A 56,949-nucleotide genomic window follows, 5' to 3' on the forward strand; every position below is an offset into this window, starting at 1 on the left:
CAATCACCATCGGCAACACTCCGCGATCGGCAAGATTCCGCCCATCACCAGGTTGACCAACCTGCCTGGGCAGTACACCTAGCGCGCGCCCTTCGCCCTTTCCCCTTTCCCGCGAGGGAGCGTGTTTGTACGCGACACGCCGGGCTTTTGCGTACAAGCACGCACGCTCGCCGCGGAAAGCGGGGTCAGCCCCAGGCGTGGACGACGTTCTGGGCCGGCTCCAGCCCCAGCTCGATCAGCAACTCGGTGGCGTCGGCGGCCTGCTCGCAGATCGTCGGTAACTCGTCGCGCTCGCGGGCACCGAACGCCTGCAGCACGTAGGCCGCTGGATCTTGGCGCCCCGGCGGTCGGCCGATCCCGAGGCGGACCCGCTGAAAGTCCTTGCTGCCCAAGACGGTCGCGATAGAGCGCAGGCCATTGTGGCCGCCCTCACCGCCGCCCTGCTTGAGCCGGATCCGGCCGAAGTCCAGATCGAGGTCGTCGTGAATCACCACGACGCCGCCGGTGGGGACCGAATAGAACTTGGCCAACGGCCCCACCTGGCGGCCCGATTCGTTCATGTAGCAGCGCGGCCGGGCCAGCACCACCGAGCGCCCGCTCAGGCGCCCGGTGGCCACGTCGGCACCCGATTTCTTGTGCAGCTTGAACGCCGACCCGATCCGCTCGGCGAGCAGGTCGACGACCATGAAGCCGACATTGTGTCGGGTGCGTGCGTAGTTCGGGCCCGGGTTGCCCAGGCCGACCACCAGTATCGGTGGTGACTCGGCCACGCGGTGCTCGGCTTACTCGGACTCGGCGGCCGGGGCCTCGGCGGCTTCCTCGCCCGCCGCTTCGGTCTCGGCCGGCTCCTCGGCGCTCGGTGCCTCGATCACGTTGACCAGCAGCAGCTCGGGGTCGGAGATCAGGCTGACGCCCTTGGGCAGCTCGAGAGCGCCGGCGGTGAACTGGGTGCCGGCCTCGGCGCCTTCGATCGAGATGGTCAGCTGCTCGGGGATCGACAGGGCCTCGGCCTCGATCTCCACGGCGGTGGCGTCCTGAGTGACCAGGGTGCCGGAAGCGGCGTCGCCCTCGATGACGACGTTGACCTCGACGGTGACCTTCTCGCCACGGCGCACGACCAGCAGGTCGGCGTGCTGGATGGTGCGACGGATCGGGTGGATCTCGAGAGCCTTGGTCAGCGCCAGCTGCTCTTTGCCCTCGATGTCGAGGGTGAGCACGGCGTTGGTGCCGGAGTGGCGCAGCACGGCCGCGAAGTCGTGGGCCGGGAGCTCCAGGTGCTGCGGCTCGGTGCCGTGGCCGTAGAGGACCGCGGGGACCCGGCCGGCGCGGCGGGCCCGGCGGGAGGCGCCCTTGCCGGTCTCGGTCCGCACCGAGACGGTCAGCTGGTTGGTGGTGGATGCGTTCTTAGCCATGGGGAACTCCTTGGTTGCTACGGCGTGCATGAGGCACGGCCAGATCGCGACAACCATCTAGGAGGTCCTCGTCGATAACGGCGGCCGAATGGTGGCCGCCCTCGCCGTGACGCCTGGTCAGGCTAGCGCATCGGCAGCTCAGAGCGGAAATTGAACCCCGGTGAGCTGCGCAGACAGCTCCCACAGTCCGGCGGCTGTGGCACCGCGCTTGGCCAGCAGACTGCGGCCCACCGACCCGCTGCGGCCGACAATGCCGAAGCGTGGACCGATGAAGGTGTTGCCGGACAGGTCCTGCGACGCCGCGTAGAGGGTTTGGCGCGCCCCGAAGTCGGGGCTGGTGGCGAACAGGCCGTTGCCGAAGGTGCGCATCACCAGGTCGCCGATCCGGTTGCCGGTCTGGCCCTGCAGGTTGGTGCTCGAATAGCCGGGATGGGCGGCCAGCGCGCGAAGCGGTGAACCCGCCGCCACGAGCCGGCGTTGCAGCTCGCTGGTGAACAGCAGATTGGCCAGCTTGGCCTGGCCGTAGGCCAGCCACGCCGAATACCGGCGTGACTCCCAGTTCAGGTCCTTGAGGCTGATGTAGCCCATCCGGTGCAGGGCCGACGACACCGTCACCACCCGGTCGGTGAGTTTGGGCAACAGCAGGTTGGTCAGCGCGAAATGACCCAGATGATTGGTGCCGATCTGAGCCTCGAAACCGTCGACGGTCTTGGCGTAGGGCACCGCCATGATCCCGGCGTTGTTGATCAGCACGTCGACTTGCGCGGTCTCCTCGGCGAACCGTCGCACCGAAGCAAGGTCCGCCAGATCCAGGGCGCGAACCGTTACGTCACCGGGCATGCCCGCCGCGGCGGCCTGGCCCTTGGCGGTGTTGCGGACCGCCAGGGTGACGGCGGCGCCGACCCTGGCCAGTTCGCGCGCGGTCACGGCGCCCAAACCGCTGTTGGCTCCGGTGACGATGACGGATCGGCCGGCGAACGACGGCAGATCGGTGGCGGACCAGGAGGCCATGGCTGACACTCTAACGAGGCGCCGGGAGCTGCGCCGGAATGCCGAAGCGACTTGAGGAGCGACGTGAAGCCATGGACCACCCTTGGATTGATCGCCGTGATGCTGGCCGCGGTCGGCGGCTGCGGCAACCGGCAGTCGGCCGAGCCCGCTAGCCCGGCGCCGGCCCTGTCCGCCGATCAGGTCCGTCTGATCGCCAAGGAGGCCTACGTCTACGGCTTCCCGATGGTGGACTCCTACCGCATCCGGCACGCCTACTTCGTCGACAAATCGGGTCCGCAGTACAAGGGCGATTGGAATCAGACGCATAGCGCCGCAAGGGTTTACACCCCCGATGACACCACCGTGCAGACGCCGAACTCCGACACGCCCTACACCATGCTGGGCGCCGACCTGCGGGCCGAGCCGTTGGTGCTCACCGTGCCTGCGATCGAGGCCGGCCGCTACTACTCGCTGCAGTTCATCGACACCTACACCTACAACTTCGCCTACGTGGGCAGCCGGACCACCGGTAACAACGGCGGCAGGTACCTGCTGGCCGGACCCGGCTGGACGGGCGACAAGCCCCACGGCGTCGATGCGGTGATCCGCGCCGAGACCGACTTCGCGCAGGTCATCTACCGCACCCAGCTGTTCGACCCGGCCGACATCGACAATGTCAAGAAGATCCAGGCCGGTTACACCGTGGAGCCGCTGTCGGCCTACCTCAAGCAACCCGCGCCAACCGCCCCGCCGGTGGATTTCATTGCGCCACTGGACACCAGACGAGCAGAAGACGTCGCCGAAGTTCTTCGAGATCTTGAGCTTCCTGTTGAAGTACGCGCCGGTGTTGCCGGGCGAGCAGGACCTGCGGGCCCGGTTCGCCAGTATCGGCATCGGCCCCGACGGCACCTTCAACGCCGACGAACTCAGCGCCGAGAGTCGCGACGCCGTCCAGGCCGGGATGGCGCAGGCCTGGGCGGAACTCAACATATTCAAGACGGACAAGCTGGACACCGGCCAGGTGACCTCGGGGCAGTTGTTCGGCACCCGGGAGTTCCTCGCCGGCAACTACCTGTACCGGATGGCCGGTGCGGTGCTCGGGATCTACGGCAACTCGCAGGAGGAGGCCATTTATCCGGTGGTGGCCGTGGACTCCGACGGCGCGCCGCTGAGCGGTGCCAACGGATACACGCTGCGGTTCGCGCCGGATGCGCTGCCGCCGGTCAACTCGTTCTGGTCGCTGACCATGTACAAGATGCCGGAAAGCCTGCTGGTGGCCAACCCGATCGACCGGTACCTGATCAACTCGCCGATGTTGCCGGATCTGACCCGCGATCCCGACGGCGGAATCACCGTCGCTGTGCAGAACCAATCCCCGGGCGCGGGCAAGGAAGCCAACTGGCTGCCCGCACCCGAGGGGCCGTTCCAGATGATCCTGCGGCTGTACTGGCCCAAGGAAGAAGCGCTGGGCGGCACCTGGGCACCGCCGAAAGCGGTGAAGAACTAGCCCGGCTTAGTTGCAGTTGTTGGCGTGCACCCAACGGCCGTTGTAGCCCACGCAGGTGTTGATCGGCGGAGGCGGCGGGGGCGGCGGCGGAGGTACGTCTTCGGGCAGCGGCGCGTAGTAGGCCGGCGGTGGCACCGGGTCGGCGCATCCGCTGACATACACCCGGCGGCCCACCCCGACGCAGCCCTGTGCGGTGGCGGTGCCGGCCGGCGTGAACACGACCACGGTCCCCGGCAGGCTGGTCAAGGCCAGTGCTGCGATGACCCAGATGCGGCGCGACATCACTGATCCAGCAGCGGGCGCTCGGGCTGGGGCAATCCGCAGCGGGCGCGGAAGTCAGCCAGCGGCTGGCGCAGCCCCAGCAGGTCGGAGTGCGCTTGCGGGTTGTCGGCGAAGAAGCTGCGAACCGCCTCCGGTACCTGGTCGTCGGGCCGGTCGTGCAGACCGGTGTAGAACTCGTTGACGTCCGGATGGGCGTAGAGATAACCCGACGTCGAGGCGGCGACGCCGGTGGCCACGTTGGCCATGTCGGCGGCGGTGCAACCGGGCTGCGGGTCTGCCAGCGCCGTGGCCGGTGCCAGCAGGCCGGTCGCGACGGCGGCCGCGCTGAGGCCGGCAAGGCTCAGTGAGGACAGGCGAACGAGGGACATCGCGGAACTCCCTTCAGGCGGGTGCGTCACTTTAACAAGACCCGAGTCCGGTGGGGGTCACTTCGCCGCGACGGTGAAGCCCTTCATGATCGCCTCGACGTCGGTGGCATCCTTGGGCGCCTCTTCTGCTGGGGCGGTGACCGCCAGCTGCACCAGGTAACGCTGTTCGGCCGGCGCCGAACCGGTGGCGATCACCATCCGGAACCAGCTATGCAGGCGCTGACCGTCCATGTCGTAGGTTCCCTGGACCATCGAGGACGGAAAACCTTGGTAGTCCTCGTTGGAGGCGTCCAGCAGTCGGAAGTTCGGTGAGAGCTGGGCGTCGACCACTCCGTGCTTGATGGCCTCTTTCGAGTCGAATTTCCCGTTGAGCTTGACCACACTCAGAATCGCCCGGGGAAACTTCTCGCCCTTGCCGAGCACCAGAGTGGTGGCCGGCAGCATCGGGTTTTCCTTCTTTGTCCAGCCCGCCGGTGTCGGGATCGACACGGTCAGGTCGGTCGGCGCGTTGGGGGCCACCGCCTCGGCGGCCACTCCCTGATCCTCGAGGTAGCGCCCCACGCTGACCGGGGCCTCCGGCTCCGAGGAAGTGGTGGGCGTGCTGCCGTTGCCCCAAATCGAGTGATAGTCAGGGGTTTTGGTGCCGCACGCGGATGTCGTGCTGACTATCGCCGTGCACGCCAGGGCCACGGCCGCCAAGCGCAGCGAGGTCACAGGATCTCGCGGACCGCGTCAATCGGACGGGCCAACCGGGTGCCGTTGCCGGTGACGACGAACGGCCGCTGGATCAGGATCGGGTTCGCGGCCATCGCGTCGAGCAGTTCGTCGTCGGACGCACCGGCCAGGTTCAGCTCGGCGTACACCGCCTCGCCGGTGCGCACCGCGTCGCGCACGCCGATGCCGGCGGCGCTGATCATCTCCGCCAGCTCCGCGCGCGACGGCGGGGTCTTCAGGTACTCCACGACCGTCGGCTCGATACCGTTCTCGCGCAGCAGATCCAGCGTCTTGCGCGAAGTCGAGCAGCGCGGGTTGTGATAGACCACCGCGTCAGTCATGTCAGGCGTCTCCGTCGAAAAGCCCGGTGACTGAACCGTTTTCGAATACCGCCCGGATGGTGCTGGCCAGCAGCGGAGCGATCGACAGAACGGTCAGCGCCGGGAACTGCTTGTCCTCGGTGATCGGCAGGGTGTTGGTGACGATCACCTCGCTGGCGCCGCAGGCCGCCAACCGCTCGGATGCCGGGCTGGACAGCACGCCGTGGGTGGCGGCGATCACCACGTCGACCGCCCCCGCTTCGCGCAGCAGGCCGACCGCCCCGGCGATGGTGCCGCCGGTGTCGATCATGTCGTCGGTGATCACACAGGTCTTGCCGGCGACCTCGCCGACCACCCGGTTGGCCTTGACCTGGTTGGGCACCCGCGGATCACGGGTCTTGTGGATGAAGGCCAGCGGTACGCCGCCCAGCGAGTCCGCCCACTTCTCGGCGACCCGCACCCGGCCGGAGTCGGGGGAGACCACCACGACGTCCTTGCCGTTGTTGAGGTAGTTGTCCCGGATGTAGCCGCACAGCAGCGGCTGGGCGCGCATGTGGTCGACCGGGCCGTCGAAGAAGCCCTGGATCTGGTCGGTGTGCAGGTCCACCGTGACGATCCGGTCGGCGCCGGCCGTCTTGAGCAGGTCGGCGACCAGGCGGGCCGAAATCGGTTCGCGGCCGCGGTGCTTCTTGTCCTGGCGGGCATAGGGGTAGAACGGCAGGATCGCGGTGATCCGCTTGGCGCTGCCCCGCTTGAGCGCGTCGATCATGATCAGCTGTTCCATCAGGTGCTGATTCAGCGGCGCGGGGTGCGACTGCAGAACGAAGGCGTCGCAGCCGCGCACGGACTCGTCGAAACGCACGAAGATCTCGCCGTTGGCAAAGTCCCGGGCGGTCTGCGCGGTTACCGGTACGTCCAGTTCTTTGGCGACCTGATCAGCCAGCTCCGGGTGCGCACGACCAGCGAAGAGCATCAGATTCTTGCGATTGTCTGTCCAGTCGTGGCTCACGTGCTGCCCCCGCCGTAGGAGATTGTGGATTTCGGTCGAGTTAACTCGGGCCTTATGGTACGTAGCCCGGTGCGCGATTTCGCCTCGGGCTGCCTCAACGCGATCAAGCTCACGATGACAGATCGGGTGGAGTCTGGCCGGGTTGTTCGGCACTGTTCGCTCTGTCGGCCGCCGCGGCGGCCTGGCTGCCGGGCCGCTTGCGCTGCACCCAGTTCTCGATATTGCGCTGCGGGCCGGCTGAGACCGCCAGTGCGCCCGGCGGCACGTCATGGCGCACCACGGTCCCGGCACCGGTGTAGGCGCCGTCGCCGATGGTGACCGGCGCGACGAACATGGTGTCCGAGCCGGTGCGCACGTGCGAGCCGACGGTGGTCCGTCGTTTGGTCTGGCCGTCGTAATTGACGAAGACGCTGGACGCGCCGATGTTGCTGTGGTCGCCGATGTCGGCATCGCCGACGTAGGTCAGGTGCGGAACCTTGGTCCCGGTGCCGATGCGCGAGTTCTTGGTCTCGACGAACGCGCCCAGCTTGCCGTCGGCGCCCAGCGCGGAGCCGGGACGCAAGTAGGTGAACGGGCCGACCGTCGCGCCGTCGCCGATCGATGACGAGGTGGCGTGGCTGCGGATCACCGACGCACCGTCGCCCACCGTGACATCGGTCAGGGTGGTGTCGGGCCCGATCGTGCAGTGCGCCCCGACGGCGGTGCGGCCCAGCAGCTGGGTCCCGGGGGCAACCGTCGTGTCGCGCCCGATGGTCACGTCCACGTCGATCCAGGTGGTGCTGGGGTCGACGATGGTGACGCCGGCCCGCTGATGGGTGGCCACCAGGCGGCGGTTGAGCTCGCCCGCCAGCGCGGACAGTTGCACCCGGTCGTTGACGCCCGCCACCAATGCCGCGTCGTCGACATGGCGGGCGTGCACCACTTGGCCGTCGCCGCGGACGATGCCGATCACGTCGGTGAGGTACAGCTCGTGCTGGGCGTTGTCCGAGCCCAGCCGGCCCAGCGCGGAACGCAACGCGGCGATGTCGAAGGCGTACACCCCGGCATTGACCTCGCGGATCTCGCGCTGCGACTCGGTGGCGTCGGCCTGCTCGACGATCGCGGTGACCTCGCCGTCCTGGGTGTGCAGGATGCGGCCGTAGCCGGTGGGGTCGGCCAGCGTAGTGGTCAGCACGGTGACGGCGGCCGGGGCGACGCGGTGGGTGTCGATCAGTGCCTGCAGCGTGGCGGTGTCCAGCAGCGGAATGTCGCCGGAGGTGACGACGACGGTGCCGGTGAAGTCGTCGGGCAGGGCTGCCAGGCCGCACAGCACCGCGTGTCCGGTGCCGAGCTGCTGGTCCTGCAGGGCGATGTCGATGGGAACGTCCAGGGCTTGCGCCAGTTCGGCGACCGGCCCGGTGATGCGTTCGTGCGCGTGGCCCAACACCACCACCAGGTGACGGGGTCCGACGCCGGCGGCCGCTTGCAGGCAGTGCGCCAGCATGCTGCGCCCGCCCAGCTCATGCAGCACTTTGGGGGTGTCGGAGACCATCCGGGTGCCGGCTCCAGCAGCCAGGACGATGACGGCGTCCTGGCCTGCCTCCTGGGGCGACTTGGGGGTACCTCCCGCTTGCGGGGGAGCGTGTTTGTGCGTCGACACGCCGCCTAGCCTGTCATTCTGCGCACGTTCGCGGCAAAGGGGTGGGGCAATTCCGTGAGCTCCGTCGCCAGGACTCGAACCTGAACTATCTGAACCAAAATCAGAGGTGCTGCCGATTACACCACGACGGATCGGTGTTCCGCAGTGACTTTAGTCCGACGACGGCGAGGGCCGCCCGCGGCCCGAGTAAGAAGTCGGACAATCCGGTCTAGTCCAACGGACTACCCTGGTCGCGTGGCTGGTCTGGACAAGGACGGCCGGGCGCCGCGAGCCCGGATGACAGGTAGCGAGCGTCGTCATCAACTGATCGACGTCGCCCGCTCGCTGTTCGCCGAACGCGGGTATGAGGGCACCTCCATCGAGGAGATAGCGCAGCGCGCCAACGTGTCCAAGCCCGTGGTCTACGAACACTTCGGCGGCAAAGAGGGGCTCTACGCCGTGGTGGTCGACCGTGAGATGTCGGCGTTGCTGGACGGCATCACCACGTCGTTGACCAAGGCGACCAACAACCAGTCCCGGCTGCGAGTGGAGCGCGTCGCGCTGGCCTTGCTGACCTACGTCGACGAGCACACCGACGGATTCCGCATCCTGATCCGCGACTCTCCGGCGTCGATCAGTTCTGGCACCTACTCGACCCTGCTCAACGACGCGATCGGCCAAGTGTCGTCGATCTTGGCCGGCGACTTCGCCAAGCGCGGCCTGGACCCCGAGACCGCGCCGCTGTACGCCCAGGCGCTGGTCGGTTCGGTGTCGATGACGGCCCAATGGTGGCTCGACGTACGCGAACCCAAGAAGGAAGTGGTGGCCGCGCACCTGGTCAACCTTTGCTGGAACGGACTGACTCACCTGGAGTCCGATCCGACCCTGCACGACGAATAGGGCATGCACCGCAACGCAAATCGGCGACCCGCACCGCACCGCCTAGAATTGCCCGCATCATGACCGCACCGGGGTACCAGACTGTCCAAAACCCGATTGCGGGGCTCGTAGACCTGGCGTTGACCGCGCCGGCCTTCACCGAACTGATCGAGCGTGCGGGCGACCCGCCCGCCGAACTCGCGCTGGTCGGTCCGGTCGGTGCGCGGCCGTTCACGGCTGCCGCCCTGGCCCGCAACAACCCGCTGCTGGTGGTCACTGCCACCGGCCACGAGGCCGACGACCTGACCGCAGAACTGCGTGGTGTCTACGGCGACACGGTGGCACTGTTCCCGTCCTGGGAGACGCTGCCGCACGAGCGGCTCTCGCCCGGGGTGGATACCGTCGGCGCCCGCCTGCTGTTGCTGCGCCGGCTGTCTGCGCCCGACGACGCCCGGCTGGGGCCGCCGCTGCGCGTGGTGGTCACCGCGGCCCGGTCGCTGCTGCAGCCGATGACCAGCCAACTGGACGCGATCGAGCCGGTCATGCTGGCCGTCGGTGACGAGGTCCCGTTCGAGGAGGTGATCGCTCGGCTGGTCGAGCTGGCCTACTCGCGAGTGGACCTGGTGGGCAAGCGCGGCGAGTTCGCGGTCCGCGGCGGCATCCTCGACCTGTTCCCGCCGACCGCCGAACATCCGGTGCGCATCGAGTTCTGGGGTGACGAGGTCACCGAGATCCGGCCGTTCTCGGTCGCCGATCAACGTTCCATTCCCGAGGTCGAGGTCGGCACCGTGGTCGCGGTGCCGTGTCGGGAGTTGCTGCTCACCGACGACGTGCGGGAGCGGGCGGCCGAGCTGGCGCGCGATCAGCCACAGACCGACAACGCCGTATCGGGCACGGTCGGCGACATGCTGGCCAAGCTGGCCGAGGGCATCCCGGTCGACGGGATGGAGGCGCTGAGTCCGGTGCTGCGGCCTGGTCCGCAGGCGCTGCTGACCGATCAGCTGCGCCCGGGCACCCCGGTGCTGGTCTGCGATCCGGAGAAGGTCCGGGCCCGCGCCGCCGATCTGATCAAGACCGGACGTGAATTCCTGGAGGCGTCCTGGTCGGTCGCCGCGATCGGCGGCGAGGCACCGATCGACATCGAACAGCTCGGTGGGTCGGGATTCCGGGAGTTCGCGCAGGTGCGCCAGGCGGCGCTCGACACCGGGCATCCGTGGTGGACGCTGAGCCAGTTGCCCGACCCGGAGGCGACCGAACTCGACGTACGTCCGTCGCCGTCGGCCCGGGGCCGGCAGCGCGACATCGACGAGATCTTCGCCATGCTGCGGGCGCACATCGCGACCGGTGGTCGTGCGGCGGTGGTCGCCCCCGGCGTCGGCACGGCACGCCGGATCGTGGAGCAGCTGGCCGAATCCGAGACTGCGGCAACGCTGTTGGATGCCGGTGCCGCGCCGCAGCCCGGGGTGGTCGGGGTGCTGAAGGGCCCGCTGCATGAGGGTCTGGTGATCCCGGGCGCCGACCTGGTGGTGGTGACCGAGGCCGACCTGACCGGCAACCGGGTCAGCGGCCCGGAAGGCAAGCGGCTGGCGGCCAAGCGCCGCAACGCGGTCGATCCGCTGGCGCTGACCGCCGGCGACCTGGTGGTGCACGACCAGCACGGCATCGGCAAATTCGTGGAGATGACCGAGCGCACCGTCGGTGGGGCGCGGCGCGAATACCTGGTGCTGGAGTACGCCTCGGGCAAGCGCGGCGCAAACGGCACCGACAAGCTCTACGTGCCGATGGACTCTCTCGATCAGCTGTCGCGCTACGTCGGCGGCCAAGCCCCGGCGCTGAGCAGGCTCGGTGGCAGCGACTGGAGCCAGACCAAGACCAAGGCCCGCAAGGCGGTCAGAGAGATCGCCGACGAACTGGTCGCGCTCTACGCCAAACGTCAGGCCGCGCCCGGCCACGCGTTCGCCCCGGACAGCCCGTGGCAGGCCGAGATGGAGGACGCGTTCGGCTTCACCGAGACCATGGACCAGCTCACCGCGATCAGCGAGGTCAAGGCCGACATGGAAAAGCCGGTCCCGATGGACCGGGTGATCTGCGGCGACGTCGGCTACGGCAAGACCGAGATCGCGGTGCGCGCGGCGTTCAAAGCCGTCCAGGACGGCAAGCAGGTCGCGGTGCTGGTGCCCACCACGCTGCTGGCCGATCAGCACCTGCAGACGTTCAGCACCCGGATGGCCGGCTTCCCGGTCACCGTTAAGGGACTGTCGCGGTTCACCGACGCCCAAGAGTCCAAGGCGACCGTCAACGGCCTGGCCGACGGTTCGGTGGACGTGGTGATCGGCACCCACCGGCTGCTGCAGACCGGGGTGCGCTGGAAAGACCTCGGCCTGGTGATCGTCGACGAGGAGCAGCGGTTCGGCGTCGAGCACAAGGAACACATCAAGGCCCTGCGCACCCACGTCGACGTGCTCACCATGAGTGCCACGCCGATCCCGCGGACCTTGGAGATGAGCCTGGCCGGCATCCGGGAGATGTCGACGATCCTCACTCCGCCCGAAGATCGCTATCCGGTGCTGACCTACGTCGGCGGCCACGACGACAAGCAGGTCGCGGCCGCGCTGCGCCGGGAGCTGCTGCGGGACGGCCAGGTGTTCTACGTGCACAACCGGGTCAGTTCCATCGACGCGGCCGCCGCCCGGGTGCGCGGCCTGGTGCCCGAGGCCCGGGTGGTCGTCGCGCACGGCCAGATGCCCGAAGAAATGCTGGAAACCACGGTGCAGGGCTTCTGGAACCGGGAATACGACATCCTTGTGTGCACCACTATCATCGAGACCGGCCTGGACATCTCCAACGCCAACACGTTGATCGTCGAGCGTGCCGACACCTTCGGGCTCTCGCAGCTGCACCAGCTGCGCGGCCGGGTGGGCCGTAGCCGAGAGCGCGGCTACGCCTACTTCCTCTACCCGAAGGAGAGCCCGCTGACCGAGACCGCCCACGACCGGCTGGCCACCATCGCCCAGAACAACGAATTGGGCGCCGGCATGGCGGTGGCGATGAAGGACCTGGAGATCCGCGGCGCCGGCAACGTGCTGGGGGTGGAGCAGTCCGGGCACGTCGCCGGGGTGGGTTTCGATCTGTACGTGCGGCTGGTCGGCGAGGCGGTCGAGGCGTACCGGGCGGCCTTCAACGGCGAGACGGTCACCACCGAAGAGGTCAAGGACGTCCGGATCGACCTGCCGGTCGACGCCCACCTGCCGCCGGAGTACATCAACTCGGACCGGTTGCGGCTGGAGGCCTACCGGCGGTTGGCTGCCGCTCCCGGCGACGACGAGATCGCCGCGGTCATCGAGGAACTGACCGACCGCTACGGGCCGCTGCCCGAGCCCGCCGGCCGGCTGGTGGCGGTGGCCCGGCTGCGGCTGCTGTGCCGGGCAGCCGGGATCACCGAGGTTTCGGCGGCGTCGGCGACGACGCTGCGGCTGGCCCCGATGACCCTGCCGGACTCCGCCCAGTTGCGACTCAAGCGGATGCATCCTTCGGCCAGTTACCGCGCGACCACCGCCACCATCCAGGTCCCGATCCCGCGTGCCGGCGGTGCCGGTGCGCCCGTCGGGGCGCCGCGCATCCGCGACGTCGAACTCGTGCAGATGGTGGCCGATCTGATTTCGGCACTGGACGGCAAGCCGCAGGGTCTCATCGACGTCACCGGCACGACGCCCGCAGTACGGTAGCCACGATGACCGTTGTCCTGGTCGACCCCCGCCGGCCCTCGCTTGTCCCGGTCGAAGCCCTCACGCTGCTCGCCGGTGAGATCGTCTACACCGAGGAATTGCCGATCGTGGTGCCGTGGTCTTTGCCGGCCGCACGATCGGTGCTCTCGGGCGTCGAAGCCCCGGTGCTGCTGTCTTCGGACCGCAACCATCCCGACGTGGTCGCTCGGCTGGCGGCCGGCGAAACGCTGATCGCGGCGCCGGATGCGCCGCCGGGGGAGCGGCTGATCGACGCGGTCGCGATCATGGACCGGTTGCGCACCACCGGGCCCTGGGAGAGCGAGCAGACCCACGACTCGCTGCGCCGGTTTCTGCTCGAGGAGACCTACGAACTGTTCGACGCGGTCCGCAGCGGCGACGCCGACGAGTTGTGTGCGGAGCTCGGCGATGTGCTCCTGCAGGTGCTGTTCCACGCCCGCATCGCCGAGGACGCACTGGAGCGCCCGTTCTCCATCGACGACGTCGCGGATTCGCTGCTGCGCAAGCTGGTCAATCGGGCGCCGGCGGTGCTTGCCGGCGAGGAGATCTCGCTGGCCGACCAGGTGGCGCAGTGGGAGGAACGCAAGTCGCTGGAGAAGAAGTCCAGAGACTCGATCATGGACGACTTGCCGACCGCCCAGCCGGCGCTAGCGCTGGCCCAAAAGGTGCTGCAACGGCTCGCCCGCGCCGGCGTGCCCGCTGACCTGATCCCGGAGACGATCACCACCGTCACCATTGCCGCCGGCATCGATACTGAAAACGACTTGCGGACAGCGGTTTTGGAACTCATGGACAGCGTCCGGGCCGTCGAGAAGGTGATCATCGGCGAGCCCACCGAAGAGCAGTGGCGCGCCCACTGGCCGCAGCTGTAGCGCTGGCGCCCCGGCACTCTTGCGCCGAAACCGACGTTTTGCAGGTACCTACTCGCACTTTCGCTGCAAAACGTCGGTCTCGATGAGCTGACGCCGGTCAGTTCGGGTTTTCGCCCCAGCTGCCCGGCAGCATCGGCATCCGCGGCTCGGTGTCGAGGCCGTCACCGGTCAGCACAGCGATTCCGGAGGCCTGACGGCTGGTCCCGGTCGCGGTACCGGCGAAGCCCAGCGGGCCGGCACCGGAGTCCGAGGCGCTCGCCGCGCCCGGGGGCCCATCCCACTCCGGCGTCACATCGATGTTCATATCCATGTATTCGTCGCCGAACCCGCGCTGCTTGGCGCGCTGCCGCTGCCGGCGCTTGGCGGCCAGCGCCTGCGCCGTCGCCTCACCGGGGGCGCCCTGGCTCTCCGACGCCTCTTCGTCGGCACTGCGGGAACGCCGCGAACCGCTGGAGCTGCGCGCCGAGGAGGAGACACTGCTGACCAGATACAGGCAGGAGGTCGGCCCGAACCCGACGCCCGGTCCGCCGCCCGCGCCGCCGCCGGCCGGCATGCCGGCGCCCGCGGTGGCGGGGGCGGTGGGGCCCGCCGAGGAGATCGGGTCCGCGCAGGCGCACGCCTCGGCGCCCGCGGGCACCGAGGCGCCCGCAGCGACCGGGGCGCCGACGCTGCCGCCCACCGGCATCGGCGGGGTCGGCTCGACGGCCTGGTCCAGCCCGACCGCACCGATCGCGCCCAGCGCACCGAGCCCGGCCGCTGCGGCCAGCGCCGGCGCCGCTGCCATCACGATCGGGATCGCCATCTGCACCGCGATCTGGCCCATCGGCCACAACAACATCAGCGTGTGAAAGGTGAACCAGCCCAGGGCCCCGGCCAGGATCGGGGACATCCCCGGGATCTGCACCAGCATCTGGGTGACTGCGCTGGCAAACGGAAACGCCTCGATCGGATATCCGTCGACGCCCAACTGCGCCCACAACCACTTGGCGATCGGGTCGGCAAAGCCCATGTTGAACTGCGTGATCAGGTCCTTGAGCTGCTGTTCCCAACTGGGGGCGGCGGCCTCGGCAGCCCCGGGGGCCACGATCGGCGGTGCGGGCGTCGCTACCGGAACCGAGGCCAGCGCCGCGCCCGCGATGCCCTGGTAGACGGTCATCATCTCGGCGGCCTGGACCCACATCCGGGCGTAGTCGGCTTCGTTCAGCGCGATCGGGACGGTGTTGATGCCGAAGAAGTTCGTCGCCAGCAGCGTCGCGTGCACGGCATGGTTGGCGGCCAGTTCGGCCAGGGTGGGCATGCCGGCCAGTGCGGTGGTGTAGGCCGCGGCCGCGGTCTGGTGCAGACCGGCGGCGGCGGTGCTCTTGGCGGCGCTGTCAGCCAGCCAGCTCAGATACGGGGCGTGTGCGGCCGCGTACTGCTGGGCGCTGGGGCCCTGCCAGGTGCCGGCCACTCCGGCCAGTACCGCGTCGAGTTCGGCCGCCACTTCGGCGTATTCGGCGCTCATCACCGAGTACGCCGTCGCCGACTCCAGCAGCGGACCGGGTCCGGGCCCGGCGCTCAGCAGCGCCGAGTGCACCTCCGGCGGCGACGCCAGCCAGACCGGTGCGGTCATCGAACACACCTCCTTTTCCCATTCCCGACGCTCCCGCGATCTTGAGCGATCAATCAGTAGTCGCGTGGTGGGCTGATTTGGTTCCCTGCGGACGAACCTTTGTTTCCAGGCGCCGAATGAGCGACTATGGCGGCATGCGGTGCGAGGTAGTGCGCGAGACCCTGTCGTCGCTGCTCGACGGCGAGCAGCAGGAGTTGCCGGCGCAGCAGGTCGATGCGCACCTGGCATCGTGCCGCGGTTGCCGGCGCTGGCTGGTCGGCGCTGCCGCCCAGGCCCGCCGGCTGACGGACATCAACGGCGGCACCGAGAGTGATGCCGGCCCTGACCTGGCCGCCCAGATCCTGGCGGCCGCCGGGGTGACATCGGTCACCGCCGAGGACGCCGACGACAGCCTCTGGTCGCGGTGGGGATTTCGACGGCCGGCGCTGATTGCCGTCGGCGTGCTGCAGGTGGCGATGGCGGCGGTACAGATCGCCGGCGTCGACTTCGGCATGGTGTCGGCGCACGGCCACGGCCACCCTGCGGCCACCGGCGCGCATTTGCTGCATGAATCCACGGCGTGGTTGTTGGCACTCGGCGGGGCAATGATCGCCGCCGGTGTCTGGCCGTCGGTGGCGGCCGGTGTCGCCGCGATCGCCGGGGTATACGCGGTGGCACTGGGCGGTTACGTGGCTATCGATGCCTACCACGGTCAGGTGACGGCGGCTCGGATCGCCAGCCACCTGCCGGTGCTGCTGGGATTGGTGTTCGCTTTGCTGGTGGCGCGTCAGCGCATGGGCGGCGCAGGCCCGCGCCCGGCCCGGTGGGACGCCGACGGCGCCGCGGACGGGGCCGCTCGCGAGGCTGCCGTCAGTCGCGGCCGCCGGCGCCATCTGCGGTCGGTCAACCGCTCCGAGGGCTCTACGACCATGCGTCGTAATAGCGCCGCAACCGCGGGTCTAAGGTGGGTGTTCATGGCGGGAGCTGACCGGGTCGACGACGATGCAGTCACCGCTCTCGCCGTTGCCGCCGCCGCCGGTGATGCCCGCGCGCTGGAGGCATTCATCAAGGCCACTCAGCACGATGTCTGGCGATTCGTGGCCTACCTCTTCGACGGTGTCAGCGCTGATGACCTGACCCAAGAGACCTTCCTGCGCGCCATCGGCGCGATCCCGCGCTTCGCCGGCCGTTCCAGCGCACGGACCTGGCTGCTGGCCATCGCGCGGCGAGTGGTGGCCGATCACATTCGCTACCTCAAGTCGCGTCCGCGCACCGCCCCGGGCGCCGACCCCGAGCTGCTGCTCGACCGCGACCGGCCTTCCCGTGGTTTCGAGGACGTCGTCGAGGTGACTGCGTTGATCGCCGGCCTGTCCACCGATCAGCGCGAGGCGCTGCTGCTGACCCAACTGTTCGGGCTGTCCTACTCCGACGCCGCCGCGGTCTGCGGCTGCCCGGTGGGCACCATCCGATCCCGGGTCGCGCGCGCACGTGATGCGCTGCTGGCCGATCCGGAACGCGGTGAGCTGACCGGTTAGCCGGCCGTTCAGCGAGGCTCGACGCAGGAGAGCCGAAGCTGGAACCGCCGCATAGACTCGTCTGAGTTCGCGCTGGCAGAGCCGGTTTTTGCGGCGCGCGCGGGCGGTGCGGGCGGTCGGCGGCGTCTCGCCCGTCGACTAGTCATGGAACGATGGACGCAAAACCATAGCTTCGAGGTTGGGGAGAGCGGTGTCGGCGCTACGTTGGCTGCGGACGGCCGCCGTCGTCGGCGCGACGGCTGTGCTGCTGGCGTCCAGTTGCAGCTGGCAGCTCGGTAATCCCATCCCGCAGGGCGTGCCGCCGCCACCCGGAGATCCGGTCCCGCCGGTGAGTACGGACGTCGCCTCCGGCCGGCCGGCCGACCAGCTCTATCACTGGGCCGCTGAGCGGGCCCCGATGCTGGGCATCCCGATCACCGCGCTGGAGGCCTACGCCTACGCCGCGCGGGTCGCGGAGGTGGAGAACCCCAACTGCCATCTGGGTTGGACCACCCTGGCGGGCATCGGCCAGATCGAGAGTCATCACGGTCACTACAACAACGCCACGGTGGCGCGCAACGGCGACGTGCGGCCCAAGATCCGCGGGGTCCGGCTCGACGGCTCCGGAGGAAATCTCCACATCGTCGAGGACGTGCAGCCGGATCTGGCCGATGACGACGGAGTGGTCCGCGCCATGGGCCCCATGCAGTTCATTCCGGAGACCTGGCGGCTCTACGGCGTCGACGCCAACAACGACGGCGTCGTCAGCCCCGACAACATCGACGACGCCGCCCTGTCGGCGGCCGGCTATCTGTGCTGGCGCGGCAAAGATCTGGCCACCCCCAAGGGCTGGATGACGGCGTTGATGGCCTACAACGAGTCGGAGATCTACGCCCGCGCCGTCCGGGATTGGGCCGCCGCGTACGCGGCCGGTCGCCCGCTGTGAGGTGTCTGGTACGGGATAGGCTCCCAGCAGGCCCCCGATAGGACAAGAAGGCCTGCCCCATCACGTTCAAGGAGAAGTCAGTGCCCATCATCCAGCAGGTCGGCGCCCGCGAGATCCTCGATTCCCGCGGCAACCCCACGGTCGAGGTCGAGATCGCGCTGGAAGACGGCACGTTCGCCCGGGCCGCGGTGCCCTCCGGAGCGTCCACCGGCGAGCACGAGGCCGTGGAACTTCGCGACGGTGGCGCTCGCTACGGCGGCAAGGGTGTGCAGAAGGCGGTCACCGCGGTACTGGACCAGATCGCGCCGGCGGTCATCGGGATCAGCGCTGACGATCAGCGACTGGTGGACCAGGCTCTGGTGGACCTCGACGGCACCCCGGACAAGTCCCGGCTGGGCGCCAACGCCATGCTCGGGGTGTCGCTGGCGGTGGCCAAGGCCGCGGCCGACTCCGCGGCGCTGCCGCTGTACCGCTACCTGGGCGGTCCCAACGCCCACATCCTGCCGGTGCCGATGATGAACATCCTCAACGGCGGCGCCCACGCCGACACCGGTGTCGACGTCCAGGAATTCATGGTCGCCCCGATCGGCGCCCCCAACTTCGCCGAGGCGCTGCGCTGGGGGACCGAGGTCTACCACTCGCTGAAGGCAGTGCTCAAGAAGCAGGGTCTGTCCACCGGCCTCGGTGACGAGGGCGGCTTCGCCCCCGACGTCGCCGGCACCACCGCCGCGCTGGACCTGATCAGCACCGCGATCGAGGCCACTGGGCTGAAGCTGGGCACCGACGTGGCGCTGGCCCTCGATGTCGCGGCCACCGAGTTCTACACCGAGGGCAGCGGCTACGCGTTCGAGAAGCAGAACCGCACCGCGGCCCAGCTCGCCGAGTTCTACGCCAAGCTGCTCGACAGCTACCCGCTGGTGTCCATCGAAGACCCGCTGTCCGAGGACGACTGGGACGGCTGGGTGGCGCTGACCTCGGCGATCGGCGACCGGGTGCAGCTCGTCGGCGACGACCTGTTCGTCACCAACCCCGAACGGCTCGAGGAGGGCATCGAGCGGGGCGCGGCGAATGCGCTGCTGGTCAAGGTCAACCAGATCGGCACGCTGACCGAAACCCTGGACGCGGTCACCCTGGCCCACCACAGCGGCTACCGCACCATGATGAGCCACCGCAGCGGCGAGACCGAGGACACCACCATCGCCGACCTGGCGGTGGCCGTCAGCAGCGGTCAGATCAAGACCGGTGCCCCGGCCCGTAGTGAGCGGGTGGCCAAGTACAACCAGCTGCTGCGGATCGAGGAGGAACTCGGCGACGCCGCCCGTTACGCCGGCGAGCTGGCCTTCCCCCGCTACGCGCCGGAGAGCAAGTAGCCGCCAGGGGCCGATGCCATGACCGATCCGAAACGGCCTGACGCCAAGCGGCGTGCCGCGACGTCGCGGCCGGGACGGGGCGGGGAGAACGGGCGTGCGCACCCGCGCCGGTCGGCGGCGGTGCGCCGCGGGACGGGCGCCTCGCGCAACCCACTGCCATCACCGGCCGGAGCGGTCAAACGGGCCATTGCGGCGGCGACCGAGCAGAGCTCGGAGCTGCGGGTCGGTTTCACCGCCCGGCGGGCGGTCATCCTGGCAGCCGTGATGTGCGTGCTCACGCTGACCGTCGCCGGACCGGTCCGTACGTTCTTCGCCCAGCATGCGGAGATGAAACAGCAGTCCCAATTGGAGACCACCCTGCACCGCCAGATCACCGACCTGCAGCAACAGAAGGCCAACTTGGACGACCCCGCGCACATCCGGGCGCAGGCCCGCCAGCGGCTCGGCTTCGTCATGCCCGGCGAGATTCCGTATCAGGTCCAGCTGCCTGGGATGGCTGAGGTGCCGGGCGAGCCGGGCGCCGAACCGCTGGCCGCCCCCAGCGGCGATCCCTGGTACACCGCGTTGTGGCACACCATCGCCGACGCGCCGCATCCCCCGCCGGCGCCGCCAAGTCCCCCGGGGCTTCCCGGTCCGCCCGTACCGGTGGTGTCCGTTGGTTGATCCCGCCGACCTGGACGCGGTGGGCCGGCAACTGGGCCGAGAGCCTCGCGGCGTCCTGGAGATCTCCTATCGGTGTCCCAATGGCGAACCCGCCGTGGTCAAGACGGCCCCCAAGCTGCCGGACGGAACACCGTTTCCCACGCTGTACTACCTGACGCACCCGGCGCTGACCGCCGCGGCCAGCCGGTTGGAATCGTCGGGCCTGATGGCCGATATGACCGAGCGGCTGCAGCACGATCCCGAACTCGCCGCCGGCTACCGGGTGGCTCACGAGTCCTATCTCGCCGAACGGGACGCGATCGAATCGCTGGGAACCACGTTCACCGGCGGGGGCATGCCCGACCGGGTGAAATGCCTGCACGTGCTGATGGCGCATTCCCTGGCCAAGGGGCGCGGCGTCAACCCGTTCGGTGACGAGGCGCTGGCCATCCTGGCCGCCGAGCCGGCGATGGCCGGGATCCTGGCACCGGAGCAGTGGCTGTGACCCGACTGGCCGGAATCGACTGCGGCACCAACTCGATTCGCCTGCTGATCGCCGAGCCGGTCGAGGGCCGGCTGCGCGATATCCACCGCGAGATGCGCATCGTCCGCTTGGGTGAGGGCGTCGATGCCACCGGGCGGTTTGCCCCCGAGGCGATCGAGCGCACCCGCGCGGCACTGGCCGACTACGCCGAGTTGCTGGTGGCACACGGTGTTTCACGAGTGCGGATGGTGGCGACCTCGGCCACCCGCGACGCGGCCAACCGTGACGTGTTCTTCGACATGACGGCGCAGGTGCTGGGACGCGCCGTTGCGGGGGCGGTCGCCGAGGTGATCACCGGCCACGAGGAAGCGGAGCTGTCCTTCCGTGGCGCGGTGGGTGAATTGGACAGTGCTGACGGGCCGTTCGTGGTCGTCGACCTCGGTGGTGGTTCGACCGAGGTGGTGCTCGGCGATCCGGACAACGGGGTGTCGGCGAGCTACTCGGCCAACGTCGGCTGCGTCCGATTGACCGAACGGTGCCTGCACTCCGACCCGCCGACCGCCGGGGAAGTCTCGGCCGCTCGCGAGGTGGCCCGCGAGCTCCTCGGGGCGGCGGTGCAGGCGGTGCCGGTGCGGCACGCCCGAACGTGGGTGGGGGTGGCGGGCACCATGACCACGCTGTCGGCCCTGGCGCACGGCCTTACCGAATACGATTCGGCCGCAATACATCTGTCACGGGTCGGCTTCGATGATCTGACCGCGGTCTGCGATCGGCTGATCGCCATGACCCGCGCCGAACGGGCCGCCCTGGGGCCCATGCACCCCGGCCGTGTCGACGTCATCGGCGGCGGGGCGATCGTGGTGCAGGAGCTGGCCCGCATCATGTCTGAGCGTGCCGGTATCGCCGAATTGGTGGTCAGTGAACACGACATCCTGGACGGCATTGTGCTCTCGATCGCCTAGCGATCCACCGGCGAGCCGTAAAGACGTAAAGGTCGCCTCGTCGAGCGTGAAGAAAGCGTCAACGCTCTCCGACGTTCCGGGTAGCCGGGTCTAACTTTCAGGTCAGACCCGGTCCCGAGAACGGAGTGCACGTGGCTGTCGTGGCGTATCTACTGTTGACGGCGGTGATCTTCGCCCTGCTCGGCGGGGCGTTGAAGTTGGTTGAGCGACTGTGAGTCTTGCCAATGCCGTCGGTCTGACGCTGGCCCTGGCGGTGGCGGCGCTGCTGGTGGCCGCACTGCTGTTCCCGGAACGGTTCTAGTTGAGTACCACAACGGCGGGCGTGTTGTTCCTGGCGTCATTGGTCGTGGCGCTGGCCGCGGTGCACGTACCGTTGGGCGACTACATGTATCGGGTCTACACCCGCGAAACGCACTCCCGCAGCGAGCGATTCGTCTACCGGTCGATCGGGGTCAACCCGGAGTCCGAACAGACCTGGGTCGGCTATGCGCGCAGTGTTCTGGCGTTCTCCGCGGTGTGCGTGGTGTTCCTGTTCGTGCTGCAGCTCATCCAGGGAAAACTTCCCCTGCACCTGGATGATCCGGCGACACCGATGACCCCTGGGTTGGCGTGGAACACCGCGGTCAGCTTTGTCACCAACACCAACTGGCAGGCCTATGCCGGTGAGTCGACGCAGGGGCATCTGGTGCAGATGGCCGGCCTGGCGGTGCAGAACTTCGTCTCCGCCGCGGTCGGCATGGCGGTCGCCGTCGCGTTCGTCCGCGGGTTCATCGGTCGGCGCACCGCGGTGCTGGGCTCATTCTGGGTAGACCTGGTTCGCGGCACACTGCGCATCCTGTTGCCGATCGCGGTCATCGGCGCGACGGTCTTGATCGCCGGCGGGGTGGTCCAGAACTTTCACCTCAACGACCAGACAATAACGACCCTGACTGGTGCGCCGCAGGCCATTCCAGGTGGTCCGGTGGCCAGCCAGGAGGTGATCAAGCTGCTCGGCACCAACGGGGGCGGCTTCTACAACGCCAACTCCGCGCATCCGTTCGAGAACCCGACCGCATGGACCAACTGGGTCGAGATCTTCCTGCTGGTGGTCATTGCCTTCTCGCTGCCCCGCACATTCGGCGCAATGGTGGGCAACGCCAAGCAAGGCCACGCCATCACCGCCGTCATGGCCGTGATCGCCCTCCTGAGCGTCAGCCTGCTCGGCTGGTCGCAGCTGGCGCATCACGGCACCGTCCCGACCGCGGTGGGGGCGGCGACAGAAGGGATCGAGCAGCGGCTCGGAGTGGCCGACTCGGCGGTCTTCGCCGCGTTGACCACGCTGACCTCCACCGGCGCAGTGGATTCCACTCACGACTCCTATACCAGCCTGGGCGGCCTGCTGACGATGGTCGACATGCAGCTGGGGGAGGTCGCTCCCGGGGGCGTCGGCTCGGGCCTGTACGGCATCTTGATCCTCGCGGTGATCACCGTGTTCGTCGCCGGGTTGATGGTCGGGCGTACCCCGGAATACCTGGGCAAGAAGATCAGCCCGCGCGAGATCAAGCTGGCGGCAAGTTATTTCCTGGTCACCCCGTTGGTAGTGCTGTGCGGAACGGCCATCTCGATTGCGTTGCCGGGCCCGCGCTCGGCGATGGCCAACACCGGACCGCACGGGCTCTCCGAAGTGCTTTACGCGTTTACCTCCGCGGCGAACAACAATGGTTCGGCGTTCGCGGGCTTGGCGGCCGACGGGACGTGGTACGAGACCGCGCTCGGGATCGCGATGCTGGCCGGCAGGTTCCTACCGATGATCTTGGTGCTTGCGCTGGCCGGGGCGCTGGCCGCACAGGGTCAGACCCCGGAATCCATTGGCACGCTGCCCACCCACAAGCCCCAATTCGTCGGCATGGTCGTCGGAGTAACACTCATCCTGGTCGCCCTCACCTTCCTGCCGGCACTGGCCTTGGGGCCACTCGCTGAAGGGCTGCACTGAAATGCATTCGGCCACAACCATCTCCTCGCCGCCGCCCACCGATCATCGGCGGGTATCGGGCGGGCTGATCGACTCCGCGATGCTGCTGTCGGCACTGCCCGCGGCGTTGCGCAAGCTCGATCCCGGGACGCTGTGGCACAACCCGGTGATGCTGATCGTCGAGGTCGGCGCGGTGTGGTCCACGGTGCTGGTCATCGGCGAGCCGACTTGGTTCGGCGCTCTGATCGTGGGCTGGTTGTGGCTGACCGTGGTCATTGCGAATCTGGCCGAGGCGGTCGCCGAAGGTCGCGGGAAGGCGCAGGCCGACGCCCTGCGAAAGTCGAAGTCCGACACCGTCGCACGTCGGCTGCGTGGTTGGGGGCCCAATACGCCCGGCGCCGAGGAGTCGGTCGCGGCGCCCCTGCTGCAACGGGGCGATATCGTCGTTGTCGAAGCGGGTCAGATCATCCCCGGCGACGGCGACGTGGTGGAGGGCATCGCGTCGGTGGACGAATCGGCGATCACCGGAGAATCGGCGCCGGTGATCCGCGAATCCGGCGGCGACCGTTCCGCGGTCACCGGCGGGACGCTGGTGTTGTCGGACCGGATCGTGGTCCGGATCACCCAGAAGCCGGGACAGAGTTTTGTCGACCGGATGATCGCGCTGGTCGAGGGCGCCAACCGGCAGAAGACCCCGAACGAGATCGCGCTGAACATCCTGCTGGCCGCGCTGACCCTGATCTTCGTGGTGGCGGTCGCAACGCTGCAACCGTTGGCGATCTACTCCAAGGCCAACAACCCGGGCGTCTCGGATACGGCGGCGCTCGATGACAACGGTGTCACCGGCATCGTCTTGGTGGCACTGCTGGTCTGCCTGATCCCCACCACGATCGGTGCGCTGCTGTCCGCCATCGGCATCGCCGGCATGGACCGGCTGGTGCAGCGCAATGTGCTCGCCATGTCCGGCCGGGCGGTCGAGGCCGCCGGGGACGTCAACACATTGCTGCTGGACAAGACCGGCACGATCACGCTGGGCAATCGGCAGGCATCGGATTTCCTTCCGATATCTGGGGTGTCCGCCGCCGAGCTCGCCGACGCCGCGCAACTGTCCAGCCTTGCCGATGAAACTCCCGAAGGCCGCTCCATCGTGGTCTACGCCAAGGAGGCCTATGGATTGCGAACCCGGACACCGGGCGAGCTCACCGCGGCGTCCTGGGTCGAGTTCACCGCGGTGACCCGGATGTCCGGTGTCGACATCGGCGGCCGCCAATTGCGTAAGGGCGCCGCCAATTCCGTCAGCGACTGGGTGCGTGGCCACGGCGGGGACATCCCCGCCGAGCTCGGCCGGATCGTCGACGGCATCAGCGCTGCCGGCGGAACACCGCTGGTGGTCGGTGAGGTGCTCGTCGGCGGGCCGGCCGTGGTGCTCGGTGTCATTCATCTGCGGGACGTGGTGAAGCAGGGCATGCGAGAGCGGTTCGACGCGATGCGACAGATGGGTATCCGGACCGTGATGATCACCGGCGACAACCCGTTGACCGCCAAGGCGATCGCCGATGAGGCCGGTGTTGACGACTTCCTCGCCGAAGCCACCCCCGAAGACAAGCTGATGCTGATCAAACGCGAGCAGCAGGGTGGACGACTGGTCGCGATGACCGGTGACGGCACCAACGACGCACCGGCGCTGGCGCAGGCCGACGTCGGGGTGGCGATGAACACCGGCACCAGCGCCGCCAAGGAGGCGGGCAACATGGTGGACCTGGACTCCGACCCCACCAAGCTCATCGAGATCGTGGAGATCGGCAAACAACTGCTGATCACCCGAGGCGCGCTGACCACCTTCTCGATCGCCAACGACATCGCCAAGTATTTCGCCATCATTCCAGCGCTTTTCGTGACGATCTTCCCAGGCTTGGGTCTGCTCAACGTGATGAGGTTGCACAGCCCGCAATCGGCGATCCTGTCGGCGGTGGTCTTCAATGCGCTGGTGATCGCCGCGCTGATCCCGCTGGCACTGCGTGGGGTCCGCTACGTTCCGGGCAGCGCTTCCAAACTGCTCAGCCGAAACCTCGCCGTCTACGGCCTGGGCGGGATCGTGGCCCCGTTCGTCGGGATCAAGCTCATCGACCTGCTGGTTCAACTTCTTCCTGGGATGGCATGACATGCGATTTGCGGGCTTGGTGCGGGGCTATGGGGCCGCGCTGCGTGCACTGCTGGTCTTGACCGTCGTGCTCGGCATCGGCTACCCGGTGTTGGTCTGGCTGGTGGCGCAGGTCCCGGGTCTGCATCAGCGTGCGGAGGGGGCACTGGTCGCCGACGCCGGTGGCCGACCAGTCGCCAGCGCGCTGCTCGGGCAGTCGTTCACCGACACCGCCGGCCGGCCGCTGCCGCAGTACTTGCAGAGCAGGCCGTCGAAGGCCGGCATCGGCTACGACGCCTTGGCCAGTGGAGCGAGCAATCTGGGCCCGGAGAGCATCGTCGACATGCCCGCTGCGCCGAGCCTGCTCACCGAGGTCTGCACGCGCAGCGTGGCCGTTGCGAAGGCCGAAGGCCTCGACGCGGGGGCCGCGTCGCGACCGTTCTGCACCGCCAGTGGGCGGGGCGCCGTGCTGGCTGTGTTCGGCCCGCGCGGCCCCAGCGGCACCGTCGCCCGTCCGACCCGCGTGGTCAGCGTCAATGAGCCGTGTGCCCGCGGTGGCGAACCGTTTGTGTCCGGCTATCACGGCGTTCGGGTGGAATGCGCCCGGCCCGGTGAGGATTACTCGGCCGGCCAGATCGTGCCGGTCCGGGGGGCAGCGGCCGAATATCCGCATGTTCCCGCCGATGCCGTCACCGCCAGCGGCAGCGGCCTGGATCCCGATATCTCGCCGGCCTACGCCGAGCTTCAAATCGACCGAGTCGCCAAGGCCCGGGGGATACGCGCCGAGCAGGTCCGTGCCGTGGTCCGCGCTCACCAGAGCCCCCGACTGCTCGGGTTCCTGGGTGAGGCCCGCGTCAATGTGGTTGCGGTAAACCTGGAACTCGACCACGAGCATCCTGTCCCCGGTTGCTGTTCCGATGGATGATCTATCGGTGAGTGCTTATGGCTCCCGCGCCAGACGTGGGGAGTTGCGCATCTATCTGGGTGCGGCCCCCGGGGTCGGCAAGACGTACGCGATGCTGGGCGAGGCCCACCGGCGGTTGGAACGAGGGACCGACGTGGTGGCCGCCGTGGTCGAGACGCACGGTCGGAGAAAGACGGCGGAACTGCTGCAGGGAATCGAGGTCGTCCCGCCCCGCCTGCTCGACTACCGGGGCAAGCGTTTCCCCGAACTCGACGTCCCAGCGGTGCTGGCGCGACGACCGCAGGTCGTGCTCGTCGACGAGTTGGCCCACACCAATACGCCGGGCAGCGTCAACGCCAAACGGTGGCAGGACGTCGAGGAACTGCTCGCCGCGGGGATCACGGTGATCTCTACGGTCAATGTGCAGCATCTGGAGAGCCTCAACGACGTCGTCGCACAGATCACTGGTGTTGAGCAACTGGAGACGGTGCCGGATTCGTTCGTCCGTCAGGCGTCGCAGATTGAACTCGTCGACATCGCTCCGGAGGCGCTTCGCCGCCGGCTCGCCCACGGCAATGTCTATGCACCGGAGAAGGTCGATGCGGCATTGTCCAACTATTTCCGCAGCGGAAACCTCACCGCGCTAAGGGAATTGGCACTGCTGTGGGTGGCCGACCAGGTGGACTCCGCGCTGGCGAAGTACCGCGCGGACAAGAAGATCACCGACACCTGGGAAGCCCGCGAACGGGTGGTGGTGGCCGTGACCGGCGGCCCGGAATCGGAGACGCTGGTACGGCGTGCCTCGCGGATCGCATCGAAATCGAGCGCCGAGCTGCTGGCGCTTCATGTGCTGGCCGGCGACGGCCACTCGGCCGTTCCCAGTGCGCGGATGGGAAAGATCCGTGAGTTGGCGGCCGGCCTCGGTGCCTCACTGCACATCGTCGTCGGCGACGACGTGCCGACCGCGCTGTTGGACTTCGCCCGGGAAGTCAACGCCACCCAGTTGGTGATCGGGACGTCGCGGCGGTCTCGCTGGGCGCGCTTGTTCGATGAGGGCATCGGCGCGGTGGTGGTGCGGCGGTCCGGCAAGATCGATGTACACATCGTGACTCATGAAGAGTCCAAGCAAGGTTTCCGGATCACACCCATCTCACCGCGGCAACGCCGCGCGCTGCCCTGGCTGGCGGCACTGCTCGTGCCGTCTGTGGTCTGCGCGATCACGACGACATGGCTCGATCCGGTACTGCGCTTGGGCGGGGAGAGTGCGCTGTTCTTCGTCAGCGTCCTGGCGGTGGCCCTGCTCGGCGGTGTGGCCCCGGCAATTCTCTCGGCCGTGATTTCGGGTCTGCTGCTGAACTATTTCCTGATCGATCCCCGGCACAGTTTCACCATCGCCGAAACCGATTCGGCGATCACCGAGGTCGTGTTGCTGTTGGTTGCGGTCGCGGTGTCGGTGCTGGTGGATCGCGCCGCCGAACGCGCCAGGGAAGCCGGGCGGGCATCCCAAGAGGCGGAGTTGCTGGCTCTGTTCGCTGGGTCGGTATTGCGGGGCGCCGACATCGGGACGCTGCTGGAACGCGTCCGGGAGACCTATGCGCTACGGGCGGTGAGCATCCTGCGGATCTCTACCGTCGAGGGCCAGCAGACCGGTCAGACGGTGATTGCCGCCGCGGGCACTGACCCGTGTACGACTATCGACTCGGCGGACACCGCCATCGACGTCGGCGACGACGAGTTCTGGATGCTGATCGCGGGCAGGCAGTTGGCGGCGCGTGATCGACGCGTGTTGTCCGCAGTGGCCAAGCAGGCGGCCGGATTGGTCAGGCAACGTGAATTGACCGACGAGGCGAGCCGATCCGAGGCCGTGATGCGGGCCGATGAGCTGCGCCGCTCGCTGTTGTCGGCCGTCAGCCATGATCTGCGTACGCCGCTGGCGGGCGCCAAGGCAGCGGTGTCGAGTCTGCGCTCCGACGACGTCGGGTTCTCACCGGAGGACACCGGCGAACTGCTGGCCACCGTGGAGGAGTCGATCGACCAACTCACCGCTTTGGTCGGCAACCTCCTCGACTCGTCCCGGTTGGCCGCCGGAGTGGTACACCCCGAACTGGGTCGGGTGTACCTGGAAGAAGTCGTGGAACGGGCCCTGGTCAGTATCGGACGGGGCAAGACCGGCTTCTTCCGTCCGGGCATCGACAGGGTCAAAGTCGACGTTGCTGACGGGGTGGTGCTGGCCGACGCCGGACTGCTGGAACGGGTGCTGGCCAATCTCCTGGACAACGCGTTGCGCTATGCCCCCGATGGCCCGATCCGCGTCAGCGCGTGTCAGGTCGGTGATCGGGTTCTGATCAACGTTGCCGACCAGGGACGCGGCCTACCGCCGGGCGGGGAGCACCTGTTTGAGCCGTTCCAGCGGATCGGCGATCAGAACAACACCACCGGTATCGGGCTGGGCTTGTCGGTGGCACGCGGGTTCGTCGAGTCGATGGGCGGAACGGTCTCCGCCACCGAGACGCCGGGTGGCGGCCTCACCATGGTGGTGGATCTGGCCGCGCCCCCGGCGATCTGACTACGACGGGTTATGCGTGCTTCCAGACAACCTTGTCGACTCCGGCGGCGTCGCGGTAGACCACGCTGTCCGGCGCGGTGCCGTTCTTGACGTCGAAGTAGAGTCGGCCGCTGGTCTGACTGCCCGCGGCGATCGGCCCGTTGGGCAGGCCGTCGACCTCGTTGCCCTTCATCACCGCGAACGTCGAACTGTTGACCGCACGCGCATTGAAGTCAGCGATGTTCGGTGTGGGGGAACCGCTTACCGCCCGGGCGGTCACCTCCGAGTACCAAATGCCGTCGTTATGCCCGCTGGGTTGCAGGTCCGAGACGGTGTAATCGATGGCCCCACCGGGGCTCTGAATCTCTTGGGTTTGGCCGAATCCGACCACCTGGGGGTCCGCAGAAGCCGGTGCCACCGCAAGCATTCCGGCCGTCGTGAGGCCGGCCGCTGCAACTGCCGTCTTCTTGGCGATCTGGGAGAACATCACGGTAAAGCTCCTTCCGCTAGGTTCTCCCAGGCATATCCGCGCCGACGGATTTCAAAACCTCAAAAATTCACACTTCGAATCGGTAGCCCATCCCCGCCTCGGTGAGCAGGTGTTTGGGGTTTGAGGGATCGTTCTCGAGTTTGCGGCGCAACTGCGCCAGATAGACCCGAAGATATTGGGTTTCCTTCGCGTATGCCGGGCCCCACACCTGGGTGAGTAATTCGTCGCGGCCGACCAGCTTTCCCCGGTTTCGCACCAGCATCTCCAGCATTCCCCATTCGGTGGGAGTCAGGTGGACCTCGCCCCCGTTCTTGATCACTTTCTTGGCCGCCAGATCGACGGTGAACGAGGCGGTTTCCACTATTGGCTGGTCGATTTCGGCGGTCGCAGCGTTGCGCCGGGCGGCGGCGCGCAGCCGAGCCAGGAACTCGTCCATTCCGAAGGGCTTGGTCACGTAGTCGTCGGCGCCGGCGTCGAGCGCCTCCACCTTGTCGGCCGAGTCGGTGCGTGCCGACAGCACGATCACCGGCACCGTCAGCCAGCCGCGCAGCCCGGCCAGCACCTCGATGCCGGAGATGTCGGGCAGCCCCAGATCGAGGATCACCACATCCGGGCGTTGCTCGGCGGCGGCACGCAAGGCGCCGGCGCCGGTCGCCGCGGTGACGACTTCGTAGCCGCGCACCGACAGGTTGATCTTCAGCGCGCGCAGAATCTGCGGCTCGTCGTCGACTACCAGAACTCGTGTGCTCATCAGCTCTCTCCTGCCGGTGCGGCCAGGTCTACCACCATGGTCAACCCGCCGCCCGGCGTCTCCGTCGCCGAAATGGTGCCGCCCATCGCCTCAGTGAAGCCCCGGGCCACCGACAGTCCGAGACCGACGCCGCTGGTGTTGTCGCGGTCGCCGAGGCGCTGGAACGGATCGAACACGTGCGCCTCGCCGCCGCGGGGCAGCCCGCGGCCCTCGTCGGCGACGTTGATCAGCACCCGCTCGCCGACTCGGCCGGCCGTCACCCGCACCACGCTGTCGGAGGCGTAGCGCAGCGCGTTGTCGATCACGTTGGCCAGCACGCGCTCCAACAAACCGGCATCGGCCATCACCACGGTCGGGCCCACTTCGACCTTTACCTGGTCCAGGCCGCGGCCATGGCCGAAGGCGTTGCTGCGTTTGCCGATTCCGATCAAGGCCCGCTGCACCACCTCCTCCAGATACACCTTGATCAACTCCGGCCGGATCACACCCGCGGCCAGTCGCGAGGAATCGAGCAGGTTGCCCACCAGGCCGGTGAGCTGATCAACCGATTCCTCCACGGTGGCGAGCAGTTCGGCGGTGTCGCCGGGGGAGAAGTCGACGTCGTCGGCGCGCAGACTCGACACCGCCGCTTTGGCTGCTGCCAGTGGGGTGCGCAGGTCGTGGCTGACCGCCGACAGCAGGGACCGGCGCAGCTCGTCGGTCCGCATCACCGCGTCGGCCCGGCCGGCCTCGGCGGCCAGTTCCTCCTGGCGGACCAGTCCGGCCGCCTGCCGAGCCACCACCGAGAGCACCCGGCGATCACGTGAGGCCAACTGTCTGCCGACCATCAGCATCCAGAACTCGTCGTCGCCGACATCGATCGAGGTATCCGCGAGATCTACCGAGGTGCAGGGGTTTTCGCCGACGGAGGCGACGACTTCGGGCGTCGCGGTGTTCGTCGGGACGCGCACCAGGCTCACCGCCCGCTGTGCGTAGGTTTCGCGAACCCGTTCCAGCAGGGTGTCCAGGTCCGCGCCGCGCAGCACCGACCCGGCGAACAGTGTCATCAGCTCCGCTTCGCGGGAGGCGCGGCCGGCTTCCCGGGTCCGTTTGGCCGCGCCGTCGACCAGGGCGGCCACCGCGACGGCCACCAACAGCAGGACGACTTCGGTCACGGCGACGTCGTGCTCAGCGATGGTGAAATCGCGTCGAGGTGCGAGCACGAAATAGTTGAGCAACACCCCGGACAGCAACGCCGAGAGCACGGCCGGGGCGATGCCGCCGAGCAGGGCCACCAAGAGCACCCCGACGAAGAACAGTGCGCTCTGACCGGCGTCGAAGTAGCGGTCCAGCCAGCCCACCATGATCGCGCACATCAGGAACGGCACGATGACGGCGGCCAGCCAGGACACCGCACGCCGTTCCCGCGGCGAGATCGACAGCCCCCGGAAACTGGGCTTGGCGTCCTCGTAGGTGACGATGTGGACGTCGATATCGCCGGACTGCTGCACCACCGCCGCACCGACACCCTCGTCGAGGATGCGTGCCCAACGGGAACGGCGTGAACTGCCGATCACCAACTGGGTGGCGTTGACGTCCCGGGCGAAGTCCAGCAGCGCGGTCGGCACGTCGTCGCCGATCACGGTGTGCAGCGAGGCGCCCAGGCTGATCGCCAGTTGGCGGATCTTGCCCACCCGGGGCGCCGGCGCCCCAGAGATCCCATCGCCGCCCAGGACATGCAGCACCAGCAGGTCGCCGCCGGCCTTCGAGGCGATCCGGGAGGCCCGCCGGACCAGGGTCTCCGATTCCGGGCCGCCGGTCACCGCGGCGACGATGCGTTCCCGCGCCTCCCAGGTCTCGGTGATCTTCTTGTCGGCACGGTAGCGGGTGAGCGTCGCGTCAACCTGCCCGGCCAGCCACAGCAGCGCCAATTCCCGCAGCGCGGTGAGCGTCTCGCCGCGGAAGTAGTTGGCCAACGCCGCATCGACCTTCTCCGGCGGGTAGACGTTGCCGTGGGATAGCCTGCGGCGCAACGCCTCCGGTGCGACGTCGATGAGTTCGATCTGCGCGGCCTGGCGCACGACCGCGTCGGGGACGGTGTCGTGCTGGGTGGTGCCGGTGATCTTGGCGACGACGTCGCTCAGGCTCTCCAGCTGCTGCACGTTGACGGTGGAGACCACGGTGATCCCGGCGGCAAGCAGTTCTTCGATGTCTTGCCAGCGTTTGGGATTACGACTGCCTGCGGGGTTGGTGTGCGCGAGATCGTCGATCAGGACCACCTCGGGGTGGCGGGCCAGCACGGCGTCGACATCGAGTGGCCCGCCGGGTTCGCCGAGGATCTCGATGCCCTGCAGCAGTTCGGCGGTCATGCTGCGGCCGTGGGTCTCGACCGCAGCCGCGACCACATCGGTGCCGCGGCCGGTGCGGCGGTGCGCTTCGCCGAGCATCGCGTAGGTCTTACCGACCCCGGGCGAGGCTCCGAGGTAGATGCGGAGTTCTCCCCGTGGTTCTGCAGGCTGCCCGGCTTGTCTCACGAGACTCACCAGACCATCATCGCGGCAACCGACGGCATCAGCCAGCGACGACAGGCCGCACCATCACAGTGGGTTTGAACCCGTACCTCGGGTTGCTCAGACCGGAGCCGCCGCGGCCGGCCGATGCCACTCCCGGCACACCGGCGCCCACCGTGTTGACGGTGCCGGCCTCCTCGGCCTCCGTCCAGCCATGGCTGACCAGAGTGGCGTTGCTTTCGGGGATCGACGTCGCCGTTGTCGGGACGGCCGCCGGCCAACTCTGCGGCACCGAGAGTCCGCCCACCGGGGCGGCGTTTCCGATGCCGGCCAGCACCGGCGCGCGGCCCAGGGGCGTCGCTGGTGGCGCGGCAACCGAGTCCACCAGCAACGGCGAAGTCACCGCCTCCGCCGCACCGCCGTGCGCGATGGCGATGGCGCTGGCGATACCGGCGAACGCGTGCCACGCGCCGGCGTTGGTCAACGCCGAACTGTAGGTCTGAACCCCGTTCCAGATGCCGATGTTCTGCGTCGAGTTGATGAAGTTGGACAGGAAGTCGCCCAGCCCGCTCTGGGCTGATCCGGCGGCCAAGGGCGAGGCCAGGGTCTGCATGGCGGTCGGCAATCCCGACACCAGCTGCGACAACCCGTTCTGTGCGCTGCCGACCGAGGCCTGGGCGACGGCCGCACCCTGACCGGCGATCCCGGCCGGGTTGGTGCTGGGAGCGGGTGAGCTCAGCGGTTGTAGCGTCCCGGCAAGCGCTGAGGAGGCCGCGTAGCCGTACATGGCCAAGGCGTCCTGTGCCCACATCTCGGCGTACTGCGCCTCCACCGCCGCGATTGCCGCGGTGTTGAACCCCAGGAAATTCGACGCCACCAGCGCCGCGAACTGTGCCCGGTTGGCGGCCACCACCGCCGGGGGCACCGTCATCGCAAACGCCGCTTCGTAGGCCGCGGCCGATGCCGACGCCTGGGCGGCGGCGTGCTCGGCGGCGGCGGCCGTGGTGTTCAGCCACGCCACGTAGGGCCGGACTGCGGCGGCCATCGCCGCTGCGGCCGGGCCCCGCCACTCTTCGTCGGTCAGTGTCGAGATCACCGACTCGTAGGAGGCCGCTGTCGTGGCCAGCTCGGCGCCCAGCGCATTCCATGTCGTTGCGGCAGCCGTCATCGGCGCGGCCCCGGCGCCCGAGTACATCCGAGTGGAGTTGATCTCCGGGGGCAGTGCTGCGTAGTCCATCTCGTGGAAGTCCGTTTCCTCTAGTCGGTTTCGGCCAGGCGCGGGTTGCCGCTAGACGATCGGCTTGCGCGGCATCACGACTGGCTTGACGCCGTAGCGAGGCCGGCCGAAACCGGGGCCACCACGATCGGAAGAGGCGACTGCCGGTGCTCCTGCCGGGACCGTGGCGGCGCCGCGCGGCTCGACTTCCGACGATCCTGCGGCGACCAGCGGGCGCGCCTCGGCTGCCGGCGCGGCTTCGCCTGCCCAGTTCGGCGGTGCCGACATCTTGTTGATCGGGGCCCCTTGGCCGGCTGCGGCGGCCACCGGGGCTGCTGCGCCCGGGGTGCTCTGGGAGACCAGGTTGCCCTGGCTGACACCCTCGACGTGGTGGATGACGCCGGACGGGTTGGTGATGAAGCCGGTGCCCAAGCCGGTGAATGCCGAGGTGGCGGAGCCGACGTTTGCGGCGTTCATGGCGGCCAGGATGGCGGAGTTGCTGGCGATTCCACCCAGCCCGAAGGTCGGGTCGGCGGCGGCTCCGGTACCGGCGTTCCCCAGGCCTGTGGCAGTGCCTAGCCCCGCCGTGGTGGTCGCCGCCGCCGAGTTGGCGGTCTCGGTCTCCCCGTAGGAATCAGCGCTGACGCGCAGGGTGTGAATGAACATCTCCTGCATTGCCGCGGCCTGCGCGCTGATCTGCTGGTACAGGGTGCCGTAGGCGGAGAACTGGGTGGCCTGCAGTGCGGAGACCTCGTCGGCGGCGGCCGGGGCCAGCCCGGTGATCGGGCCGGCTGCGGCCGCGTTCTGGGCGTTCAGCGCCCCGGCGATCGTCTGTAGATTGCCGGACGCCGCAGCCAGCGCCTCGGGCTGGGTGGTCAGGAACGACATGACATCTCCTCGGCGGATACGAGCCGGACCCCAAGCGGGGCTCGGTCACCGCTCCACTGTTTCGTCGGACTCCCGACGGCCAGAGGTCGTTAACGAGTTCTTTACGGTCTCGCACGGATTATTGACGGTTTGCTTTCAGGCCCAGCTGGAGCCCACGGCGGCGTCGGTGTTGGCCATGTTGTTGCCGGCCGATTGCACCTTCTGACCATGGGCGTTGGCCTGGGCGTAGATGACCTGGAAGTTCCGCCCGAGGGCGGTGACGAACTCCTGGCAGGCCACCGAGCCGGCGCCGCCCCAGAAGTCCCCGGCGGCCAGCACGTCCTGCACGATCGCCTGGTGTTCGGCCTCCAGGGCGGCGGCTTGGGCGCGGATCAACGCGCCGTGGGCGTCGACGTCGCCGAACTGGTAGTTGATGGACATCTGAATCATTGCTCCTTGTGTTAGCTGCTCAGGATCTGCTGCGAGGCAGATTCCTGCTGTTCGTACTGGCTGGCGTCTCGGATCAGTCCGTCCCGCACGCCGTGCAGCATGTTGACGATGTTGCTGAAAGCGGTCTGCATCTGGCCCATGGTGTCGTAGGACGTGCGCTCGGCCAGGCCGCCCCAGCCGGAGCCGGAGATGCTGGTCGTCGATGCCCACATTCGCCGGGCCTCGTCCTCGACGGTCTGCGCGTGCGCGTCGAAACGGGCCGCGGTGGAACGCATGGCGTCCGGGTCGGTCATAAAACGGGTGGTCACTGCGGTAACTCCTTGATTGTTGGTTGCGGTCTTTCGTCGTCAGCCGGCCAGGACCGGATGTGCGACGACACTGGGTTTGAATCCGTACTGAGGCAGATTCCCGCTGGGGCCACTGCGGCCCCCAGCAGCACCGATCGGCAGGCCGGCCGGTACGGCCGATGCCCCGTTTGCCGCGGGAACGGCCGAGCCGGTGCTCGGGAGTGCCGAGACGGCGCTGGCGGTGGCTCCGGTAGCCCAGTTCTGCGGCACCGAGAGCATGCCGACCGAACCGGCCTGACCGAGGGCCGCCGAGACCGGCGCGCCGCCGAATGAACCCAGCCCGGCCAATCCGACCGAGCCGAGCGAAGCCATTGGTGCCACCGCACCGACGGCCGAACTCAGCCCGCCGGCAGCCGCGGAGCCCGCGGTTCCCAGCGAGGATCCCGCGCTGCTGCCGAGACTGCTCAAGAAGCCGACCGCGGTCGACAGCGTGCTGGCGACGTTCCAGGCGCCGGTGTTCACCATCCCGTTGATGCTGTCGGTGATCTGGCTGTTGTCGAACAGACCGCCCAGAATCCCCGACAGGCTTGAAGACGCTGATGATGGGCTGCCCTGGGTCGGCGATGCCAGACTCTGCAGTACGCCGGGCAACACCGAGATCAGTTGGCTGGCCTGACTGTTGCTCGCCGCGGAGCTGCCGGCGGCCTGGGTGACCGCGGCGGCCTGGCCGGCCAACCCGGCCGGGTTGGTGGATTGGGCGGGTTCGGCAAACGGCGTCACCTGCGTCGCGGCGGCCGAACCGCTGGCGTAGCCGTACATGGCGGCGGCGTCCTGCGCCCACATTTCGGCGTACTGCGCTTCGGTGGCCGTGATCGCCGGGGTGTTCTGCCCCAGCAGGTTGGTCGCGACCAGCAGCATCAGCAGGCTGCGGTTGGCCACGATCACCGGCGGGGGAACCGTCATCGCGAACGCGGTCTCGAAGGCGGCCGCGGCCGCGGTGGCCTGGGTGGCGGCCTGCTCGGCCTGAGCGGCGGTGGTGTTCATCCACGCCACGAAGGGAGCCGCCGCGGCGGCCATCGACGCCGACGCCGGACCGGCCCACAGTTCACCGGCCATCCGGGCGATCACCGCCTGGTAGGCGGCGGCCGTCGACCCCAGCTCCGCGGCCAGTCCGCGCCAGGCCGTGGCGGCAGCCATCAGCGGCGCCGCTCCCGGCCCGGTGTACATCCACGCGGAGTTGACTTCCGGTGGCAACGCACCGAACTCCATCATGTTCTTGAGTTCCTTTGTCTTGCTTGGTTTTGCGTGACTCAGCGCGCTGCGATCGCGTTGGCGGCCTCGGTCGCCTCGTACGCTGCCGCGCTGGTCGTAAGAGTGGTGACGAACATCTGGTGAATCGCATTCGCCTGGGCACTGACCGCCTGGTACAGGCCGGCGTGCGCGACGAACTGTGCGGCGGTCAACGCCGAGACCGGGTCCGCCGCCGCGGGGATCACGCCGGTGGTGGCTGGGGCGGCTGCCGCGTTCTGGGCGGCCATCGCCGAGCCGATACCGGTCAATTCGCCGGCCGCGGTCGTCAGCTCAAAAGGCTGCGCGCTCACGAACGACATCAACATCACCATCTCCTAACCGATCGGGCCGGCATGGTGCCGACCACGAGATCCACCGTGCCGCAACGGTGCTCGGTTAGCTGCTGCCCTTATGCGCTCTTAACGCGGCGGAATCGAACCTTGATGAGTTCTTGATGCCGAGAAACGGAAAAACCCGACGCAGCCCCCTCTGCTGCGTCGGGTTTCCCGGGTCTTGGCTGACGTTACGCCCAGCTGGAGCCCACCGAGGCGTCGGTGTTGGCCATGTTGTTGCCGGCCGACTGCACCTTCTGACCGTGGCTGTTGGCCTGCTCGTAGATCACCGCGAAGTTGCGACCCAACTGCGCCACAAACTCCTGGCACGCCACCGAACCAGCACCACCCCAAAAATCACCGGCAGCCAGCACATCGTGCACGATCGCCTGATGCTCAGCCTCCAACGACGCAGCCTGCGCACGAATCAACGCACCGTGGGCATCCACATCACCGAACTGGTAGTTAATCGACATCTGCGGTTCTCCTTCTAGCTCGACAGGATCTGCTGGGAAGCAGCTTCCTGCTGCTCGTAGTGGTTGGCGTCGCGGATCAGCCCGTCCCGCACACCGTGCAGCATGGTCACGATGTTGCGGAAAGCGGTCTGCATCTGACCCATGGTGTCCATCGAGGTCCGCTCCGCCAGACCACCCCAGCCCGCACCGGAGATGTTCGTCGAGGACGCCCACATCCGACGAGCCTCGTCCTCCACCGTCTGCGCGTGCACATCAAAACGGCCCGCCATCGAACGCATCGCGTCCGGATCGGTCATAAAACGTGTTGCCACTGCTGTGTCTCCTTGTCTGCGGTTCCGTTTTTACGGTGAGGGGGTTTATCCGGCAACTACCGGTCGGGCCATGACGGTCGGCTTGAAGCCGTAGCGCGGGGTGCCCAGACCGAAGCCACCCCGTTCGGCACCCATCGGCATGCCGCCGGGCATGGCCGCCATCGACTCGATCTCTTCGGGGGCGGCGGCCCAGCTGCTGGCCTGCAAGGCGCCGGCAGAGTCAACTGCGCTGGCGGCAGGAGCGGCTGCGGCCCAGGTCGGCGGCGTGGACAGCTCGCCGACCAAGGTGGCCTGACCCACGCCGGCCGACACCGACGGGGCGCTCGCGGTGAACGCCGACGCGCCGCCCAGCGCGCCCAGGCTGCTCAACGGACCACCCGGGGCCAACAGGGCACCGATGCCGGCACCGGCCGCACCACCGCCGAGGGCGTTGAAACCACCACCGGAGAAGAATGTGGTCATGGTCGGGATCAAGCTTGCCGGGGTGAACGCCGCCGAGGTTCCGGTGAAGCTCATCAGGCCGTTGAACGGGTAAGTCACCAGCGACACAACACCATTGATCGACGCGTTGCGGCCGATGGCTTCGAGCAGCCCGGCCAGTGTGGGCGGGGGAAGACCGGCGTCGGCGGGACTCGGCGAGGTCAGTGTCTGCAACGTGTTCGGCAGCGACGAAATCGCCTGTGCCGTCTGCGCGGTGTTGTTGGCGGCGGTGTTGCCGTTGGCTTGGGTGACCGCGGCGGCCTGGTTGGCCGTCCCGTCCGGGTTCGTGGTCTGGTTGGGCTCGTTGAACGGCGTCACCTTGGTCGCCACCGCCGACGACGCGGCGTAGCTGTACATGACGTCGGCGGCCTGGGCCCACATCTCGAAATACTGTGCGTCGCTTGCCATGATCGCGGCCGAGTTCTGGCCGACGACGTTGGTCGCCACCAGTTGCTTCTGCTGCGCGCGGTTGGCAGCGATCACCGCTGGGGGAGGGGTGGCCGCGTGGGCCGCCTCGAACGCGGCCGCTGCCGAGGTGGCCTGGGTGGCCGCCTCCTCGGCCTTGGTCGCCGTGTCGGCCATCCACGTCAGATACGGCTTGGTGGCGGCAGACATCGAGGCCGATGCCGGGCCTATCCACTCTTCGTCGACGAGTTGGGTGATCGTCGTTTCGTACGACGTCAGCGCCGAGGAGATCTCCGCGGCCAGCCCGCGCCAGGCGGAGGCGACCGTCATCATCGGCGTGGAGCCGGGACCGGCGTACAGACGTCCGGAGTTGATCTCCGGCGACAGCAGTGCGTAGTCGATCATCGTTGCTCCTAGACCACCATCGGCTTGGGCATGAATTTGGGTCGGAACCCGTAACGCGGTGTGCCGTAGTTCATGCCGCGCTGCCCGACGCCGGTCGGCACCGGAGGGGGCATGGAGGCCATGTTGTTGTGGGTCTCGGTGGGGACCGCCCAACCGCCGGGCCCGCTGGTCAGGGCCGCAGCGCCGGGGGTGTTCGCCGCCCAGCTCGCCGGCGCCGAGAACGACGTCCCGACCAGCGAGGCCTTCCCCATACCGGCGGTGACGGCCGGGGTGACGGCGCTGACCCCGAAGGCGCTGCTGACGCCGCTGGACAGGCCGCCGCCGAGTGCTCCCAGGGCGCCGAGTGCACCACCGGGGCTCAGCGCCGCTCCCAGACCGCCTCCGAGCGCACTGCCGGTGGTGCCGCTGAAGCCGCCACCGGTCATGAAACCGATGAGGCTTGGCAGCAGCGCAGACGGAATGAAGGCTGCGCCGGTGCCGGCGGTGTTGAACAGGTTGTAGAGCGGGGTGCCGAACATGTACGCGTAGCCGTTTGTGGGGTCGTTGTAGAGGAACTCGATGATCTGCTCGATCCAGTCGGTCGAGGCTGCCGGCGAGGCCATGCTCTGCAGGGCATTCGGCAGCGACGAGATCATCTGTGCGGTCTGCGCGGTGCTGTTGGCGGTGCTGCTGCCGCCGGCCTGGGTGACCGCCGCTCCCTGGTTGGCCAGCCCGGCCGGGTTGGTGTTCTGGGCCGGCTCGTTGAACGGGGTGACTTGCGTCGCGGCGGCCGAACCGCTGGCGTAGCCGTACATGGCTGCGGCGTCTTGGGCCCACATCTGTGCGTAGAGGGCGTCCAGAGCCGCGATCGCCGGGGTGTTGATGCCGAGGATGTTGGTCGAGACCAGCGCCGCCTGCTGCACCCGGTTGGTGGTGACCGCCGCCGGCGGCACCGTGGCTCCCCGGGCCGTCTCGAATGCGGCGGCGGCGGAGGTGGCCTGAACCGCGGCCTGCTCGGCCAGCGCGGCGGTGTTGTTCATCCAGGCGATGTAGGGGGCCGCGGCCGCGGCCATCGAGGAGGAGGCCGGACCGAGCCATTCCTCACCGGACAGCTCGGTGATCACCGTCTCGTAGGAGTGGGCGGCTGCGCTCAGTTCGGCCGCCAGTCCGCGCCAGGCCGCGGCGGCCGTCATCATCGGGGTCGACCCCGGTCCGCTGTAGATGCGCCCGGAGTTGATCTCGGGGGGCAGTGCTCCGTAGTCCCACATGATTTCCGCCTAACCCGCTGCCGCCGCGTTCGCGGCCTCGGTGGCCGCGTACGACGCGGAGCTGCTCTTGAGCGTGGCCACGAACATGTCGTGAATGGCCGACGCCTGCGCGGCAACCGTCTGGTAGAGGCCGGCGTGCGCGGCGAACTGCGCGGCGGTCAACGCCGAGACCTCGTCAGCGGCCGCGGGAGCGACGCCGGTGGTCGGGGCGGACGCCGCGGCGCTCTGGGCGTTGAGCGCCGCGCCGATCGCCTGCAGGGTGCTGGCCGCCGACGCCAGCGCCTCCGGCTGGGTGGTCACGAAAGACATGGGGTTCTCCTTACGGAGCCCGTGACGACGCGGCTCCTGGCACCACCGTTGCGTATGACTGGGCGATTGTGAAAGCTGGTTAACCGCTTCTTAACCGTGGTGTCGGAACTCTTTACATGCACCTCAGTGCAGGTGTGTCTGCGGTGTGTGGGGCGTCACGATCTCGCGGGCCCGAGGCCGACCGAGGGCTTGGATGCAAAAGCCGTGCGTGCCGGTATTGGGTGCTCGCCGTAGGGCTTTCGCGTTGCGACGGCGTGGTCCAGCTCACACTGACACCCTGGGCGTGGCCGCAGCCATCTCGGCGCTGCCTGGCTGGCTGTCAATTAGGTTGATGGGCAACATTTTTAGTCCGTCTCAGCCCATCGAACCGGCCGCACGCTTCGGGGTGGTGAGGGCCCGGTAACGCGGATTTAACATCCGGATCCGGAGGAGTAAACGGTGCGTAACACGCTATTAACGAACGCTCAGCACACTACGAGCTATGAATCGGTTTCTGCTGCTAGCGGGCCTCACCGCGCTGGTCGGGCTGGCGGCACCGGCGCACGCAGAGCCGGTGGGCAGCGACGCCGCCTTCCTGACCCAGCTGACCGGGGCCGGCCTGAGCCACAAGGGCTCGGACCAGGTGGCCATCTCGGCCGGTCACTCGGTGTGCCAGCTGATGGACGCCGGTCTCACCCCGATGGACACCGTGGTCGCCGTTCAGACCACCAACCCCGGCTTCACCCTGCAGCGTGCCGCGGAGTTCGCCCGGATCGCCGCGCAGAACTACTGCCCCGAGCACGCCTGATTTCTGCACCTTCACGGAGTGCCGGTAGGGCCCTGGCGCGCTCGCCACGTTAGATTCGCCGCGAGCCCCCATAGCCCAATTGGCAGAGGCAGCGGACTTAAAATCCGCCCAGTGTCGGTTCGAGTCCGACTGGGGGCACGCCATAAGTGCTGGTAGATGAGTTATTCACTCGGCTGGATCGGGGAGCCCATGCGCTTCACCCCGACGGCCAGAATATAAGCAGTGGAGTCAACGGCTCGTGAGACGATCATGCAGTGGACGAGCCGTTGAAAATCGAACTCATCAGCGGTGCTGATTTGTGGCAGTCGTGGCTGCCAGTGCTGGGCTCCATCATCGTGGCGTGCGCCGCGCTAGTCGTAATGTGGCGGAGCAACAAGGTGAACCGCGAAGCGATCGACGCAGCCAACGCAAGAGCAGATAACGATCGCAGTGCGGCCCATGCCGCGGCCGAGGACGATCGATTGGCAGCCCGGAATGCGACGAATGACACCATCGCCGCAGCGGAAGATCGCGCCAGGGCGTACTGGGTGGAAGCTCGTAGTCAAGAGTACCGAGTCTGGCGGCGGGACACGCTGCTCAGAATGGTGATGGACGTTGTTGATTGCGCAATCGGCGCAGTTGAGGGCTACCGGATGCTCGCATACGACAAGCGGACCGATGCTTCCGCGTCGGGTGCACTTGAGTTGCAAAATGTACAGGTAAGACGGCTCGATGGCTTAGCTGCAGCTTTCGAGGTCATGGGGGAGGAGTCCCTGAAGGCGCGCGTTCTGGAGTTGGTGAAACTCGCAAACCGCGCGGAGACCAGAAGGTTAGTAATTGAAATGAATGAGGCAGTCCGCATGCTCGCGAACACCGCCTCGCTCAGCAGTGAAGCGACTTCGACTCTCGTGAACGTACGCGACAATGACAGAATGGAGCTTGCCGCAATATTCAGCGGGGTTGAGGCTGCGGTTTCTGATTTTGTGTCGGCGTCCCGAGATGTCCTGGCGACATCCGAGTCATCGGCCGAATAGCAGGATCACCGGTACGAGTTCCGGTTCAGGTTCGGTGGTCGGCGCGGAGATCGAGACCCGAGTTGGGGCGGGGAGGTCGTTGAGCGCGCCACCGTGGTCCTGAGGGGCCCCGTCACCGTAAGTGTCGAGAGTTAGAGTGAACGTGCCGTGTCCTAACCACTTCGACACCTGCATGAAGTGGACCCCCGCCGAGAGCTCGAGCACGGCGAACGTGTGGCGTAGGTCGTGGAGCCGGACCCCGCGAACGGCTGGGATCAGGGTGCCGTCTTTGGCGAGCGGTCGACTCGCCGGTAGCCCGACCGCCTCCAACGCGGGCATCATGATCGTGTCGTAGAACGTCCACATAGCGAGCGGGTGACCAATCCAGTGGCACCGCATACTGCTACCCGGTCGCCCGGTCGCCCGGTCCCGTCGCCGTTCTTCCGTGACGGCCACAAAGACGCAGCCGGGGCGGGACTGGTTCTGTCGTTGTTTGTAGGTTAGTGGTGCGACAATCGGGCACGTGGCAGGTGTTCGCAAGGACCTATACCTCGTCGGTGGCTATTCGCAGTTCGACGTAAACGACGACGACACTTCGGTGCGAGTCCCATGCGCGTACTGCGGAGGCAATCAAATGATCGTCGTCGGCAGAACTAAACCCGTTAACAACATCAGTGGGCGCCCCCTCACAATTTGGCTTCGATGCGTAAGTTGCTTCCGAGGCCACGTAGACAATGAAGGCACCGTAAGTCCCGGTGTTCGTCCGCTTGACATTCCGAGTGTTCTGGAGGGCGACGACCTTGCTGCGTGGACTGAAGCCCTCGGTTGTCTTTCAGTCGGCGCTAACACGGCTGCGGTCATGATGTGCCGCAAGCTTCTGTTCCACATTGCGGTAGCGCACGGCCTGCCTGAGAAGGACAAGAACGGCCGCGCCCCGACCTTCCAGCAAGCACTGAGTCATCTGGAGAGTGAAGGCGTCATCACTAAACTCATGCGACCCTGGGTAGACAAGATCAAAGATGTCGGCAACGAGGCTAACCACGAAATTCCGTCCACGACACCGGACGAAGCGATGGACGTCGCGCTATTCACGCGTCAACTGATCCGCCTCGCTTACGAGCTTCCGGCGATGGTCGCAGAACACACTGGCGAGGTGGCTGCTGCAGCCAGCGAGGAGGATGCGCCGTGCTAACCCGAACGCCCGCGCTGGTCCAGGCCGCTACCCCCGGCACACCCCGGCGGCCAGGGGCATATCGGGGCCGTACCGGCTCCGTGCCGTAACCGTGTGCTAAACGGGCTAAAGTAGCAGTTGCAGTTGATATTTGGGTTAGCTGAAGGACCATCTACCAGGGGTTACCCGAGCGCTCAGAGAGGCCGCCCGTCCGTTCCAATAATCCGCCCAGTGTCGGTTCGAGTCCGACTGGGGGCGTCCATTTCCCCTCGATGAACGACCTGCGGCGGCTACTGTCTGCCGGCATGCGGAAACAGATCGTGCTGACAGTTGGCATCGCTGCCGCGCTTGCCCTCGCTCCGGTGGCCGGCGCGCTACCCACGTCACAGCAGCAGGACCCGCAGTGTGATTCCAACTACGCGGGCGCCTGTGTGCCGATCGCACGTGACGTCGACTGCCAGGGCAAGGGCGGTAACGGCCCGGCGTACGTTCAAGGCCCCGTCACGGTCGTCGGCAACGACGTCTACGACTTGATCGAGACGGCGATGGCGTGGCGTGCGAATCCTAGGTCCGGCAGGGCTCCATCGGGCCGCGCCGCACCGCCTGACCGGCGTCTTTGTCTGGCCCATACCCGCCCACCCGAGAATTTGCAAGGGCGCTGCGACGGGAAGCGCCGAATTTCCTGTTGGGAGTTCTTAATTTCTTATTCAATGTTAATCGCGGCACACATCACAAGTTAGCCACCGGAGTAATACGGGCTGTTCAGGGCTTATCAATGAAGTTGCTAGCAGGCCTGGATCCTGCGATTTTGCCCGGTGGGACATGGTGCGGTTGGGATTAGCCTGCGACCTCGATCACAATAATTACGACATTTTCCTGTTACCTCGAATTCACCGCTAAGATCGATCGGACGCCCCGCCCCGGCATCCCGGTCTCGACCGGGTCGCGCTGCGATGGCCGTGCGGGTGCGAGGGCAGTGACGATACGAACGAAGCGATGCGAACAGTGGTTGATAGGAGCGATGTGGACGACGTGCCGGCTTATAGATTGGCCAAATCTGCATCCCTCGTCGCGAACACCGTGACCCTGGACCGCGGCCCGATCGGCGGCCTCGCGGTCACCGCAGACGGCCGGCGCCTGCTGGCCACCAACTACGGCGACGACACCGTCTCGATCATCGACACCGTCAGCTGCAAAATCGTGAACACCGTCTTCCAGGCCGACGAGCCGTTCTCGATCGCCGCCGGTCCTGCCGGGACCGGCTGGGCCTACGTCACCGCGGGCTCGACCGCTCTGGACGCCGTGCTGGCGATCGACGTCGACACCGCCGAAGTCGCCGGGTGTTACCCGGTGGCCATGGACATCGGCGACCTGGTCGCCGACCCGACCAGCAGCCGCGTCTACCTCACCCGTACCGGCTCGGCCGGTGTCGACGTGCTGGTGCTCGACGCGGCCATGCGCCCCGCCGGGTCCGCCGCGGTGTCCGGGCACCCGGGGGCGGCAGCAGCCGGCCTGCGGATCAGTGCGGACGGCCGGCGGCTGTACGCGGCGGTCCGCCAGCCCACCGGCGACACCATCACGGTGCTGGACCGCGACCTGAACATCATCGACACCATCCGGATCGGCGCGAGCATCATCGATGTCGCGGTCAGCCCCGACGGTGCCCGGCTGTACGTGGCGACTGCCGGTCCCGACGGCCGCAGCCGGGTCCACGTTGTCGACGCCCGCACCCACGCGGTCACCGCCAGCCGTGCCCTGGAGGCGCAGCTGGTCCAGCTGATCGCCGGGCGTGACGGCCAGCGGGTTTACCTGGTGACGCAGGGCGCCGTTTTGGTGCTGTGTGCGCGCACCAGCGAAACCCTGGGCACGCTGACCGGCATCGCCGAGGCGTCCTGCGCCGCGGAGAGCGCCGACGGCAGCCGGCTCTACATCGCCGGGTTCGACGGCAAGGTGACCATCGCGTCGCTGACCGACCTGCCGGCGCCTTCAGCGTTGCTGCACGAGCAGCTGGAACTCGACGACGCCGTCACCCGCATGCTGCAACTCGAACCCGCGCTGTAACCCACGCCACGTGCGCGATGGTGGCGTGATCGAATAGGTCGATGCACAGCACCATGCAGCACTGGCCGCTGACGGTCGGCGCCATCTTGAACCACGTCACGGCCGTCCACGGTGACCGCACGGTCACCACCGCGGCCGACGATGGATATCGGGTCACCACCTATCGCGAGCTCGGTGGGCAGGTCGCCCGGCTGGCGAATGCCCTGCGGCGTCTGGGTATCACCGGCGACGAGCGGGTGGCCACCTTCATGTGGAACAACACCGAACACTTGGCCGCCTACCTGGCGGTTCCGGCGATGGGCGCGGTGCTGCACACGCTCAACATCCGGCTGTTCGCCGAGCAGATCGTCTTCGTCGCCAACGAGGCCGAGGACCGGATCATCCTGGTCGACGAGTCCCTGGTGCCCCTGCTGGCCCCGGTGCTGGCGCAACTGGAGACCGTGCACACCGTGATCCTCGTCGGCGACGGCGACCGTGCGGCGTTGGAGGCCTCCGGCAAGACCGTGCTGGGCTACGCCGAGCTGCTGGCCGCCGAGCCCGACGAGTTCGACTGGCCGGTCATCGATGAGAACTCGGCGGCCGCCATGTGCTACACCAGCGGCACCACCGGCAACCCCAAGGGTGTGGTGTACAGCCACCGGTCCAGCTACCTGCACGCCATGGCGGGATGCACCACCAACGGCACCGGGATCGGCGCGATCGACTGCGTGCTGCCGATCGTGCCGATGTTCCACGCCAACGCCTGGGGGCTGCCGTATTCGGCGCTGATGGCCGGCGCGGACCTGGCGATGCCCGACCGGCACCTGGACGCCAAGTCGCTGGTCGCCCTCATCGAATCGCAGCGGGCCACCGTGGCCGGTGCGGTGCCGACGATCTGGAACGACGTCATGCACTACCTGGAACGCGAACCCGGCCATGACATCTCGTCATTGCGGCTGGCGGCCTGCGGCGGGTCGGCGGTTCCGGTCTCGCTGATGCAGGCGTTCGAGCAGCGCCACGACGTGCAGGTGCGGCAGCTGTGGGGCATGACCGAGACCTCACCGATGGCCACCATGGCCTGGCCGCCGCCGGGCACCCCGGACGAACAGCACTGGGCGCTGCGGGGCACCCAGGGCCGGCCGGTCTGCGGTGTCGAGACCCGCATCGTCGACGACGAGGACGCGGTGCTGCCCAACGATGGCGAGGCGGTCGGCGAACTGGAGGTGCGCGGCGCCTGGATCACCGGCGCCTACTACCGCGGCCAGGACGAATCCAAGTTCTCCTCGGGCTGGCTGCGCACCGGCGACGTCGGCCGCATCGACGCGCAGGGCTTCATCACGCTGACCGACCGGGCCAAAGACGTGATCAAGTCCGGCGGGGAGTGGATCTCCTCGGTGGAACTGGAGAACGAGCTGATCGCGCACCCCGACGTCGTGGAAGCCGCGGTGGTCGGGGTGCCCGACGAGCGCTGGCAGGAGCGGCCGCTGGCCGTCGTGGTGGCCCGCACCGGCGCTTCGGTCAGCGGTGCCGAGCTACGAACGTTCCTGTCCGACAAGGTCGCCCGCTGGTGGCTGCCGGAGCGCTGGACGTTCGTCGAGGCGATCCCGCGCACCAGCGTCGGCAAGTACGACAAGAAGACCATCCGGGCCAGGTACTCCGAGGATCAATACCAAGTGAGCGAGGTGCGTGACTGATGAGCCTGCGTGTCATCCAATGGGCAACCGGCGGGGTAGGCGTCGCCGCGATCAAGGGTGTGCTCGAGCACCCCGACCTGCAGCTGGTCGGCTGCTGGGTGCACTCGAAGTCCAAGAGCGGCAAGGACGTCGGGGAGATCATCGGCACCGAACCGGTGGGCGTCACCGCCACCGACAGCGTCGAGGAGATCCTGGCGCTCGACGCCGACGCGGTGATCTACGCGCCCCTGATGCCCAACCCCGACGAGGTCGCCACGCTGCTGCGTTCGGGCAAGAACGTCATCACCCCGGTCGGCTGGTTCTACCCCTCCGAAAAGGAGGTGGGACCGCTGGAGGCCGCAGCGCGTGAAGGTGGCGTGACCCTGCACGGCGCCGGTATCGGCCCGGGTGCGGCCTTCGAACTGTTCCCGCTGCTGCTGTCGGTGATGTCCACCGGCGTGACATTCATTCGCGGCGAAGAGTATTCGGACCTGCGTACCTACGATGCCCCGGACGTGCTGCGGTACGTCATGGGTTTCGGCGGTACCCCCGATCAGGCGCTGAGCGGCCCGATGCAGAAGCTGCTCGACGGCGGGTTCCGCCAATCGGTGCGTTTGTGCGTGGACCGATTGGGTTTCGCCGCCGATGAGCACATCCGTTCCTCGCAGGAGGTGGCGGTGGCCACCGCACCGATCGACTCGCCGATCGGTGCGATCGAACCCGGTCAGGTGGCCGGGCGCCGGTTCCACTGGGAGGCGACCGTCGGCGACGAGGTGGTGGCACGGGTCACGGTCAACTGGCAGATGGGCGAGGAGAACCTCGACCCGCCATGGAGTTTCGGACCCGCGGGCGAGCGCTACGAGATGGAGGTGCGGGGCAACCCCGACACGTTCGTCACCGTGAAGGGCTGGCAGCCCGAGACGGTCGAAGCCGGCCTGGTCAGCAACCCGGGTGTCGTGGCGACCGCGGCGCACTGCGTCAACGCCATCCCGGCTACTTGTGCGGCACCGCCCGGGTTCGCCGGGTTCTTCGAGCTGCCGCTCATCACCGGCCGGGCCGCTCCGCACCTGGCGCGCTGAGCGCTACCCTCGGCTGATGGCCCTGGTTGTCGAACAGTCTCGGACGGTACCGGCGACCGTCGCCGACGCATTCGCCGCAACACTGCCATTGCCGCTGCCGGAGCTCTTCCGCCGCTGGTACGGGCCTATCCCGCCGATCAAAGAGGTCCGGGACCAAACCGGTGGTTCAGCGAGCCTCGACGAAGGAGAGGCGAAGCTGGGACCACCGCATAAGCACGGTGAGTGGGCGAGCGTCGGGCAGACCCGCACGGTGGTACTGACCGGCGGCGGCAGCATGCGCGAGGAGTTGACCGAGGTCGATCCACCCCGGGCGTTCGCCTACCGGCTCACCGACATCACCGGCCCGATGGCGCCGCTGGTGGCCCACGTCGAGGGCCGCTGGCAGTTCGCCCCCGCTGGTTCGGGCACCACGGTCACCTGGAGCTGGGTCATCCACCCCCGGTCCAGGCTGGCCGCGCCGGTGCTGCCGGTGCTCGGCTGGCTGTGGAAGGGCTACGCGCGTCAGGCCTTGGCACGACTGTCCGCCCTGTTGGAGGGCTGAGTCCGCCGATGTGCCGACTTTTCGGGCTGCACGCCGGGACCAGCGTCGTGACCTCAACGTTCTGGCTGCTCGACGCCGCGGACAATCTGGCCGAACAGAGCCGGCGCAACCCCGACGGCACGGGCCTGGGTGTGTTCGACGGCTACGGGCAATCGCAGCTGCGCAAGCAGCCGATCGCGGCGTGGCAGGACACCGAATTCGCTACCGCTGCACATGAACTGACCGGCACCACCTTCGTCGCGCACGTACGCTACGCCACCACCGGCGCTCGGAGTGTCGCCAACACTCACCCGTTCCTGCAGGACAACCGCATCTTCGCGCACAACGGCGTTGTCGAAGATCTTCCCGCGATTGACCAGCGGCTGCGCGAAGTCGACGGCTACGGCATGGTGCGAGGCGATACCGACTCCGAACGGATCTTCGCCCTCATCACCGCCGCGATCCGGGCGCGGCGCGGCGACGTGACGGGCGGCCTGGTCGACGCTGTGCGGTGGCTGGCCGCCAACGTGCCGATCTACGCGCTCAATCTGCTGCTGAGCACCTCCACCGACATGTGGGCGCTGCGGTACCCCCTGCCCAACGAGCTCTACATCCTGGACCGGCGAGACGGCACAGCGCCCGGAGGTTTGACATTGCGCACCAAGCGGATTCGAGCCGATGCCGCGAAGTTGCGCGGCCGACCCGCGGTAGTGTTCGCCACCGAACCGATGGACGATGACACCCGCTGGGAACCGATCGAGCCGGGCCAGCTGGTGCACGTCGATGCGGGCCTGCGGATCACCCGCCAATTGGTGCTGCCCGATCCGCCCGCCCGGCAACTGCGCCGGGAAGATCTTACTGCCGCCGCCCAGGAGGCCCAACACCCATGGAATGGACGGACATGACAGTCAAACGCGCCCTGGTGCTCGGCGGCGGTGGGGTAGCGGGCATCGCCTGGGAGACCGGCGTCTTGTGCGGCATCGCCGACGAGTCGCCCGACGCCGCGTGGGAACTGCTGGAATCCGCTGTGCTGGTGGGGACATCGGCCGGGTCGGCGGTGGCCGCCCAGATCGGCAGCGGGCTGAGCCTGGAGCAGTTGTTCGCCCGCCAGGTTTCGCAGACCTGCTCGGAGATCGATCCGGGGGTCGGTGCCGATGCGCTTACCGAGCTGTTCGTGGCGGCAATCACCGAGCCCAACACGACCACTGCGCAGAAACTGCAGGGCATCGGCGCGGTGGCCCTGTCGGCGCAGACCGTTGCCGCACCGGTGCGGCGCGGGATCATCGCCGACCGCCTGCCGTCACACGACTGGCCGGAGCGCACGCTGCGGATCACCGCGATCGACATCGACACCGGGGAGCTGACGGTCTTCGACCGCGACTCCGGTGTGGAACTCATCGACGCGGTGGCGGCCAGTTGCGCGGTGCCGGGCGCCTGGCCCCCGGTGGTGATCGGCACGCACCGCTACATGGATGGCGGGGTGCGCAGCACGGTCAACCTCGATGTGGCCGCCGACTGCGACGAGGCCGTGCTGCTGGTGCCCACCGGTGGCGGAGTCGATGGGGAGATCGCGGCGTTCGCGGGCCGAGTGTGCGCGGTGCTGGCCGACGATGACGCGCTGCGCTCCTTCGGGGGCAATCCGCTCGACCCGGCGTGCCGGTTGCCGTCGGCGCAGGCCGGACGCGAACAGGGCCGACGGCAAGCCGGCGCCATCGCCCAGTTTTTGGCTGGCTAGGGCTGCGACGATCGCAAGCGCGACGGAGTCGGGCGCTGCGGGTCGTCGCCATTGGGTCAAAGCGCGGCGTCGAGGGCGCGGGCGGCGAGTTCCCGGCCGACGTCGACCAACTCGGCGGCGCGATGGAAGTCCAGGCTGCGGCAGGCGACGCGGGGCACCTCGATGAGCAGATCGGGCGGGTGCGACGCGAGCTGATGGCGGGCCAGCGCCGCCTGGGCGATATCGATGGTCCGGTTCATCACCTCGAAGCTGCCGAGTTTGGGCACCCCGGGGGCCGACTCCTCGTCCTCGCCGGGCCCATGCGGTGGTCCCAGCTTCGCCTCTCCTGCGTCGAGACTCGCTGAACCGCCGGGCTCGGACTCACCGCTGCTGAACCGGTCCAGGATCGCCCGTGCCGTCGGCCGGTCCAGCAGGGAGCGTGCGCCGCTGGTGTCCAGCAGCGCAGACGTACTGCGCCACATGCGATTCAATCGACCAGCCGGCACGTCTCGCTCGGAATCCTCGGCGGCCGGGCCGGCGGCGGTCGGGTCGCCGCCGTTGAGGCTCACCGCCAGCGTCAGGTCGGCGTTGACGGCGCTCAACGGAGCCATCGGCAGCGGGTCGAGGATGCCGCCGTCGGCGAGCAGGCGCCCATCGACCACGTGCGGTGCGATCACCCCGGGGATGGCGATCGAGGCGCGGATGGCCGTATCGACCGGCCCGCGCTGCAGCCACACCGATCTGCCCGCGATCAGATCGGTCGCCACAGCGGTATAGGGGACCGGCAGCTCTTCGATATCGATATCGCCCAAGATGTCCCGGACGACATCGAGAATCTTCTCCGCCCGCAGCACCCCGGCCGCGGTGAACGAGGGATCCAGCAGGCGCAGCACCGCGCCCTGGGTCAACGACTTGGCCCATTCGGCGAAGTCATCGAGTCGTCCGGCGGCCTGCAGCCCACCCACCAGCGCACCCATCGACGATCCGGAGATCCCGACGATGTCGTAGCCGCGGTCGCGCAGCTCGGCGATCACCCCGATGTGGGCATAGCCGCGCGCACCGCCGCTGCCGAGCACCAGGGCCACCCGGGGTGCTCGGGCCGCGCGGGATTCCGCAGCAGAAGTCATGTCCACCATTTTGCGGGCAATACCGCGCCGGTTCTTTCCGTCATTGCGATTACAACCGTAGTACCGACAGGAACCAGCAGGTCACGGCGGGTATTGCCGCGCCGGGAGGGCCTGGAAACGTGCGTACTCTGGGCGACCCGCCGATGCGGCCGGCGCCGCACCCGCATAGCATGGCCGCTGTGATGGAGTACGTCGGGTTCCGGGGTTGTTGTTGCCGCAGCTGAACGCTGCCGCCGACCCCTTCCTTGAATCCACCCCATCCTCTCTGGAGTTCTCACCATGGTTATCGCTGATCCCATCGCGCTGCGGCGCTCACCCTCGCGGTCGCGCTCGTTGCGCCTGCCCGACCTCTTGCAGACCACCGACCTGGCCGCCGACGCGGTGCTGCAAGGCCGCTACAACCACTTGCTGCCCGAGTCGGGGCTGCCCGACGATCAGCGCTGGTTCGCTCGAATCCACGGTGACGATCGGCTCGACATCTGGCTGATCAGCTGGGTGCCGGGCCACGCCACCGAGCTGCACGATCACGGCGACTCGCTCGGCGCGCTGACCGTGTTGTCCGGCTCGTTGGAGGAGTTCCATTGGAATGGTCGCGAGCTGGCGCAGCGACGGCTGGATGCGGGGGACCAGGCCGCGTTCACCCAGGGCTGGGTGCACGATGTGGTCTGGGCGCCGCCGATAAACCAGTTCGAACCGGCCGCCCCGACGCTGAGCGTGCACGCCTACTCGCCGCCACTGGTGGAAATGTCCTACTACGACGTCTCGCAGGACCATACTTTGCGTAGGCAGCGCACCGAACTCACTTCGCACCCGGAGGCGTCATGACCACAACGCACGTGACCAGCCGCATCGACCGGGTGTTGGAGGCCGCCCGCGCCAAGCTGCACCGGCTGACCGCCGATGAAGTGCCCGAGGCGCTGCGCAATGGCGCACACCTGGTCGACATCCGGCCGGCGGCCCAGCGCGCGGAGGAAGGCCAAGTGCCCGAAGCGCTGGTGATCGAACGCAACGTGCTGGAGTGGCGCTGCGATCCGACCAGCGACGCGCGGCTGCCGCAAGCGGTGGACGACGACGTGCAGTGGGTCATCCTGTGCTCGCAGGGCTACACCTCGAGCCTGGCCGCGGCCGCCCTGCAGGACTTGGGGCTACACCGTGCCACCGACGTCATCGGCGGCTATCAGGCCCTGGCCGCCGTCGGGGAGTTGGTGGAGCCGGCCCCACTGGTCGGACTAAGCGTTGGAGTGCAACAGGGGGCGGAGCCGTTCAGTCTTGTCCGGGGTCCACGTCGCTGGATGTAGGATCGCCGCCCACGCGTCGGCGGCGTCGGCGACGTAGCTGTGGCCATGGCCGTCGGGCACGTCGATAGCCACCGCCATGTCGGCCGAGACCTGCAGGAACGTCACGATCGGAGTCCAGCGCACCTGCGGCAGCACGTCGTAGCCGCGGGGCTCTTTCAGCCAGTCCGGCTTGTGGTACAGCAGATCGGGATGCCACCAGGCGATCGGGTCGGAGGCGTGCTGTAGGTACACCACCCGCGGCGTATCCGGTGCGCCCCAAGGGTTGTCGGGGCGTGCCAGGTCATCCGGGCGAGCCACGAACCGCACGGCGCGGCCGTCGTGGTAGATCGGCAGCCACTGCGGGGAACCGGGGTCGCGGTTGATGGTCAGGTCGGTCCAGATGGTGTTCTGAAACGTCGGGCCGGAGAACAGGGCACCGTCGGTACGGGCCAGCACATTGTTGAGGCTCATGAAGGAGGCTTCGCCGCCGAAGGAACCGAGGCTTTCCCCGAACACCACCAGTTTGGGGCGCTTGGCCTCCGGCAGGGCCCGCACCTGCTTGTCGACGGCTTCGAACAGCGCCTGGCCGGCCTGGCGAGCGTTCTCCTTGTCGACCAGGAAAGACAGCCAGCTGGGCAGGAACGAATACTGCATGCTCACGATCGCGGTGTCGCCGTTGAACATGTATTCCAGGGCCGAGGCCTCCGCCTCGTTGATCCAGCCGGTGCCCGTCGTGGTGGCCACGGCCACCACCGCGCGGCTCAGTCCACCGGTGCGGGCCAACTCGGCCGCGGCCAGCTCCGCGGTCTCCTTGATCCCGTGGGCCGAATTCAGGCCGGCGTAGGCCCTAATCGGTTCGGTGGCCGGTTTCTCGTTGAACGCGCTGAGCTGGGCGACGGTCGGTCCATTGGCCACAAAGATGCGGCCCTGATGGCCGAGCGACTCCCAGGAGGCCAGCGACTCCGGCCCGCCGGAGCGCAGCCGGGTCGACGGGGCCGCCCGGTCGGGGCTGGTCTCCTCGTTGACCGAGGCGAAGGTGCTGTTCATGACGTGCATCGCGGTCTTGAGCACCAGGCCGTTGAGCACCGCCACAACCAGGGTCACCAGTAACGACACTGCGACAACGGCCGAAACCCGCGGCGGCGCAACGCGTTCGAGCTGGCGCATCAGAAAGCGGATCAGCAGCCTGATCAGCTGGCCGATCTCGACCAGGATGAACAGTGTGACCACCGCTATCGCGCCGGCTTGCGGGTAGTTGTACCAAGTCAGCCGCGGCACACCCATCAGGTCGCGCATCTGGTCCTGCCAGCCGTGGATCGTCCACACCACCCAGAGATGGATGATCGCCGCGACGGGGATGAGCACCAGCCAGGCCCACCGCGGGGCCGGCGGGCTGGTGTCCTTCGAGCGCATGTAGCGGACCAGCCAGACGCTGAACACACCCAGGGCATAGCCGATGGCGCCCGAGCCGCCGCTGACCAAACCCTGGAACAGCGGCCCACGCGGCAGCAGCGACGGCGTCAGCGACAGCCACAGGAACACCAGGCCCACCGCGGTGCCGGTGAACGTGTAGTGCCGGACCCACCAGGGTGCGCGCGCGGCCGCTTCCGGCGGTGTTTCCGCGGTGGCGGTGTCGGTGGCTGTCGCGCTCATCGGAGATCGACTCAGCGGTGGGTGAAGTTCGGCGCGCGCTTCTCGGTGAAGGCCGCCATGCCCTCGGTCTGGTCCTCGGTGGCGAACGCCGAGTGGAACAGGCGGCGCTCGTAGAGCAGTCCTTCGGCCAGGGTGGACTCGAAGGCCCGGTTGACGGCTTCCTTGGCCATCCGGGCCGCCGACAGGCTCATCCCGGCGATGGTGGCGGCGACCTTGCCGGCCTCGGCCAGCAGGTCGTCGGCCGGCACCACGCGGGACACCAGCCCGGAGCGCTCGGCTTCGGCGGCATCGATGGTGCGGCCGGTCAAGATCAGGTCCATGGCCTTGGCCTTGCCGATGGCCCGGGTCAGTCGCTGGGAGCCGCCCATGCCGGGCAGCACACCCAGCTTGATCTCCGGCTGGCCGAACTTGGCGGTGTCGGCGGCGATCAGCAGGTCGCACATCATCGCCAGTTCGCAGCCGCCGCCCAGGGCGTGCCCGGCCACCGCGGCGATGGTCGGGGTGCGCACCGCAGCCAGCTTGGACCAGGCGGCGAAGAAGTCGGCGGCGAACACCTCGGCGAAACTCAGATCGGCCATCTCCTTGATGTCCGCTCCCGCGGCGAACGCCTTGGCGCTGCCGGTGATGATGATCGCCCCGATGCCCGGGTCGGCGTCGAATTCGGCTGCGGCGGTGGTGACTTCGCCCATCACCTGGCTGTTGAGGGCGTTGAGTGCCTGCGGCCGGTTCAACGTGATGGTGCCGACACGGCCGTCGCGGTCGACGAGAATGGTTTCGTAAGTCATGGGTTCTCCTTAAAAGGTCAGGTCGGGTTCGGCGGGCACGAAGTACGTCTCGATGTCGGCGGCGGTCACCTCGGCCAGCGTCGCCGGTGACCACTGCGGATTGCGGTCCTTGTCGACCAACTGGGCGCGGATGCCCTCCACCAGATCATGCGAGCGCAGCGACGCGCAGGAAACCCGGTATTCCTGGATCAGCACGTCTTCCAAGGTGGCGAGCCGGCCCGCCCGGCGCACCGCCTCCAATGTCACCGCGCAGGCGACCGGGGACCGGGTGCCGATCAGTTCGGCAGCGGCGTTGGCGTCGGGGCTGGCGTGGCCGGCCAGCGCCGCCACGATCTCGGCGACGGTGTCGTGTGCGTAGCACTCGTCGATCCAGTCGCGGTGTGCGGCAAGCTGACTCGGCGGCGCCTCGACCGCGTGTGCTGCCAATGCACTGTCCACCCCGTCGGCGATGATCGCCGCGGTGAAGGCCTCCAGCGCGGCGTGCGGCACGTAGTGGTCGGCGAAGCCCAGCGCAATGGCATCCGGGCCGGAGAACGGCGCGCCGGTCAGTGCGGCGTGCAGACCGAGCCGGCCGGGGGAGCGGGCGAGCAGATAGGTGCCGCCGACATCGGGGATGAAGCCGATACCGACCTCGGGCATGGCCATCTTGGTGGTGTCGGTGACCACCCGGGTGTTGGCGTGCGCCCCGACTCCGACGCCGCCGCCCATCACGATGCCGTCCATCAACGACACGTACGGCTTGGGGTATCCGCCGATCTGCGCGTTGAGCAGGTACTCGTCGTACCAGAATTGTCGCGCATCCGCGCCGTCGGCTTTGGCGCTGTGATAGATCGCGACCACGTCGCCGCCGGCGCACAGTCCGCGCTCGCCGGCACCGGTGAGCACCACCGCCGTGACCGCCGGATCCTCGGCCCAGCTGGACAGCGCCGCGGTCATGGCGGTCACCATCGGAAGGTTCAGCGAGTTGATCGCCTTCGGACGGTTGAGTGTCAGCAGGCCGACCCCGTTGTCAACGCGGGCCAGGACCTCGTCAGATTCACCTGTCACGCCTTCGCAATGTAGATCCCTACGCGCGGTCACTGATCCGCGGGTAAGGTTTGGCAGCAGAGCGGCCCGAACGCCGTCGGGAACTCCGGCGAGTCGGGAAACGTTGATTCAGTATTCGTAAACCCTTAGCTTCACAGCCCCAGGAGAGGATCGGGACGGTGCGGGAGACCAGCAACCCGGTATTTCGTTCGTTGCCCAAACAGGGCGGCTACGCGCAGTTCGGAACCGGTATGGCCGGTGCCACTCAGCAGATGAGTCAGACCTACCAGGTCGACCCGTCGTTGGCGCAGTACCAGCAGCGGGAGGTCACTCGCCCGCTGACCATTGATGACGTCGTCACCAAGACCGGCATCACGCTCGGCGTGCTGAGCGTGGCGGCGATCATCTCCTTCTTCATGGTGTCGGCCAACCAAGCGCTGGCCGGGCCGCTGACCTTCATCGGTGCGTTCGGCGGTCTGGCCGTGGTCATGGTCGCCATGTTCGCCCGCAAGCAGGACAACAAGGCGGTGGTGCTCA

At 68.1% G+C, this 56,949-nt stretch carries 54 protein-coding genes, 2 tRNA genes and 3 pseudogenes (1 of these 59 only partly in view); 29 read left to right on the forward strand and 30 right to left on the reverse strand.

The genetic code is table 11. From position 1 onward, the window contains the following. Positions 1–185: 185 nt before the first annotated feature. From pth to ACJH71_RS14130, 3 genes are all read right to left on the reverse strand, one after another. Positions 186–770: an aminoacyl-tRNA hydrolase gene (pth, locus tag ACJH71_RS14120; protein ID WP_406758645.1), complete on the reverse strand. Its 585-nt coding sequence runs from the start codon at positions 768–770 to the stop codon at positions 186–188. Positions 771–782: 12 nt separating this feature from the next. Continuing rightward, on the reverse strand, positions 783–1,412 hold the full coding sequence (locus ACJH71_RS14125) for a 50S ribosomal protein L25/general stress protein Ctc (RefSeq protein WP_406758646.1): 630 nt from the start codon (positions 1,410–1,412) through the stop codon (positions 783–785). A 138-nt stretch (positions 1,413–1,550) separates the two neighbouring features. Further along, a complete protein-coding gene (locus ACJH71_RS14130; protein WP_406758647.1) occupies positions 1,551–2,423 on the reverse strand; it encodes an oxidoreductase in 873 nt (290 codons plus the stop codon). A 99-nt stretch (positions 2,424–2,522) separates the two neighbouring features. Between ACJH71_RS14130 and ACJH71_RS14135 the strand changes: the two are divergent. Next, positions 2,523–3,909, forward strand: a pseudogene (locus ACJH71_RS14135) (DUF1254 domain-containing protein). Between the two features lie 6 nt (positions 3,910–3,915). On the opposite strand, the gene ACJH71_RS14140 reads toward ACJH71_RS14135, so the two are convergent. From ACJH71_RS14140 to ACJH71_RS14170, 7 genes are all read right to left on the reverse strand, one after another. Beyond that, entirely contained in the window at positions 3,916–4,191 is a 276-nt protein-coding gene (locus tag ACJH71_RS14140) for a hypothetical protein (protein ID WP_406758648.1), read from the reverse strand. Continuing rightward, positions 4,191–4,559: a heme-binding protein gene (locus tag ACJH71_RS14145; RefSeq protein ID WP_406758649.1), complete on the reverse strand. Its 369-nt coding sequence runs from the start codon at positions 4,557–4,559 to the stop codon at positions 4,191–4,193. Before ACJH71_RS14145 ends, ACJH71_RS14140 begins: the two co-directional genes overlap by 1 nt. Before the next feature lie 57 nt (positions 4,560–4,616). Next, on the reverse strand, positions 4,617–5,273 hold the full coding sequence (locus tag ACJH71_RS14150; RefSeq protein ID WP_406758650.1) for an LpqN/LpqT family lipoprotein: 657 nt from the start codon (positions 5,271–5,273) through the stop codon (positions 4,617–4,619). After that, the gene (gene arsC, locus ACJH71_RS14155; RefSeq protein WP_406758651.1) at positions 5,270–5,614 is read right to left on the reverse strand and encodes an arsenate reductase (glutaredoxin); all 345 of its coding nucleotides are present in this window, start codon (positions 5,612–5,614) and stop codon (positions 5,270–5,272) included. Before arsC ends, ACJH71_RS14150 begins: the two co-directional genes overlap by 4 nt. A 1-nt stretch (position 5,615) precedes the next feature. Continuing rightward, positions 5,616–6,602: a ribose-phosphate diphosphokinase gene (locus tag ACJH71_RS14160; RefSeq protein WP_308485882.1), complete on the reverse strand. Its 987-nt coding sequence runs from the start codon at positions 6,600–6,602 to the stop codon at positions 5,616–5,618. A 109-nt stretch (positions 6,603–6,711) separates the two neighbouring features. Further along, positions 6,712–8,241 (reverse strand): bifunctional UDP-N-acetylglucosamine diphosphorylase/glucosamine-1-phosphate N-acetyltransferase GlmU, encoded by a 1,530-nt coding sequence (gene glmU / locus ACJH71_RS14165; protein WP_406758652.1) that lies wholly within the window; start codon positions 8,239–8,241, stop codon positions 6,712–6,714. Between the two features lie 59 nt (positions 8,242–8,300). After that, positions 8,301–8,372, reverse strand: a tRNA-Gln gene (locus ACJH71_RS14170). Between the two features lie 145 nt (positions 8,373–8,517). On the opposite strand from ACJH71_RS14170, the gene ACJH71_RS14175 reads away from it, so the two are divergent. From ACJH71_RS14175 to ACJH71_RS14185, 3 genes are read left to right on the forward strand one after another with little or no spacing between them, the layout of a single operon-like run. Further along, on the forward strand, positions 8,518–9,120 hold the full coding sequence (locus ACJH71_RS14175) for a TetR/AcrR family transcriptional regulator (protein WP_024442510.1): 603 nt from the start codon (positions 8,518–8,520) through the stop codon (positions 9,118–9,120). 59 nt (positions 9,121–9,179) lie between these two features. Beyond that, positions 9,180–12,824, forward strand: coding sequence for a transcription-repair coupling factor (gene mfd / locus ACJH71_RS14180; RefSeq protein ID WP_406758653.1), 3,645 nt, complete (start codon positions 9,180–9,182; stop codon positions 12,822–12,824). A 5-nt stretch (positions 12,825–12,829) separates the two neighbouring features. Beyond that, positions 12,830–13,714 carry a nucleoside triphosphate pyrophosphohydrolase gene (locus ACJH71_RS14185; RefSeq protein WP_406758654.1) on the forward strand — a complete coding sequence of 295 codons (885 nt, stop codon included), beginning with the start codon at positions 12,830–12,832 and terminating at the stop codon, positions 13,712–13,714. Between the two features lie 97 nt (positions 13,715–13,811). Here ACJH71_RS14185 and ACJH71_RS14190 read toward each other — a convergent pair whose 3' ends face one another. Next, positions 13,812–15,326, reverse strand: coding sequence for a PPE family protein (locus ACJH71_RS14190; protein ID WP_406758655.1), 1,515 nt, complete (start codon positions 15,324–15,326; stop codon positions 13,812–13,814). 134 nt (positions 15,327–15,460) lie between these two features. On the opposite strand from ACJH71_RS14190, the pseudogene ACJH71_RS14195 reads away from it, so the two are divergent. The 12 genes and pseudogenes from ACJH71_RS14195 to ACJH71_RS14250 form a co-directional block, all read left to right on the forward strand. Beyond that, a pseudogene (locus tag ACJH71_RS14195) lies at positions 15,461–16,171 on the forward strand (DUF2275 domain-containing protein); the annotation flags it as partial. Positions 16,172–16,279: 108 nt separating this feature from the next. Next, complete coding sequence (gene sigC / locus ACJH71_RS14200) at positions 16,280–16,840, forward strand: RNA polymerase sigma factor SigC (protein ID WP_406758848.1); 561 nt, start codon at positions 16,280–16,282, stop codon at positions 16,838–16,840. Between the two features lie 190 nt (positions 16,841–17,030). Beyond that, positions 17,031–17,765: a lytic transglycosylase domain-containing protein gene (locus tag ACJH71_RS14205; RefSeq protein WP_406758656.1), complete on the forward strand. Its 735-nt coding sequence runs from the start codon at positions 17,031–17,033 to the stop codon at positions 17,763–17,765. An 80-nt stretch (positions 17,766–17,845) separates the two neighbouring features. Further along, a complete protein-coding gene (eno, locus tag ACJH71_RS14210; protein ID WP_406758657.1) occupies positions 17,846–19,135 on the forward strand; it encodes a phosphopyruvate hydratase in 1,290 nt (429 codons plus the stop codon). 18 nt (positions 19,136–19,153) lie between these two features. Continuing rightward, on the forward strand, positions 19,154–19,798 hold the full coding sequence (locus ACJH71_RS14215) for a septum formation initiator family protein (RefSeq protein WP_406758658.1): 645 nt from the start codon (positions 19,154–19,156) through the stop codon (positions 19,796–19,798). Next, positions 19,791–20,282, forward strand: coding sequence for a DUF501 domain-containing protein (locus tag ACJH71_RS14220; RefSeq protein WP_406758659.1), 492 nt, complete (start codon positions 19,791–19,793; stop codon positions 20,280–20,282). The genes ACJH71_RS14215 and ACJH71_RS14220 overlap by 8 nt, the downstream gene beginning before the upstream one ends. Next, positions 20,273–21,223: an exopolyphosphatase gene (locus tag ACJH71_RS14225; RefSeq protein ID WP_406758660.1), complete on the forward strand. Its 951-nt coding sequence runs from the start codon at positions 20,273–20,275 to the stop codon at positions 21,221–21,223. Before ACJH71_RS14220 ends, ACJH71_RS14225 begins: the two co-directional genes overlap by 10 nt. A 211-nt stretch (positions 21,224–21,434) precedes the next feature. Beyond that, positions 21,435–21,524 (forward strand): potassium-transporting ATPase subunit F, encoded by a 90-nt coding sequence (locus ACJH71_RS14230; protein ID WP_406758661.1) that lies wholly within the window; start codon positions 21,435–21,437, stop codon positions 21,522–21,524. Then, positions 21,525–23,195 (forward strand): potassium-transporting ATPase subunit KdpA, encoded by a 1,671-nt coding sequence (gene kdpA, locus ACJH71_RS14235; protein WP_406758662.1) that lies wholly within the window; start codon positions 21,525–21,527, stop codon positions 23,193–23,195. A 1-nt stretch (position 23,196) separates the two neighbouring features. Next, on the forward strand, positions 23,197–25,335 hold the full coding sequence (kdpB, locus tag ACJH71_RS14240) for a potassium-transporting ATPase subunit KdpB (RefSeq protein ID WP_406758663.1): 2,139 nt from the start codon (positions 23,197–23,199) through the stop codon (positions 25,333–25,335). A 1-nt stretch (position 25,336) separates the two neighbouring features. Beyond that, positions 25,337–26,239, forward strand: coding sequence for a potassium-transporting ATPase subunit C (locus ACJH71_RS14245; protein WP_406758664.1), 903 nt, complete (start codon positions 25,337–25,339; stop codon positions 26,237–26,239). After that, positions 26,232–28,784 (forward strand): DUF4118 domain-containing protein, encoded by a 2,553-nt coding sequence (locus tag ACJH71_RS14250; protein WP_406758665.1) that lies wholly within the window; start codon positions 26,232–26,234, stop codon positions 28,782–28,784. The genes ACJH71_RS14245 and ACJH71_RS14250 overlap by 8 nt, the downstream gene beginning before the upstream one ends. Positions 28,785–28,794: 10 nt before the next feature. Here the strand turns inward: ACJH71_RS14250 and ACJH71_RS14255 are convergent, their stop codons facing one another. From ACJH71_RS14255 to ACJH71_RS14320, 14 genes are all read right to left on the reverse strand, one after another. Continuing rightward, positions 28,795–29,253, reverse strand: a complete 459-nt coding sequence (locus ACJH71_RS14255) for a DUF1942 domain-containing protein (protein WP_406758666.1) — start codon at positions 29,251–29,253, stop codon at positions 28,795–28,797. 67 nt (positions 29,254–29,320) lie between these two features. Further along, positions 29,321–30,004: a response regulator gene (locus tag ACJH71_RS14260; protein WP_406758667.1), complete on the reverse strand. Its 684-nt coding sequence runs from the start codon at positions 30,002–30,004 to the stop codon at positions 29,321–29,323. Further along, positions 30,004–32,517 carry an ATP-binding protein gene (locus tag ACJH71_RS14265; RefSeq protein WP_406758849.1) on the reverse strand — a complete coding sequence of 838 codons (2,514 nt, stop codon included), beginning with the start codon at positions 32,515–32,517 and terminating at the stop codon, positions 30,004–30,006. Before ACJH71_RS14265 ends, ACJH71_RS14260 begins: the two co-directional genes overlap by 1 nt. Before the next feature lie 37 nt (positions 32,518–32,554). Beyond that, a complete protein-coding gene (locus tag ACJH71_RS14270; protein WP_406758668.1) occupies positions 32,555–33,730 on the reverse strand; it encodes a PPE family protein in 1,176 nt (391 codons plus the stop codon). A 51-nt stretch (positions 33,731–33,781) separates the two neighbouring features. After that, positions 33,782–34,597: a PE family protein gene (locus ACJH71_RS14275; protein WP_406758669.1), complete on the reverse strand. Its 816-nt coding sequence runs from the start codon at positions 34,595–34,597 to the stop codon at positions 33,782–33,784. Positions 34,598–34,732: 135 nt separating this feature from the next. Then, positions 34,733–35,017, reverse strand: a complete 285-nt coding sequence (locus tag ACJH71_RS14280) for a WXG100 family type VII secretion target (protein WP_406758670.1) — start codon at positions 35,015–35,017, stop codon at positions 34,733–34,735. A 20-nt stretch (positions 35,018–35,037) separates the two neighbouring features. Continuing rightward, on the reverse strand, positions 35,038–35,334 hold the full coding sequence (locus ACJH71_RS14285; RefSeq protein ID WP_406758671.1) for a WXG100 family type VII secretion target: 297 nt from the start codon (positions 35,332–35,334) through the stop codon (positions 35,038–35,040). A 39-nt stretch (positions 35,335–35,373) separates the two neighbouring features. Then, positions 35,374–36,582, reverse strand: a complete 1,209-nt coding sequence (locus tag ACJH71_RS14290) for a PPE family protein (protein WP_406758850.1) — start codon at positions 36,580–36,582, stop codon at positions 35,374–35,376. Positions 36,583–36,623: 41 nt separating this feature from the next. Then, on the reverse strand, positions 36,624–36,923 hold the full coding sequence (locus tag ACJH71_RS14295) for a PE family protein (RefSeq protein WP_406758851.1): 300 nt from the start codon (positions 36,921–36,923) through the stop codon (positions 36,624–36,626). Positions 36,924–37,126: 203 nt separating this feature from the next. Then, on the reverse strand, positions 37,127–37,411 hold the full coding sequence (locus ACJH71_RS14300) for a WXG100 family type VII secretion target (RefSeq protein ID WP_047317298.1): 285 nt from the start codon (positions 37,409–37,411) through the stop codon (positions 37,127–37,129). Between the two features lie 14 nt (positions 37,412–37,425). Further along, positions 37,426–37,722, reverse strand: coding sequence for a WXG100 family type VII secretion target (locus tag ACJH71_RS14305; RefSeq protein ID WP_406757180.1), 297 nt, complete (start codon positions 37,720–37,722; stop codon positions 37,426–37,428). 45 nt (positions 37,723–37,767) lie between these two features. Then, complete coding sequence (locus ACJH71_RS14310; protein WP_406758852.1) at positions 37,768–39,009, reverse strand: PPE family protein; 1,242 nt, start codon at positions 39,007–39,009, stop codon at positions 37,768–37,770. Positions 39,010–39,020: 11 nt separating this feature from the next. Next, positions 39,021–40,259, reverse strand: coding sequence for a PPE family protein, SVP subgroup (locus ACJH71_RS14315; RefSeq protein WP_406758672.1), 1,239 nt, complete (start codon positions 40,257–40,259; stop codon positions 39,021–39,023). Between the two features lie 9 nt (positions 40,260–40,268). Further along, entirely contained in the window at positions 40,269–40,568 is a 300-nt protein-coding gene (locus ACJH71_RS14320; protein WP_406758673.1) for a PE family protein, read from the reverse strand. Positions 40,569–41,049: 481 nt separating this feature from the next. On the opposite strand from ACJH71_RS14320, the gene ACJH71_RS14325 reads away from it, so the two are divergent. From ACJH71_RS14325 to ACJH71_RS14335, 3 genes are all read left to right on the forward strand, one after another. Further along, positions 41,050–41,355 (forward strand): DUF732 domain-containing protein, encoded by a 306-nt coding sequence (locus tag ACJH71_RS14325; RefSeq protein WP_105295776.1) that lies wholly within the window; start codon positions 41,050–41,052, stop codon positions 41,353–41,355. A 64-nt stretch (positions 41,356–41,419) separates the two neighbouring features. Further along, a tRNA-Leu gene (locus ACJH71_RS14330) sits at positions 41,420–41,493 on the forward strand. 116 nt (positions 41,494–41,609) lie between these two features. Continuing rightward, the gene (locus ACJH71_RS14335; RefSeq protein WP_406758674.1) at positions 41,610–42,368 is read left to right on the forward strand and encodes a hypothetical protein; all 759 of its coding nucleotides are present in this window, start codon (positions 41,610–41,612) and stop codon (positions 42,366–42,368) included. Here the strand turns inward: ACJH71_RS14335 and ACJH71_RS14340 are convergent. Continuing rightward, positions 42,354–42,713 (reverse strand): hypothetical protein, encoded by a 360-nt coding sequence (locus ACJH71_RS14340; protein ID WP_406758675.1) that lies wholly within the window; start codon positions 42,711–42,713, stop codon positions 42,354–42,356. The genes ACJH71_RS14335 and ACJH71_RS14340 overlap by 15 nt on opposite strands. A 268-nt stretch (positions 42,714–42,981) precedes the next feature. Between ACJH71_RS14340 and ACJH71_RS14345 the strand changes: the two genes are divergently transcribed. From ACJH71_RS14345 to ACJH71_RS14375, 7 genes are all read left to right on the forward strand, one after another. Continuing rightward, the gene (locus tag ACJH71_RS14345; protein ID WP_406758676.1) at positions 42,982–43,539 is read left to right on the forward strand and encodes a DUF4145 domain-containing protein; all 558 of its coding nucleotides are present in this window, start codon (positions 42,982–42,984) and stop codon (positions 43,537–43,539) included. A 1,026-nt stretch (positions 43,540–44,565) separates the two neighbouring features. Beyond that, complete coding sequence (locus ACJH71_RS14350; protein WP_406758677.1) at positions 44,566–45,579, forward strand: YncE family protein; 1,014 nt, start codon at positions 44,566–44,568, stop codon at positions 45,577–45,579. Positions 45,580–45,620: 41 nt separating this feature from the next. Continuing rightward, complete coding sequence (locus ACJH71_RS14355) at positions 45,621–47,252, forward strand: long-chain fatty acid--CoA ligase (protein ID WP_406758678.1); 1,632 nt, start codon at positions 45,621–45,623, stop codon at positions 47,250–47,252. After that, complete coding sequence (locus tag ACJH71_RS14360; RefSeq protein ID WP_406758679.1) at positions 47,252–48,310, forward strand: dihydrodipicolinate reductase; 1,059 nt, start codon at positions 47,252–47,254, stop codon at positions 48,308–48,310. The genes ACJH71_RS14355 and ACJH71_RS14360 overlap by 1 nt, the downstream gene beginning before the upstream one ends. Before the next feature lie 16 nt (positions 48,311–48,326). Then, positions 48,327–48,851 carry an SRPBCC family protein gene (locus ACJH71_RS14365; RefSeq protein ID WP_406758680.1) on the forward strand — a complete coding sequence of 175 codons (525 nt, stop codon included), beginning with the start codon at positions 48,327–48,329 and terminating at the stop codon, positions 48,849–48,851. Positions 48,852–48,859: 8 nt separating this feature from the next. Beyond that, positions 48,860–49,735, forward strand: coding sequence for a class II glutamine amidotransferase (locus ACJH71_RS14370; protein WP_406758681.1), 876 nt, complete (start codon positions 48,860–48,862; stop codon positions 49,733–49,735). Further along, positions 49,732–50,565: a patatin-like phospholipase family protein gene (locus tag ACJH71_RS14375; protein WP_406758682.1), complete on the forward strand. Its 834-nt coding sequence runs from the start codon at positions 49,732–49,734 to the stop codon at positions 50,563–50,565. Before ACJH71_RS14370 ends, ACJH71_RS14375 begins: the two co-directional genes overlap by 4 nt. 56 nt (positions 50,566–50,621) lie before the next feature. Here the strand turns inward: ACJH71_RS14375 and ACJH71_RS14380 are convergent, their stop codons facing one another. After that, positions 50,622–51,671: a patatin-like phospholipase family protein gene (locus ACJH71_RS14380; protein ID WP_406758683.1), complete on the reverse strand. Its 1,050-nt coding sequence runs from the start codon at positions 51,669–51,671 to the stop codon at positions 50,622–50,624. Positions 51,672–51,950: 279 nt separating this feature from the next. On the opposite strand from ACJH71_RS14380, the gene ACJH71_RS14385 reads away from it, so the two are divergent. Continuing rightward, positions 51,951–52,496, forward strand: coding sequence for a cysteine dioxygenase (locus ACJH71_RS14385; protein WP_406758684.1), 546 nt, complete (start codon positions 51,951–51,953; stop codon positions 52,494–52,496). Beyond that, positions 52,493–52,900 (forward strand): annotated as a pseudogene (locus tag ACJH71_RS14390) (rhodanese-like domain-containing protein); the annotation flags it as partial. The gene ACJH71_RS14385 and the pseudogene ACJH71_RS14390, both read left to right, overlap by 4 nt. Here the strand turns inward: ACJH71_RS14390 and ACJH71_RS14395 are convergent. The 3 genes from ACJH71_RS14395 to ACJH71_RS14405 are packed head-to-tail and all read right to left on the reverse strand — an operon-like array spanning position 52,901 to position 56,433. Continuing rightward, positions 52,901–54,601, reverse strand: coding sequence for an alpha/beta hydrolase (locus ACJH71_RS14395; RefSeq protein ID WP_406758685.1), 1,701 nt, complete (start codon positions 54,599–54,601; stop codon positions 52,901–52,903). Between the two features lie 11 nt (positions 54,602–54,612). Further along, positions 54,613–55,386 (reverse strand): enoyl-CoA hydratase, encoded by a 774-nt coding sequence (locus ACJH71_RS14400; protein WP_406758686.1) that lies wholly within the window; start codon positions 55,384–55,386, stop codon positions 54,613–54,615. Between the two features lie 9 nt (positions 55,387–55,395). Further along, on the reverse strand, positions 55,396–56,433 hold the full coding sequence (locus tag ACJH71_RS14405) for an enoyl-CoA hydratase/isomerase family protein (RefSeq protein ID WP_406758687.1): 1,038 nt from the start codon (positions 56,431–56,433) through the stop codon (positions 55,396–55,398). Between the two features lie 158 nt (positions 56,434–56,591). On the opposite strand from ACJH71_RS14405, the gene ACJH71_RS14410 reads away from it, so the two are divergent. After that, positions 56,592–56,949: the 5' portion of a Bax inhibitor-1/YccA family protein gene (locus ACJH71_RS14410; protein WP_406758688.1), read on the forward strand. It continues 494 nt past the right edge of the window; 358 of the gene's 852 nt are visible here — the first part of the coding sequence; its start codon is at positions 56,592–56,594; its stop codon lies off the right edge, out of view.

The sequence above is a fragment of the Mycobacterium sp. SMC-15 genome, assembly GCF_045310925.1.
GTDB lineage: Bacteria > Actinomycetota > Actinomycetes > Mycobacteriales > Mycobacteriaceae > Mycobacterium.

Excerpts from the sequence above, each read along its gene's own strand:
- ACJH71_RS14125 (WP_406758646.1), bottom strand. The coding sequence starts at position 1,412 with ATGGCTAAGAACGCATCCACCACCAACCAGCTGACCGTCTCGGTGCGG.
- ACJH71_RS14130 (WP_406758647.1), bottom strand. The coding sequence starts at position 2,423 with ATGGCCTCCTGGTCCGCCACCGATCTGCCGTCGTTCGCCGGCCGATCC.
- ACJH71_RS14140 (WP_406758648.1), bottom strand. The coding sequence starts at position 4,191 with ATGTCGCGCCGCATCTGGGTCATCGCAGCACTGGCCTTGACCAGCCTG.
- ACJH71_RS14145 (WP_406758649.1), bottom strand. The coding sequence starts at position 4,559 with ATGTCCCTCGTTCGCCTGTCCTCACTGAGCCTTGCCGGCCTCAGCGCG.
- arsC (WP_406758651.1), bottom strand. The coding sequence starts at position 5,614 with ATGACTGACGCGGTGGTCTATCACAACCCGCGCTGCTCGACTTCGCGC.
- ACJH71_RS14175 (WP_024442510.1), top strand. The coding sequence starts at position 8,518 with ATGACAGGTAGCGAGCGTCGTCATCAACTGATCGACGTCGCCCGCTCG.
- mfd (WP_406758653.1), top strand. The coding sequence starts at position 9,180 with ATGACCGCACCGGGGTACCAGACTGTCCAAAACCCGATTGCGGGGCTC.
- ACJH71_RS14185 (WP_406758654.1), top strand. The coding sequence starts at position 12,830 with ATGACCGTTGTCCTGGTCGACCCCCGCCGGCCCTCGCTTGTCCCGGTC.
- ACJH71_RS14190 (WP_406758655.1), bottom strand. The coding sequence starts at position 15,326 with ATGACCGCACCGGTCTGGCTGGCGTCGCCGCCGGAGGTGCACTCGGCG.
- sigC (WP_406758848.1), top strand. The coding sequence starts at position 16,280 with ATGGCGGGAGCTGACCGGGTCGACGACGATGCAGTCACCGCTCTCGCC.
- ACJH71_RS14215 (WP_406758658.1), top strand. The coding sequence starts at position 19,154 with ATGACCGATCCGAAACGGCCTGACGCCAAGCGGCGTGCCGCGACGTCG.
- kdpB (WP_406758663.1), top strand. The coding sequence starts at position 23,197 with ATGCATTCGGCCACAACCATCTCCTCGCCGCCGCCCACCGATCATCGG.
- ACJH71_RS14245 (WP_406758664.1), top strand. The coding sequence starts at position 25,337 with ATGCGATTTGCGGGCTTGGTGCGGGGCTATGGGGCCGCGCTGCGTGCA.
- ACJH71_RS14250 (WP_406758665.1), top strand. The coding sequence starts at position 26,232 with ATGGATGATCTATCGGTGAGTGCTTATGGCTCCCGCGCCAGACGTGGG.
- ACJH71_RS14260 (WP_406758667.1), bottom strand. The coding sequence starts at position 30,004 with ATGAGCACACGAGTTCTGGTAGTCGACGACGAGCCGCAGATTCTGCGC.
- ACJH71_RS14270 (WP_406758668.1), bottom strand. The coding sequence starts at position 33,730 with ATGGACTACGCAGCACTGCCCCCGGAGATCAACTCCACTCGGATGTAC.
- ACJH71_RS14275 (WP_406758669.1), bottom strand. The coding sequence starts at position 34,597 with ATGTCGTTCCTGACCACCCAGCCCGAGGCGCTGGCTGCGGCGTCCGGC.
- ACJH71_RS14280 (WP_406758670.1), bottom strand. The coding sequence starts at position 35,017 with ATGTCCATCAACTACCAGTTCGGCGACGTCGACGCCCACGGCGCGTTG.
- ACJH71_RS14290 (WP_406758850.1), bottom strand. The coding sequence starts at position 36,582 with ATGGAGTTCGGTGCGTTGCCACCGGAAGTCAACTCCGCGTGGATGTAC.
- ACJH71_RS14295 (WP_406758851.1), bottom strand. The coding sequence starts at position 36,923 with ATGTCGTTCGTGAGCGCGCAGCCTTTTGAGCTGACGACCGCGGCCGGC.
- ACJH71_RS14300 (WP_047317298.1), bottom strand. The coding sequence starts at position 37,411 with ATGTCGATTAACTACCAGTTCGGTGATGTGGATGCCCACGGTGCGTTG.
- ACJH71_RS14315 (WP_406758672.1), bottom strand. The coding sequence starts at position 40,259 with ATGTGGGACTACGGAGCACTGCCCCCCGAGATCAACTCCGGGCGCATC.
- ACJH71_RS14320 (WP_406758673.1), bottom strand. The coding sequence starts at position 40,568 with ATGTCTTTCGTGACCACCCAGCCGGAGGCGCTGGCGTCGGCGGCCAGC.
- ACJH71_RS14325 (WP_105295776.1), top strand. The coding sequence starts at position 41,050 with ATGAATCGGTTTCTGCTGCTAGCGGGCCTCACCGCGCTGGTCGGGCTG.
- ACJH71_RS14340 (WP_406758675.1), bottom strand. The coding sequence starts at position 42,713 with ATGTGGACGTTCTACGACACGATCATGATGCCCGCGTTGGAGGCGGTC.
- ACJH71_RS14345 (WP_406758676.1), top strand. The coding sequence starts at position 42,982 with ATGATCGTCGTCGGCAGAACTAAACCCGTTAACAACATCAGTGGGCGC.
- ACJH71_RS14355 (WP_406758678.1), top strand. The coding sequence starts at position 45,621 with ATGCACAGCACCATGCAGCACTGGCCGCTGACGGTCGGCGCCATCTTG.
- ACJH71_RS14360 (WP_406758679.1), top strand. The coding sequence starts at position 47,252 with ATGAGCCTGCGTGTCATCCAATGGGCAACCGGCGGGGTAGGCGTCGCC.
- ACJH71_RS14365 (WP_406758680.1), top strand. The coding sequence starts at position 48,327 with ATGGCCCTGGTTGTCGAACAGTCTCGGACGGTACCGGCGACCGTCGCC.
- ACJH71_RS14370 (WP_406758681.1), top strand. The coding sequence starts at position 48,860 with ATGTGCCGACTTTTCGGGCTGCACGCCGGGACCAGCGTCGTGACCTCA.
- ACJH71_RS14375 (WP_406758682.1), top strand. The coding sequence starts at position 49,732 with ATGACAGTCAAACGCGCCCTGGTGCTCGGCGGCGGTGGGGTAGCGGGC.
- ACJH71_RS14380 (WP_406758683.1), bottom strand. The coding sequence starts at position 51,671 with ATGACTTCTGCTGCGGAATCCCGCGCGGCCCGAGCACCCCGGGTGGCC.
- ACJH71_RS14385 (WP_406758684.1), top strand. The coding sequence starts at position 51,951 with ATGGTTATCGCTGATCCCATCGCGCTGCGGCGCTCACCCTCGCGGTCG.
- ACJH71_RS14395 (WP_406758685.1), bottom strand. The coding sequence starts at position 54,601 with ATGAGCGCGACAGCCACCGACACCGCCACCGCGGAAACACCGCCGGAA.
- ACJH71_RS14400 (WP_406758686.1), bottom strand. The coding sequence starts at position 55,386 with ATGACTTACGAAACCATTCTCGTCGACCGCGACGGCCGTGTCGGCACC.